This is a genomic window from Kribbella sp. NPDC104740, assembly GCF_055583505.1.
In genome coordinates this window covers 1,974,178-2,028,266 of record NZ_JBVJNV010000001.1, presented here as the reverse complement: position 1 = coordinate 2,028,266, position 54,089 = coordinate 1,974,178, and the positions used below count along the sequence as shown (strand labels likewise).

Annotated in this window: 60 protein-coding genes and 2 tRNA genes (2 of these 62 only partly in view); 18 read left to right on the top strand and 44 right to left on the bottom strand. The window is 70.0% G+C overall.

The genetic code is table 11. From position 1 onward, the window contains the following. Window positions 1-84, top strand: partial view of a hypothetical protein gene (locus tag ACZ6Z4_RS09565; RefSeq protein WP_465560488.1) — the end only. The gene continues 786 nt to the left of window position 1, outside the view; only the last 84 of its 870 coding nucleotides appear in the window; its start codon lies beyond the left edge, outside the window; its stop codon occupies window positions 82-84. Further along, window positions 81-581, top strand: coding sequence for a hypothetical protein (locus tag ACZ6Z4_RS09560; RefSeq protein WP_465560485.1), 501 nt, complete (start codon window positions 81-83; stop codon window positions 579-581). Before ACZ6Z4_RS09565 ends, ACZ6Z4_RS09560 begins: the two co-directional genes overlap by 4 nt. Window positions 582-638: 57 nt before the next feature. Here ACZ6Z4_RS09560 and ACZ6Z4_RS09555 read toward each other — a convergent pair whose 3' ends face one another. From ACZ6Z4_RS09555 to ACZ6Z4_RS09530, 6 genes are all read right to left on the bottom strand, one after another. Further along, window positions 639-2,420 carry an alpha/beta hydrolase gene (locus ACZ6Z4_RS09555; RefSeq protein WP_465560482.1) on the bottom strand — a complete coding sequence of 594 codons (1,782 nt, stop codon included), beginning with the start codon at window positions 2,418-2,420 and terminating at the stop codon, window positions 639-641. Window positions 2,421-2,598: 178 nt separating this feature from the next. Beyond that, window positions 2,599-3,894: an ATP-dependent Clp protease ATP-binding subunit ClpX gene (gene clpX, locus ACZ6Z4_RS09550; RefSeq protein WP_363676145.1), complete on the bottom strand. Its 1,296-nt coding sequence runs from the start codon at window positions 3,892-3,894 to the stop codon at window positions 2,599-2,601. A gap of 228 nt (window positions 3,895-4,122) precedes the next feature. Further along, on the bottom strand, window positions 4,123-4,734 hold the full coding sequence (locus ACZ6Z4_RS09545) for an ATP-dependent Clp protease proteolytic subunit (RefSeq protein ID WP_363676147.1): 612 nt from the start codon (window positions 4,732-4,734) through the stop codon (window positions 4,123-4,125). Between the two features lie 31 nt (window positions 4,735-4,765). After that, a complete protein-coding gene (locus ACZ6Z4_RS09540) occupies window positions 4,766-5,389 on the bottom strand; it encodes a ClpP family protease (protein ID WP_465560477.1) in 624 nt (207 codons plus the stop codon). 186 nt (window positions 5,390-5,575) lie between these two features. Beyond that, on the bottom strand, window positions 5,576-6,976 hold the full coding sequence (tig, locus tag ACZ6Z4_RS09535; protein WP_465560473.1) for a trigger factor: 1,401 nt from the start codon (window positions 6,974-6,976) through the stop codon (window positions 5,576-5,578). Between the two features lie 75 nt (window positions 6,977-7,051). Further along, window positions 7,052-7,124, bottom strand: a tRNA-Pro gene (locus ACZ6Z4_RS09530). A 144-nt stretch (window positions 7,125-7,268) separates the two neighbouring features. Between ACZ6Z4_RS09530 and ACZ6Z4_RS09525 the strand changes: the two genes are divergently transcribed. Next, window positions 7,269-7,339: transfer RNA gene (locus tag ACZ6Z4_RS09525), tRNA-Gly, on the top strand. A gap of 45 nt (window positions 7,340-7,384) precedes the next feature. Here the strand turns inward: ACZ6Z4_RS09525 and ACZ6Z4_RS09520 are convergent. The 4 genes from ACZ6Z4_RS09520 to ACZ6Z4_RS09505 are packed head-to-tail and all read right to left on the bottom strand — an operon-like array spanning window position 7,385 to window position 8,922. Further along, entirely contained in the window at window positions 7,385-7,714 is a 330-nt protein-coding gene (locus ACZ6Z4_RS09520) for a hypothetical protein (RefSeq protein WP_465560470.1), read from the bottom strand. Window positions 7,715-7,745: 31 nt separating this feature from the next. Then, complete coding sequence (locus ACZ6Z4_RS09515; RefSeq protein WP_465560466.1) at window positions 7,746-8,102, bottom strand: DUF2750 domain-containing protein; 357 nt, start codon at window positions 8,100-8,102, stop codon at window positions 7,746-7,748. Window positions 8,103-8,120: 18 nt separating this feature from the next. Beyond that, entirely contained in the window at window positions 8,121-8,624 is a 504-nt protein-coding gene (locus tag ACZ6Z4_RS09510; RefSeq protein ID WP_465560463.1) for an NUDIX hydrolase, read from the bottom strand. Window positions 8,625-8,628: 4 nt separating this feature from the next. Continuing rightward, the gene (locus tag ACZ6Z4_RS09505; protein WP_465560460.1) at window positions 8,629-8,922 is read right to left on the bottom strand and encodes a hypothetical protein; all 294 of its coding nucleotides are present in this window, start codon (window positions 8,920-8,922) and stop codon (window positions 8,629-8,631) included. A gap of 59 nt (window positions 8,923-8,981) precedes the next feature. On the opposite strand from ACZ6Z4_RS09505, the gene ACZ6Z4_RS09500 reads away from it, so the two are divergent. Then, on the top strand, window positions 8,982-9,284 hold the full coding sequence (locus tag ACZ6Z4_RS09500; RefSeq protein WP_465560457.1) for a hypothetical protein: 303 nt from the start codon (window positions 8,982-8,984) through the stop codon (window positions 9,282-9,284). Here the strand turns inward: ACZ6Z4_RS09500 and ACZ6Z4_RS09495 are convergent. Genes ACZ6Z4_RS09495 through ACZ6Z4_RS09475 form a run of 5 tightly spaced genes read right to left on the bottom strand, consistent with a single transcriptional unit; the run spans window position 9,281 to window position 13,528 of the window. After that, the gene (locus ACZ6Z4_RS09495) at window positions 9,281-9,742 is read right to left on the bottom strand and encodes an NUDIX hydrolase (RefSeq protein ID WP_465560451.1); all 462 of its coding nucleotides are present in this window, start codon (window positions 9,740-9,742) and stop codon (window positions 9,281-9,283) included. The two genes, ACZ6Z4_RS09500 and ACZ6Z4_RS09495, sit on opposite strands and share 4 nt — an antisense overlap. Window positions 9,743-9,761: 19 nt before the next feature. Then, entirely contained in the window at window positions 9,762-9,977 is a 216-nt protein-coding gene (locus ACZ6Z4_RS09490) for a hypothetical protein (RefSeq protein ID WP_465560448.1), read from the bottom strand. Continuing rightward, window positions 9,974-10,651 carry a GNAT family N-acetyltransferase gene (locus tag ACZ6Z4_RS09485; protein WP_465560445.1) on the bottom strand — a complete coding sequence of 226 codons (678 nt, stop codon included), beginning with the start codon at window positions 10,649-10,651 and terminating at the stop codon, window positions 9,974-9,976. The genes ACZ6Z4_RS09490 and ACZ6Z4_RS09485 overlap by 4 nt, the downstream gene beginning before the upstream one ends. 36 nt (window positions 10,652-10,687) lie before the next feature. After that, window positions 10,688-12,463 (bottom strand): vWA domain-containing protein, encoded by a 1,776-nt coding sequence (locus tag ACZ6Z4_RS09480; RefSeq protein ID WP_465560440.1) that lies wholly within the window; start codon window positions 12,461-12,463, stop codon window positions 10,688-10,690. A gap of 3 nt (window positions 12,464-12,466) precedes the next feature. After that, entirely contained in the window at window positions 12,467-13,528 is a 1,062-nt protein-coding gene (locus tag ACZ6Z4_RS09475; protein WP_465560436.1) for an AAA family ATPase, read from the bottom strand. A 324-nt stretch (window positions 13,529-13,852) separates the two neighbouring features. Between ACZ6Z4_RS09475 and ACZ6Z4_RS09470 the strand changes: the two genes are divergently transcribed. The 3 genes from ACZ6Z4_RS09470 to ACZ6Z4_RS09460 all read left to right on the top strand — a co-directional run bounded on the left by ACZ6Z4_RS09470 (window position 13,853) and on the right by ACZ6Z4_RS09460 (window position 20,369). Then, on the top strand, window positions 13,853-16,495 hold the full coding sequence (locus tag ACZ6Z4_RS09470; RefSeq protein WP_465560432.1) for a hypothetical protein: 2,643 nt from the start codon (window positions 13,853-13,855) through the stop codon (window positions 16,493-16,495). Window positions 16,496-16,815: 320 nt separating this feature from the next. Then, on the top strand, window positions 16,816-18,480 hold the full coding sequence (locus ACZ6Z4_RS09465; RefSeq protein ID WP_465560429.1) for an ABC transporter ATP-binding protein: 1,665 nt from the start codon (window positions 16,816-16,818) through the stop codon (window positions 18,478-18,480). Continuing rightward, window positions 18,477-20,369 (top strand): ABC transporter ATP-binding protein, encoded by a 1,893-nt coding sequence (locus ACZ6Z4_RS09460; RefSeq protein WP_465560426.1) that lies wholly within the window; start codon window positions 18,477-18,479, stop codon window positions 20,367-20,369. The genes ACZ6Z4_RS09465 and ACZ6Z4_RS09460 overlap by 4 nt, the downstream gene beginning before the upstream one ends. A 460-nt stretch (window positions 20,370-20,829) precedes the next feature. Here the strand turns inward: ACZ6Z4_RS09460 and ACZ6Z4_RS09455 are convergent, their stop codons facing one another. Further along, complete coding sequence (locus ACZ6Z4_RS09455; protein WP_465560421.1) at window positions 20,830-21,774, bottom strand: Gfo/Idh/MocA family protein; 945 nt, start codon at window positions 21,772-21,774, stop codon at window positions 20,830-20,832. Between the two features lie 61 nt (window positions 21,775-21,835). Between ACZ6Z4_RS09455 and ACZ6Z4_RS09450 the strand changes: the two genes are divergently transcribed. Next, entirely contained in the window at window positions 21,836-21,970 is a 135-nt protein-coding gene (locus ACZ6Z4_RS09450; RefSeq protein WP_465560418.1) for a hypothetical protein, read from the top strand. Between the two features lie 369 nt (window positions 21,971-22,339). Continuing rightward, the gene (locus ACZ6Z4_RS09445) at window positions 22,340-23,515 is read left to right on the top strand and encodes an AAA family ATPase (protein WP_465560415.1); all 1,176 of its coding nucleotides are present in this window, start codon (window positions 22,340-22,342) and stop codon (window positions 23,513-23,515) included. Here ACZ6Z4_RS09445 and ACZ6Z4_RS09440 read toward each other — a convergent pair. Together ACZ6Z4_RS09440 and ACZ6Z4_RS09435 are read right to left on the bottom strand one after the other, a co-directional pair. Next, window positions 23,460-24,419 (bottom strand): hypothetical protein, encoded by a 960-nt coding sequence (locus tag ACZ6Z4_RS09440; protein WP_465560409.1) that lies wholly within the window; start codon window positions 24,417-24,419, stop codon window positions 23,460-23,462. The genes ACZ6Z4_RS09445 and ACZ6Z4_RS09440 overlap by 56 nt on opposite strands. Next, entirely contained in the window at window positions 24,420-25,148 is a 729-nt protein-coding gene (locus tag ACZ6Z4_RS09435) for a CDP-alcohol phosphatidyltransferase family protein (RefSeq protein WP_465560406.1), read from the bottom strand. 142 nt (window positions 25,149-25,290) lie between these two features. Here ACZ6Z4_RS09435 and ACZ6Z4_RS09430 point away from each other — a divergent pair, with 142 nt between their 5' ends. Then, window positions 25,291-25,791 (top strand): DUF6609 family protein, encoded by a 501-nt coding sequence (locus tag ACZ6Z4_RS09430; RefSeq protein ID WP_465560403.1) that lies wholly within the window; start codon window positions 25,291-25,293, stop codon window positions 25,789-25,791. Here ACZ6Z4_RS09430 and ACZ6Z4_RS09425 read toward each other — a convergent pair. Together ACZ6Z4_RS09425 and ACZ6Z4_RS09420 are read right to left on the bottom strand one after the other, a co-directional pair. Continuing rightward, complete coding sequence (locus ACZ6Z4_RS09425) at window positions 25,788-26,225, bottom strand: nitroreductase family deazaflavin-dependent oxidoreductase (protein WP_465560400.1); 438 nt, start codon at window positions 26,223-26,225, stop codon at window positions 25,788-25,790. The genes ACZ6Z4_RS09430 and ACZ6Z4_RS09425 overlap by 4 nt on opposite strands. Before the next feature lie 28 nt (window positions 26,226-26,253). Continuing rightward, a complete protein-coding gene (locus ACZ6Z4_RS09420; protein ID WP_363676227.1) occupies window positions 26,254-26,442 on the bottom strand; it encodes a hypothetical protein in 189 nt (62 codons plus the stop codon). Window positions 26,443-26,524: 82 nt separating this feature from the next. Here ACZ6Z4_RS09420 and ACZ6Z4_RS09415 point away from each other — a divergent pair, with 82 nt between their 5' ends. Beyond that, complete coding sequence (locus ACZ6Z4_RS09415; protein ID WP_465560395.1) at window positions 26,525-26,968, top strand: MarR family winged helix-turn-helix transcriptional regulator; 444 nt, start codon at window positions 26,525-26,527, stop codon at window positions 26,966-26,968. Between the two features lie 12 nt (window positions 26,969-26,980). Here ACZ6Z4_RS09415 and ACZ6Z4_RS09410 read toward each other — a convergent pair whose 3' ends face one another. The 8 genes from ACZ6Z4_RS09410 to ACZ6Z4_RS09375 form a co-directional block, all read right to left on the bottom strand. After that, complete coding sequence (locus tag ACZ6Z4_RS09410; protein ID WP_465560392.1) at window positions 26,981-27,421, bottom strand: hypothetical protein; 441 nt, start codon at window positions 27,419-27,421, stop codon at window positions 26,981-26,983. Window positions 27,422-27,432: 11 nt separating this feature from the next. Further along, complete coding sequence (locus ACZ6Z4_RS09405; protein WP_465560389.1) at window positions 27,433-28,137, bottom strand: class F sortase; 705 nt, start codon at window positions 28,135-28,137, stop codon at window positions 27,433-27,435. A 1-nt stretch (window position 28,138) separates the two neighbouring features. Continuing rightward, window positions 28,139-29,104, bottom strand: coding sequence for a hypothetical protein (locus ACZ6Z4_RS09400; RefSeq protein WP_465560386.1), 966 nt, complete (start codon window positions 29,102-29,104; stop codon window positions 28,139-28,141). A 150-nt stretch (window positions 29,105-29,254) separates the two neighbouring features. After that, a complete protein-coding gene (locus ACZ6Z4_RS09395; protein ID WP_465560383.1) occupies window positions 29,255-30,472 on the bottom strand; it encodes a PP2C family protein-serine/threonine phosphatase in 1,218 nt (405 codons plus the stop codon). A 48-nt stretch (window positions 30,473-30,520) separates the two neighbouring features. Next, entirely contained in the window at window positions 30,521-31,360 is an 840-nt protein-coding gene (locus tag ACZ6Z4_RS09390) for an Fpg/Nei family DNA glycosylase (RefSeq protein ID WP_465560380.1), read from the bottom strand. A 149-nt stretch (window positions 31,361-31,509) separates the two neighbouring features. Continuing rightward, a complete protein-coding gene (locus tag ACZ6Z4_RS09385; protein WP_465560377.1) occupies window positions 31,510-31,986 on the bottom strand; it encodes a ribose-5-phosphate isomerase in 477 nt (158 codons plus the stop codon). 19 nt (window positions 31,987-32,005) lie between these two features. Beyond that, window positions 32,006-32,764 (bottom strand): serine hydrolase, encoded by a 759-nt coding sequence (locus tag ACZ6Z4_RS09380; protein ID WP_465560374.1) that lies wholly within the window; start codon window positions 32,762-32,764, stop codon window positions 32,006-32,008. A 92-nt stretch (window positions 32,765-32,856) separates the two neighbouring features. Further along, window positions 32,857-33,459 (bottom strand): mycothiol-dependent nitroreductase Rv2466c family protein, encoded by a 603-nt coding sequence (locus ACZ6Z4_RS09375; protein ID WP_465560371.1) that lies wholly within the window; start codon window positions 33,457-33,459, stop codon window positions 32,857-32,859. A gap of 87 nt (window positions 33,460-33,546) precedes the next feature. On the opposite strand from ACZ6Z4_RS09375, the gene pepN reads away from it, so the two are divergent. Both pepN and ACZ6Z4_RS09365 read left to right on the top strand, forming a co-directional pair. Further along, window positions 33,547-36,120, top strand: a complete 2,574-nt coding sequence (gene pepN / locus ACZ6Z4_RS09370; protein ID WP_465560368.1) for an aminopeptidase N — start codon at window positions 33,547-33,549, stop codon at window positions 36,118-36,120. A 64-nt stretch (window positions 36,121-36,184) separates the two neighbouring features. After that, window positions 36,185-36,715, top strand: coding sequence for a hypothetical protein (locus ACZ6Z4_RS09365; protein ID WP_363676245.1), 531 nt, complete (start codon window positions 36,185-36,187; stop codon window positions 36,713-36,715). Here ACZ6Z4_RS09365 and ACZ6Z4_RS09360 read toward each other — a convergent pair. Then, window positions 36,712-37,851 carry a serine hydrolase domain-containing protein gene (locus ACZ6Z4_RS09360; protein WP_465560364.1) on the bottom strand — a complete coding sequence of 380 codons (1,140 nt, stop codon included), beginning with the start codon at window positions 37,849-37,851 and terminating at the stop codon, window positions 36,712-36,714. The genes ACZ6Z4_RS09365 and ACZ6Z4_RS09360 overlap by 4 nt on opposite strands. A gap of 275 nt (window positions 37,852-38,126) precedes the next feature. On the opposite strand from ACZ6Z4_RS09360, the gene ACZ6Z4_RS09355 reads away from it, so the two are divergent. After that, window positions 38,127-39,197: a hypothetical protein gene (locus ACZ6Z4_RS09355; protein WP_465560361.1), complete on the top strand. Its 1,071-nt coding sequence runs from the start codon at window positions 38,127-38,129 to the stop codon at window positions 39,195-39,197. On the opposite strand, the gene ACZ6Z4_RS09350 is transcribed toward ACZ6Z4_RS09355, so the two are convergent. The 6 genes from ACZ6Z4_RS09350 to malQ form a co-directional block, all read right to left on the bottom strand. After that, a complete protein-coding gene (locus ACZ6Z4_RS09350; protein ID WP_465560358.1) occupies window positions 39,194-39,769 on the bottom strand; it encodes a GNAT family N-acetyltransferase in 576 nt (191 codons plus the stop codon). The genes ACZ6Z4_RS09355 and ACZ6Z4_RS09350 overlap by 4 nt on opposite strands. A gap of 42 nt (window positions 39,770-39,811) precedes the next feature. After that, the gene (locus ACZ6Z4_RS09345; RefSeq protein WP_465560355.1) at window positions 39,812-40,213 is read right to left on the bottom strand and encodes a DUF5130 family protein; all 402 of its coding nucleotides are present in this window, start codon (window positions 40,211-40,213) and stop codon (window positions 39,812-39,814) included. Further along, the gene (ctaJ, locus tag ACZ6Z4_RS09340; protein WP_363676250.1) at window positions 40,200-40,478 is read right to left on the bottom strand and encodes an aa3-type cytochrome oxidase subunit CtaJ; all 279 of its coding nucleotides are present in this window, start codon (window positions 40,476-40,478) and stop codon (window positions 40,200-40,202) included. The genes ACZ6Z4_RS09345 and ctaJ overlap by 14 nt, the downstream gene beginning before the upstream one ends. Before the next feature lie 83 nt (window positions 40,479-40,561). After that, a complete protein-coding gene (locus ACZ6Z4_RS09335; protein WP_363676251.1) occupies window positions 40,562-41,065 on the bottom strand; it encodes a hypothetical protein in 504 nt (167 codons plus the stop codon). 80 nt (window positions 41,066-41,145) lie between these two features. Next, window positions 41,146-41,736, bottom strand: a complete 591-nt coding sequence (locus ACZ6Z4_RS09330; RefSeq protein WP_465560350.1) for a lytic polysaccharide monooxygenase auxiliary activity family 9 protein — start codon at window positions 41,734-41,736, stop codon at window positions 41,146-41,148. A gap of 103 nt (window positions 41,737-41,839) precedes the next feature. Further along, entirely contained in the window at window positions 41,840-43,954 is a 2,115-nt protein-coding gene (malQ, locus tag ACZ6Z4_RS09325) for a 4-alpha-glucanotransferase (protein ID WP_465560347.1), read from the bottom strand. Window positions 43,955-44,111: 157 nt separating this feature from the next. On the opposite strand from malQ, the gene ACZ6Z4_RS09320 reads away from it, so the two are divergent. Beyond that, a complete protein-coding gene (locus tag ACZ6Z4_RS09320; RefSeq protein ID WP_465560344.1) occupies window positions 44,112-45,584 on the top strand; it encodes a glycerophosphodiester phosphodiesterase in 1,473 nt (490 codons plus the stop codon). Here ACZ6Z4_RS09320 and ACZ6Z4_RS09315 read toward each other — a convergent pair. Further along, window positions 45,571-46,512 carry an FAD-dependent oxidoreductase gene (locus ACZ6Z4_RS09315; protein ID WP_465560341.1) on the bottom strand — a complete coding sequence of 314 codons (942 nt, stop codon included), beginning with the start codon at window positions 46,510-46,512 and terminating at the stop codon, window positions 45,571-45,573. The two genes, ACZ6Z4_RS09320 and ACZ6Z4_RS09315, sit on opposite strands and share 14 nt — an antisense overlap. Further along, the gene (locus tag ACZ6Z4_RS09310; RefSeq protein WP_465560338.1) at window positions 46,509-47,486 is read right to left on the bottom strand and encodes a DUF2157 domain-containing protein; all 978 of its coding nucleotides are present in this window, start codon (window positions 47,484-47,486) and stop codon (window positions 46,509-46,511) included. The genes ACZ6Z4_RS09315 and ACZ6Z4_RS09310 overlap by 4 nt, the downstream gene beginning before the upstream one ends. Window positions 47,487-47,555: 69 nt before the next feature. Between ACZ6Z4_RS09310 and ACZ6Z4_RS09305 the strand changes: the two genes are divergently transcribed. Further along, the gene (locus ACZ6Z4_RS09305) at window positions 47,556-48,362 is read left to right on the top strand and encodes a mechanosensitive ion channel family protein (RefSeq protein WP_465560335.1); all 807 of its coding nucleotides are present in this window, start codon (window positions 47,556-47,558) and stop codon (window positions 48,360-48,362) included. A 293-nt stretch (window positions 48,363-48,655) separates the two neighbouring features. On the opposite strand, the gene ACZ6Z4_RS09300 is transcribed toward ACZ6Z4_RS09305, so the two are convergent. From ACZ6Z4_RS09300 to ACZ6Z4_RS09285, 4 genes are read right to left on the bottom strand one after another with little or no spacing between them, the layout of a single operon-like run. Further along, window positions 48,656-49,084, bottom strand: a complete 429-nt coding sequence (locus ACZ6Z4_RS09300) for an OsmC family protein (RefSeq protein WP_363676258.1) — start codon at window positions 49,082-49,084, stop codon at window positions 48,656-48,658. Between the two features lie 14 nt (window positions 49,085-49,098). Beyond that, window positions 49,099-49,524: a globin gene (locus ACZ6Z4_RS09295; protein ID WP_465560331.1), complete on the bottom strand. Its 426-nt coding sequence runs from the start codon at window positions 49,522-49,524 to the stop codon at window positions 49,099-49,101. Between the two features lie 14 nt (window positions 49,525-49,538). After that, a complete protein-coding gene (locus tag ACZ6Z4_RS09290; protein ID WP_465560328.1) occupies window positions 49,539-49,955 on the bottom strand; it encodes an acyl-CoA thioesterase in 417 nt (138 codons plus the stop codon). Then, on the bottom strand, window positions 49,952-50,380 hold the full coding sequence (locus tag ACZ6Z4_RS09285; protein ID WP_465560325.1) for an acyl-CoA thioesterase: 429 nt from the start codon (window positions 50,378-50,380) through the stop codon (window positions 49,952-49,954). The genes ACZ6Z4_RS09290 and ACZ6Z4_RS09285 overlap by 4 nt, the downstream gene beginning before the upstream one ends. 90 nt (window positions 50,381-50,470) lie before the next feature. On the opposite strand from ACZ6Z4_RS09285, the gene ACZ6Z4_RS09280 reads away from it, so the two are divergent. Together ACZ6Z4_RS09280 and ACZ6Z4_RS09275 are read left to right on the top strand one after the other, a co-directional pair. Further along, entirely contained in the window at window positions 50,471-51,229 is a 759-nt protein-coding gene (locus ACZ6Z4_RS09280; RefSeq protein WP_363676262.1) for an SDR family oxidoreductase, read from the top strand. 9 nt (window positions 51,230-51,238) lie between these two features. Beyond that, window positions 51,239-51,694, top strand: a complete 456-nt coding sequence (locus ACZ6Z4_RS09275; RefSeq protein ID WP_465560318.1) for a MaoC family dehydratase — start codon at window positions 51,239-51,241, stop codon at window positions 51,692-51,694. Here the strand turns inward: ACZ6Z4_RS09275 and ACZ6Z4_RS09270 are convergent. From ACZ6Z4_RS09270 to ACZ6Z4_RS09260, 3 genes are all read right to left on the bottom strand, one after another. Beyond that, entirely contained in the window at window positions 51,680-52,390 is a 711-nt protein-coding gene (locus ACZ6Z4_RS09270) for a Type 1 glutamine amidotransferase-like domain-containing protein (protein WP_465560315.1), read from the bottom strand. The genes ACZ6Z4_RS09275 and ACZ6Z4_RS09270 overlap by 15 nt on opposite strands. After that, window positions 52,387-53,277: a GNAT family N-acetyltransferase gene (locus tag ACZ6Z4_RS09265; protein ID WP_465560312.1), complete on the bottom strand. Its 891-nt coding sequence runs from the start codon at window positions 53,275-53,277 to the stop codon at window positions 52,387-52,389. Before ACZ6Z4_RS09265 ends, ACZ6Z4_RS09270 begins: the two co-directional genes overlap by 4 nt. A 110-nt stretch (window positions 53,278-53,387) precedes the next feature. Next, window positions 53,388-54,089, bottom strand: partial view of a GNAT family N-acetyltransferase gene (locus tag ACZ6Z4_RS09260; protein ID WP_465560308.1) — the 3' portion only. 192 nt of this gene lie beyond the right edge of the window; only the last 702 of its 894 coding nucleotides appear in the window; its start codon lies off the right edge, out of view; its stop codon occupies window positions 53,388-53,390.

Here is a 54,089-nt window from a genome sequence, read left to right as displayed (position 1 = left end):
AGCCGTCTGCCAAGAAGACCGGCGGCGGCAAGAAGCCCCCGAGCAACGGGCCCAAGCGCTCATGGCGGCGGAATCCTTGGGTGACCGTCGGTGGCGTGCTCGTGGTGCTGCTGGTGATTGCGCTCTTCGGGTACTTCGGGGGCCTCGGGCCGATGAGTCGGCTCAACACCGCGAGGGGGATCACGCCGCCGACCGCGTTGGCCGGGCTGGATCGGATTACTGATCCAGAGCTCCGCGAGCAGTTGAAGCTGGATCAGACGCGGGAGGCGTTGAGTCGGATCAACGACGGGAAGCAGGCGACGGTCGAGGCGTATGGAGATCTCGACGGGGATCGGATGTACGTCGTGATCGCGTTGCGGGGGAAGGTCGACATCGACAAGACGATCAGTGACTCGGGGGCGAAGGCTGAGCAGGTGAAGCAGGTGGGGGCTTCGACTTGTGTCGCATCGACGGATGCGTTGCCGACGCAGTGTTATCGCGGGTCGAACACGTTGACGGTGATCGTGCAGGCGGCCAACGACGGGGTGAGTGTGGATGATGTCGGGCCGGTGTCGGACGAGGCGTTCACGGCGATGAAGTGACTTGAGGGAGAAGAAGACCGCCGGTCCCCGCGCAAGGGGGGACCGGCGGTCTTTGGGTCAGGACGTGAAGGCCGCCAGGTCCAGGGCGGAGTCCGCGGCGGCTGCGCGGGACTTGGTGAGTGGGGTGAAGGGCTTGTGGTCCTGGGTGCAGGTCGAGTTGTCGGCCGGGGCCTTCAGGCGCACCAGGTAGTTGGTGATCTTCTGGTCGACGCAGGCGCTGAGGCCGATGGTGGCGTGGCCGAAGCCCTCGACGGTGACCATGCGCGCGTCCGGGTACAGGTCGGCGTACGGGCGGGTGGCCTGGTACGGCGTCGCCGGGTCGTGGCGGGTGCCGAAGACGAGGACCGGGGACTTCACCGACAGGTTCCACGGGCCGCGGAAGGCGTCGGTGTCGCGGACCGGCATGAACTCGCACGGCAGGCCGACCCAGGCGCGCAGCGCGCCGAAGTGCGGGGCGCGGCGATTCGCGTCGGCGGCGAACTGCGGGTACGCGAGCGGGCGGCCGGACTGGGCCGCTTCGATGCACGGCTGCAGGGCGGCGCCGAGACCGCTGTACTCCTCCTGGCGACGGTTCCACTCGCCCAGCACCTTCGCCGCGACCGGCGACGCCGCGGTCCGTGCTGCGGGAGCGGGAGTCACGAGCGAGGCGAGCGTCGCGGCGAGGTCGGTCCAGGCGAGCGGCGAGTACAGGTTCTGGAAGATCACGAACAGCGCCGTCTGGTAGTCGACCGTCAGCGTCGTACCGTCCGGCAGCGGGACCTCGACCGGCTTCGCCTTCAGCTGCTGCAGGAGCTTCTCGGACACCGTTGCCGGGTCACCCAATGCCGCGAGCGCGCACTTCGCGGCGCCCGCCTTCTTGCACTCGGCAAGGAACTGCTGGTACGTGTCGTACGAGCCCTCCCCCTGCCGCAGTCGTACGCCGAGCGGCCGGCGGTCGCCGTCGGAGCCCGAGTACCACTCAGGGGACAGTGTGCCGTCGAGCACCAGCGCGCGGACGTTGCCGGGGAACAGCTTGGCGTACGTCGCACCGAGGTAGGTGCCGTACGAGTAGCCGACGTACGAGAGCTTGCTGTCGCCGACCGCGCGGCGAAGCAGATCCATGTCGCGGGCAACGTTCGCCGTCGAGTAGTGCGTGAGCCGGTCCGGGGACGTGGTCATGCAGCCGACGGCGGCGCGCAGCATCACGCGGGTGAAGGTCTTGGTCTGCTCGGCGCCGACCGGGAACGGCGGGACGCCGGCGAACGCGGCGTTCTCCTCGGCCGCGGTCGGGAAGCAGGTCACCGGGTCGGACTCACCGACGCCGCGCGGGTCGAACCCGATGATGTCGAACTTGGCGCGGACCTCGGGCGTGTACGCGATCTCGGCGGCCTGCTGGACGAAGCTGACGCCGGGGCCGCCCGGGCCGCCGGGGTTCGTGAACAGGCTGCCGATGCGCTGACCGGACGCCGGCAGGCGGGTGAGCGCGATCGTGGTGGTCGCGCCGCGCGGCCGGTCGTAGTCGGTCGGCACCTCGACCGAGGTGCACTGGAACTTGGCGAGCGCCGGGTCGGTCCCGCAGCTCTTCCACGCGAGCTTCGGTACGGCGACCCGCGCGGCCTTCGCCGCTTCGCGCCGGACGAGCGCCGCGTCGGCCGCCGAGCCCGACGCGGCGTTCGCCGTACCGGCGGACGAAGCGGAAGCGCCGGCGGTCGCACCGGCAGCGGTGACGCCGGCTGCAGCGACGCCAGCCGAAGCCGAAGCACCCGAAGCGGGCGCAGCGACAGCCGGCGCGAAGGCTGCCGGTACGGCGAGCGTCGCGGCGACGGCCAGGGTCAGAGTGGTCCTCGTGGTTCTTCGCACGGTTCTCCCTCACTCGTGGAACGGGCGCGAGCGGCACCCTGCCCACGACGCTAGGCAACCACCGCGTCCGTCCGCGTCCCCCAGGAGTCTTGAAGCTCGCATCCACTCGGAGGAGGAGGCGCAACGAAAACCGGTGGCCCGCTGCGATCAGCGGACCACCGGTTCGGCGTACGAGAACTCAGGCGGTCTTCTCGCGACGCTCGCGCTTGCGCTCGATCTGGTCGCGCGGGATCAGCGTCGGGTTGACGTTCTCCAGCACGACCTCGCCGGTGACGACGACCTTGGCCACGTCCTCGCGGCTCGGGACCTCGTACATCACGTTGAGCAGGACCTCTTCCATGATCGCCCGCAGCCCACGCGCGCCGGTCCCGCGCAGCAGCGCCTGGTCGGCGATCGCCTCGACCGCGTCCTCGCTGAACTCCAGCTCGACGTTGTCGATCTCGAACAGCCGCCGGTACTGCTTGACCAGCGCGTTCTTCGGCTCGGACAGGATCTTGATCAGCGCCTCGCGGTCCAGCGGCGAGACGGTGGTGATCACCGGGAGCCGGCCGATGAACTCGGGGATCAGGCCGAACTTCAGCAGGTCCTCGGGCATCACGTCGGCGTAGCCACCGGCTTCGCGCGGCGCCTCGGCCTCGTTACTCATGCTGAAGCCGAGGGTCTTCTTGCCGACCCGCTGCTCGACCATGTGCTCCAGGCCGGCGAACGCGCCACCGACGATGAACAGCACGTTGGTGGTGTCGATCTGGATGAACTCCTGGTGCGGGTGCTTGCGCCCGCCCTGCGGAGGCACCGACGCCGTCGTCCCCTCGAGGATCTTCAGCAGCGCCTGCTGAACCCCCTCGCCGGAGACGTCGCGGGTGATCGACGGGTTCTCGCTCTTGCGGGCGATCTTGTCGACCTCGTCGATGTAGATGATCCCGGTCTCGGCCTTCTTGACGTCGTAGTCGGCCGCCTGGATCAGCTTCAGCAGGATGTTCTCGACGTCCTCGCCGACGTACCCGGCCTCGGTCAGCGCCGTGGCGTCCGCGATCGCGAACGGCACGTTCAGCATCCGGGCCAGCGTCTGCGCGAGATAGGTCTTGCCGCAGCCGGTCGGGCCGATCAAGAGGATGTTCGACTTGGCCAGCTCGACGGCCTCGTCCTTCGCGTGCCGGCCGGCGCTCGAGGAGCCCTGACCGTCGCGGACCCGCTTGTAGTGGTTGTACACCGCTACCGCGAGCGCCTTCTTCGCCACGTCCTGTCCGACGACGTACGCGTTGAGGAAGTCATAGATCTCACGGGGCTTGGGCAGCTCCGTCAGACCGACCTCGGAGCCCTCGTTGAGCTCCTCCTCGATGATCTCGTTGCAGAGATCGATGCATTCGTCGCAGATGTAGACGCCGGGACCGGCGATGAGCTTCTTGACCTGCTTCTGGCTCTTCCCGCAGAACGAGCACTTGAGCAGGTCGCCGCCGTCACCTATGCGTGCCACCGGGACAGATCCCTTCTCTCACTAGCTGAGGACGGCCGAGCGCAGGAGCGGTCTCGGACCTTCATCCGACGGTACCCCGCTCCGAGCCCAACCGCTGCTCTGTCCACAGCGTCGCGAGTACGCCTGTGGCGAACGGGGGGCCCTTGACGAGACGTCCGGCGGATCCTAGGGTGCCGCGCCGGACGTCCCGGGCCCCGCGAACGGGACCCGGGAGGCCGTCGTACGGGCTCAGGCGCCGACCGGCACCGGGGCCTTGCGCGACTCCAGGACGGAGTCGATCAGGCCGTACTCGACCGCCTGCTCGGCGGTCAGGAACTTGTCCCGCTCGATGTCGCGGGAAACCTCTTCGATGTCCTTGCCGCTGGCGTCGGCGAGCATCTTCTCCAGCAGCGAGCGCAGGCGCAGGATCTCGTTGGCCTGGATCTCGATGTCGCTGGACTGCCCGTAGGTGCCCTCGGTGGCCGGCTGGTGGATGATGATCCGGCTGTTCGGCAGCGCCATCCGCTTACCCGGCGTACCGGCGGCGAGCAGCACGGCCGCGGCGGAGGCCGCCTGGCCGAGGCAGACCGTCTGGACGTCGGACTTGATGTAGCGGATCGTGTCGTAGATCGCGGTCAGCGCCGTGAACGAGCCGCCCGGGGAGTTGATGTAGATGCTGATGTCGCGGTCGGCGTCCATCGACTCCAGGCACAGCAGCTGCGCCATCACGGCGTTCGCGATCTCGTCGGTGATCGGCGTGCCGAGGAAGATCGTGCGCTCCTCGAACAGCTTGGTGTAGGGGTCGACCCGGCGCATGCCGTACGACGTGCGCTCCTCCCACTGCGGGATGAAGTAGTTCATGCGGTGTCCTTAAGAACGAAGTGGGGGAAGATCAGGAGTTCGGGCTGCCGCTGGTCAGCTGGGCAGCGCTGGCCACGACGTGGTCGATGAAGCCGTACTCCTTGGCCTGGTCCGCGGTGAACCAGCGGTCCCGGTCGGCATCGGTCTCGACCTGCTCCAGCGGCTGGCCGGTGTGCTCGGCGATCAGCTTGAACAGCTGCGCCTTGATGTGCAGCGACTGCTGGGCCTGGATCTTGATGTCGGAGGCCGTACCACCCATGCCGCCGGACGGCTGGTGCATCATGATCCGCGCGTGCGGCAGGGCGAAGCGCTTGTTCTTCGCGCCGGCGCAGAGCAGGAACTGGCCCATCGAGGCGGCCAGGCCCATCCCGACGGTGGCGACGTCGTTGGAGATCCACTGCATGGTGTCGTAGATCGCCATGCCGGAGTCCACCGAACCACCGGGGGAGTTGATGTACAGCCAGATGTCCTTGTTGGGGTCCTCGGCGTTGAGGAGCAGCATCTGGGCGCAGATCGCGTTCGCGTTGTCGTCGCGGACCTCGGACCCCAGGAAGATGATCCGGTTGCTCAGCAGGCGCTGGTAGATGTGGTCGTCGAGTCCGCCGGATCCGTTGCCGCCCGCGGCGGTGGGGCTGGCTGCAAGTGTCTCGTTCACGAAGCCGACATTACTGGGCGAGGGCGACAGAGCTAAGGCCGGTGGGCAGGTGTTCGCTCACGGCGCACCGTGTCTGCTGTGAGCGAATGTGGCGGACGGGTCGGGAGAGTCGGCTGCTCCTGCTGCAACACACGCGAACGCCCCGGACCCGCAGTGGGGTCCGGGGCGTTCAGCGGTACGGCGTACTCAGGCCTTCGCGGGCTCCTCGGCCGGGGTCTCCTCGGCCGTCTCGGCGTCGGCGGTCTCCGCCTCGGCCTCGGCGTACGAGCCGTCCGGGAGCAGGGTCTTCAGCTCGACCTCGTTGCCGGAGGCGTCCGTGACCTTGGCGTTCTCGACCAGGTGCGCGAGCGCCTTGCCTCGGACGACCTCGGAGACCAGGCTCGGGACCAGGTTGTTCTCGACCGCGTGCTGGGCGAACTGGTCCGGGCTGACGCCGGAACGCTGCGCGTGCCGGACGATGTGCTCGGTCAGCTCCTGGTCGTTGACGTTCAGGCCCTGCTGCTCGGCGACCAGGTCCAGCACGAACTGGGCCTTGATGGCGTCCTCGGAGCGCTTCTTCAGGTCCTCGTCGAACTCGTCGGAGGTCTGCTCCTCGCCCTCGAGGAACTGCTCGAAGGTCATCCCGGAGTACCCGAGCTGCTGCTCGAGGTTCTCCCGGCGGGCGGCGACCTCGTCGGTCAGCAGACCGTCCGGCACCGGCACCTCGACCAGGGTCAGGATCTTCTCCAGCACGGCGTCCCGCGCGTCGCCGGCCTGCTCGAGGCGCTTGCCCCGCTCCAGCCGGGTCCGGACGTCGGCCTTGAGCTCCTCGGCGGTGTCGAACTCCGACGCGGTCTGCGCGAAGTCGTCGTCGAACTCCGGCAGCTCCTGCTCCTTCACCGCGGTCACGGTGACGGCCACGTCGACGTCCTCGCCCTTGAGCGCGCCGCCGACCAGCTGGGTGACGAAGGTCTTCGACTCGCCGGCGTTCAGGCCGAGCACCGCGTCGTCGAGGCCGTCCAGCAGCTGACCGCTGCCGACCTGGTACGACAGGCCGGTCGCCTGCGCCTCCTCGATCTTCTCGCCGTCCTTGGTGGCCGACAGGTCGAGGGTGATGTAGTCCTTGTCGGCGACCGCGCGCTCGACCGGGTTCAGCGAACCGAACCGCTGGCGCAGCGACTCGATCTGCTCGTCGATCTCCTCGTCGGAGATCGCGATGTCCTCGACGGAGGCCTCGAGACCGGTCAGGTCCGGCAGCTCGATCTCCGGGCGGACCTCGACCTCGGCGGAGAACTGCAGGCTCTCCTTGTCGTTGAACTCGGTCACGTCGACCTCGGGCCGGCCGATCGCCTTGACCTGGTTGTCCTGGACGGCCTGCGAGTACAGCTTCGGCAGCGCGTCGTTGATCGCCTCCTCGAGCACCGGCCCGCGGCCGACCCGCTGGTCGATGACCTGCGGCGGGATCTTGCCCTTGCGGAAGCCCGGGACGACGATCTGCTGACCGATGCTCTTGTACGCCGCGTCGAGGCTCGGCTTGAGCTCCTCGAACGGCACCTCGACGATGAGCTTGACCTTGGTCGGGCTCAAGGACTCGACGGTGCTCTTCACGGTGGCGGTTCTCCTTGGTCGATGACGATCGCGGCACGCCCGGACAGGCCGCACCGCAGGTGCTGCAGGGGTTTGTCGGGGCGACAGGACTCGAACCTGCGGTCTCCTGCTCCCAAAGCAGGCGCGCTAGCCACTACGCTACGCCCCGCAGTGACCGAACGAGTCTAGTGGACGCGGAGGCATGCTCGCGCCCCTACCCCTGTTCCGAGGCTACCGACCGCGATCAACAACCCATTTTGAGCCGCCCACGAGGATGTGGAATCATGTGCAGCGCACCCGGAAACGGGCGCACGCGGGTGTAGCTCAATGGTAGAGCCCCAGTCTTCCAAACTGACTACGCGAGTTCGATTCTCGTCACCCGCTCAGCCCAGAGGGCCCGGTTCCTGCGAACCGGGCCCTCTGCTGTTCTCAGGCCGGATCGATGATCAGCATGTGGGCCGGAGGCAGCTCGGCCGGGACGGGGTCGCCGGTGCACATCCACTCGATACCGCCGAGCGCTTCGGGCTCACCCACGGTGTAGAGGAACATCCCGTCCACCGAGCCCCGGACACCGGCGTTCACCCGCACGGTCATCCCCTCGCCCTGCCCGAAGTCCACGGAGGGGCAGCCGCAGCCACATCCCCCGACCACGAGCACCTCGGCGGCCTGCCTCCGCAGCCGGTCGACTCCCGGGAAGTCGACGGTCAGCAGCGCGTCCAGCACTTCGCGCTCACGCACACTCAAGGCCCGGGGCTCCATCGTGCTCGTCCTCCTCGGATCTCAGCGACGCTCAGGACGTCTGTACGGCGTCCAGGCGGGCGAGGACCTCGTCAGGCGTGAAGTCGTAGCCCGTCGCGCGGGGGCCGGTCCAGTTGATGCCGACGAGGAACCCGTCTCGCCGCAGCCCGGGTAGCCAACGGGCGCGCCAGCCTGCGAGGTCGAGCTCGTCGGGCGTGAAACCGGCGTACGCCGGGACGTTCGCGATCAGCCGCCGCACCCGCGCCTCGCTCGACCAGAACGGCGCCGACCTCCGCCCGTCGGCGTCCATGGGCGCTGGATATCCGCCGTCGTCACGCACGGTCCACAGCCGGCCGGTCGCGGCGACCTCCCTGAAGAAGGCAGCGGCTTGAGAAGCGCTCTGGGACATGCGTCCATCCTCCGGCATCTACGCGAGCGGCAGCCACCGGCGGTCGCTGCACCGGGCCTGGATCTCCGCGGGGGTCAGCCAGGCGGCCTCCGAGCACTCGGAGTCAGGCTCGGGAGTGGTGGGGCGGCCGAGTTCTGTGAGGTGGGTGGTGAAGTAGGCGAGATAGCCGATTGGGTGCGGGTAGCGGAAGCCCTCGGGCTTCGGGCCGGCGAGGGTGATCCGGTTCCAGCCGAGGACGGTGAGGTCGGTCTCGGCAGCGCGCCATCCGGTCTCCTCCCGCAGCTCGCGTACGGCGGTCTGCTGCAGGGTCTCCCCCGGTTCGACGTGCCCACCCGGCAGATCCCAGCCCCCACGAGCCGGCAACTCGGCGTACCGCAGCAGCAGCCGCCCCAGGCTGTCGAACACGAGCACGAACGCCGAGCTCACCAACTCGTACGCCGGCAGCTCGTCGGAGAGAAACAGCTCGCTGCGATGCAGCAGCCCCAGATCAGGCAGCGTGCCGGACCAGAGGAGTTGAGTCATCCCCTCATCCAGCCGAGGCGACGCCGGCGCCGGCATCGGCGTCCAGGTCCCCGTCGCTGTCCTCCGCCTCATCCTCGTCCTCGTCCTCGTCCGAGAAGACGATCGTGAAGACTCCACGGGTGACGCCATCGGACTCGAGGACAGCCTCGAACCCGATCGTGAGCATGTCCTCCATGCTGATCGGCTCGTGCTCGGCCAACGCCCTCCCGACGTGCTGGAACAGCGCGGTCAGCGACTGATCCTCATCAGCGGTCGGAAGACCGATCGAGAACGACTTGCACGGATATCCCAGGGTCATCCGTGGATGGTTCCACAAACCAGGCGCGCGGCGGCGGCACGAGGTCATACGCTGCCGCCATGTTGGTGGTGGAAGTGTGGCCGCGGTTGACCGGCCAGCTGCGGGATGCGCTGGTTCGCGACGGGGAGCTGGAGCTGGCGGCGCAGGTGGACGGACTCCGGATGGTGCAGGCCTGCGGGTGCGGCGACGACTTCTGCCAGAGCTTCTACACCGCGCCGCCGATGGACGGCGGAATCCCCAGAGAGCGGCATCGGAACTGGTACCCCGACGACTCCCCCGGCTGGGACGGCGAGCTGATCCTCGACGTCGTCGACAGCCAGATCGTCTTCGTGGAGGTGCTCGACCGAGAGCCCCTCGACTAGTACGACCAGCTGTCGTCACTGAGGTCGAAGGACCACTCGGTGCGCGCCGCTTCGGTCAGGTACGCGACCGCAGGCGCGCTGAGCGGCGGGTACGGAACAGCGCTCAACTGCGCAACCGCCTCAGCAATCGAGAACCACCGAACCTCCAGCACCGACCCATCAGGATCGTCCGGCGCAAAGCCCGGGTCACTGACCTCAGCCGTGTAGTTGAAGGACCGGTTGACCAACACCCCGTCGTGGCTAACGACAGTGCTCCACACCTGCGCGAGCGCCGATGCAGCGACCTGCAGCCCCGTCTCCTCCCGCAACTCCCGAACAGCAGCGCTCACCGGGTCCTCACCAGCCTCCACAGCCCCACTAGGCAGATTCCAGTGCTCCCGCTCCCACGTCGGATACTGCTCACGCACCAGCGCCACCCGATCGCCGTACCGCGCCACAACCCCCACGTACTCCCGCATCCCGCGACCCTACGACCCCTCAGGTCCGCAACCGCAGCGAACTCAACGCCGCGTACTGCGCATCAGTAAGCCGTACGACGATCACCCGAGCCTCATCAGCCAGCGACACGATCTCCTCGTACGACGAGTTCCGAACCGTCGCGTCGTACGCGTACGGCGCGAACGCCGGCCACAGCTCCATCCGGCACACAGCGACCTCGTCCACCCCATCGGTGTCGACGACGTACCGCTTCACGCGTCCCCCTTCAGCACGAACCAGTAGTTCACCGTCGGCCCTTGCTCAGCGAGCCCACCCCCGAGCGAGTCGTACAGGGCACGCGCAGGCGCGTTGTCGGCGCCAGTGGTGAGGAACATCCTGGTCGCACCCGCCGCAACCCCGCCGGCCATGAACGCGCGAACGAGGTCGCGGCCAACACCCAATCGCCGGTGGGGCTCAGCAACCGCAAGCTGGTGCACGTAGAGCATCGACGCACCATCAGGACGCGGCAGGTGATACCCCCAGCACCACCCAACGACCTCACCCAAACCAGTCACGGCCACGAACGCCAGCGACGTGGAGCTGCGCTGGTAGGTCTCAACCGACGCCCGCCCCAGGAACAGCTCCGCCGCCATCCTGAGCTGCTCATTGCTAGCAGCAACGATCTCGACCAGCTCGCCAACAGCGACCCGGAACTCGCTCAGACCGTCCGCAGTCGCGACGCCCTGCGGCGACTCAGTACTGACGACCACCTCGTCACCGTCGGCCCGGACCAGCTCGCATGCGACCGAAACACCCACCGGCAACTCCGCACCAGGTGTCAGCGCACCACCGAAGATCGAGACCTTGTCCACCAGCAGCCGCCGCAAACCAGCAGCATCGGTGAACGCAACCTCGACCACCCCAGGGAACGCCTCGTCAACCCACCGCACAGCCTCACACCGCAGCAACACGCGAGTCAGTCTCCTCTACTGGATCCGAAACACCGGCCCCCGCGCAGTGAACGGCAGCGTCGCCCCCGACGGGATCAGATACGCATGCTCACGCCGCACCCGCAGCGTGTCGCAGTCGGCGTCCGTGATGATCAGCACCGGCGCCTCCCGTGGGAAGTCGTCTACATGGTCCAACAGGTTCAGCGCAGGCTGCAGCACCGTGCCACCGCGACCACGCAGCTGCACACGCCCAGCGATCTCGTCCACCGGCACGTACCCAGCGTCGTACGGCGCCGCATCGCAATAGACCACCCGAGCAGCCGGCACGTCCCGCGCATGCGAGTACGACGCGATCGCCCCCAGCGCCTTGCCGAGCAGCCGGTGGTCCATCGACGCCGACGTGTCCAGCACCACCCCGTACGTCGGCAGCAGCTCCGGGCGCTCCGGCCGGACCCAACCAGGGCGCGGGATGTCCGGCGTACTGGCCTGGCGGCGCGAAGCCCGAGCGTAGGACCGAGTCGGCACAACCGACGGCACATGCTCCTCGAACCAGCGGGCAAGCTGCGCGTCCCACTCCAGTGGCGGGTGCTCCAGCGCCCGGATCTCCTCCACCAGACCGGCAGGCAGCAGCCCGCGTGACTCGTCGTGGTAGGCCAGGCCCGTGCTCAGTGCTCGCCGGTAGATGTCATCGAGCCCAGCAGCCCGCTGCCCCTCGCCAGGATGCGGCAGGGGCTGGCCGAGCACATCGCCCAGCCCGACACCCCGGAGCGTCGCCAGCTTGCGGTAGCGGCGCAGGTCGCGCGCGATGCGGTCGTAGACCTCTTCCGCGGACAGGCCCTTGAGCTCCGGGTCGTACAGCGCGCCCTCCGGCATCGTGCCGACGCCCATCTCCAGCAGCCAGCCGTTGATGACCAGGTCGGCGGCGACGTTCCACAGATACGGATCGCGACCGCCGACGCGTTCGCCGTGACGCAGTGCGGCGTGCAGCATCTCGTGCGCCATCACGAACCGCCACTCCCCTGGCGTCAGCCCGGCCAGGGGGTTCACGTAGATCTCCCCCGCGACTGCACTCACCGCAGCCACCCGAATGTCCCAGTTGCGCGCCAGCTCCATTTCAGCGACGACAGTCATCGACGCAGCGAGCGCACCCATCAGCGGGTACGACGAAACGAACCACCCCAGTGCAGCCGTCCAGTCGTCCACCCGGCCCTTGGAGTCGGACAGCGACGACCGTACGCCGCCCGCAACGTCCACTGCCGCAGTCGCTGCAGCCGACAGGCCAACAGCGAAGCGAGCAGGCCAGTCAGGCGGCTTGCCCCACCCGGTCCAGGCCGAGTTGGTGACGTCAGCCTCGCCACCGTTGACTCCACACCGCGTGTGCTCGTCCGGTACGCCGCTGGAGCGCCACAGGCGAGCCAGCGCGTCCTCATCGGTCGAAGGCAGCGCAACCGGCAGGTCGACGACCGGGCGACCGAGCTTGAGCGCCTGCAGGAAGCGGTTCACCGCCACGTCGTACGCCGCGGACGCCGCGCGGTCCGGAGCCTGCCGGTCCGGCGAGGCGTGCCCGAGCCCCAGGTGGATCAGCAGGTGCGCGAAGACCCACGCCCACTCGTCGGCGGTCGCCCGTCGCGTCTGGTGGACGAGGATCTCGCGAGCGCTCCCGATTCGCGCCCAGCCGTCGGTGGCGACCGTGTCGCTCCGACGCGGCGGCTGACCGGCCAGCGCGGCGAACAGCGGGTGCTCCGAGACCCGCTGCCAGCCGGCGTGGATCGCCTCCAGCGCTGGATCCTTGCGGGGTGGACGCCGGGGCATCGGTCAGTTCCGCGCCGCGACCAGGCGCGGCAGGTCGCGGGTGACCTCGACCAGGAACCAGGTCGGCAGCACCGCGCGACCGTCCTCGTCAGACGCGATCACGACCTGCGCGATTTCCAGCGAGATCTCCGCCAGCTCGACCAGCAGCGCCTTGCCGCGGTGCGCGAGCTGACGCGACGCCGCGCTGCCGCCGGTCTTGTCCGCGGGCAGCTCCTTCACGAGCCGGGCCCTGAACGTCTCGGCCAGGAAGTACAGCAGATCGCGATCACCCGGAGCGCTCGGCCAGCCGACCTCGCCCTTGAGCACCGCCTCGAGCCCGAACGCGTTGCGGACCGTCTTCACGAACGCACGGAACCCGGACGCGTGCGCGGCCGTGACGGTGCCGAAGGCCAGGACGCGCAGCATCTCGTCGTCGATGTCGTCGCCGTACGAGTGCAGCGCGTCGGACAGCATGTGCCAGCTGCGCGGCGAGGAGAACGGCTCCTCGGTCTTCGGCGGCGCGGTCCACAAGTGATCGGGGCGGTTGCGCAGGTAGTCGAGGATCCACGGGTGGATCCCGGCGCCGCCGGCCCAGGTCAGCCAGTCGCTCGCCGAGGCACGCAGGTGGACGTGCACCAGGCGGTTCAGCAGCGCGGACGCCATCGGGCGGGCCAGCGCGTTGTCGGTGGCCCGGTTGCCGGCGCCGATCACGACCGATCCCTCGGGCAGCTCGTACTCGCCGATCCGGCGGTCCAGGATCAGCGAGTAGAACGCCTTCTGCACCTCCGGCGAGGACGCGTTCAGCTCGTCCAGGAACAGGCAGTACGGCGTCTCCCGCGCGATGCTCATCGGCGGAGCGAAGCGGCTCCGGCCGTCGACGATCTGCGGTACGCCGATCAGGTCCTCCGGCGCGAGCTGGGTCCCGAGCAACGTGACGCACTCCAGGCCGAGCGAGTCCGCGAACGCGCGCACCAAGCTGGACTTGCCGATCCCGGGCGCTCCCCACAGGAAGACCGGGCGGACGACGGCGACGTGCAGCAACACCTCGGGCAACTGCTTCGGCGTCACGGTGACTGCAGCCTGCATCGGGTCCTTTCTCGCGGTTCGGGATTCGAGGGTCCCGCAGCCTGCACAGCCTTGTCACCGGGTTTTCCACAGCGGACAACGAGCACGCAGCGTCACCGCATTCCGACTGCATACTTCCTTTGCTCGTCGAAAACGACTAGCGTGCCGAACTTCGTGAGGGGGCTTGGAGTGAACAGGAATCGACTGGTCGCGGCCGGGATTGCACTGGTTCTGCTGCCGTTGGGCGCCGGGCGAGCGACGGCGGCGGAGCCGCCACCGCATCTCGGCGAGGGGCAGGCTGTCGGAAACCGGGTGGTGGCCGATCCGCCGTACAGGCTACGAGCGGTGACGAGTCGGTACTACGTGACCTCGTACGCCCAACCGGACGACCTGTCACCCGAGCCCTGGGAGATCCAGCGCACGACCGACGGGACGACAGCGCGCACGGTCGAGAGATCGGCGACGCAACTGGATCAGGCGCCGACGCTGCTCGGGCAGTATGCCGTCCAAGTCGGCGCGGGCGTGGTCAGTTTCCGCGATCTGGGGACGGACGCGACGAGCCAGGTGAGCGTGCCCGACGGAGCTGTGTACGAGGGGGTCTATCCCGGCGGCGTGCTGCTGCGCCGCGGGTCGACGATCTCGTTACGGGCGATCGGGAACACCGAGAAGACCGTCACCAACGCGGCCGGCGATCCGACGATCCTGGACAGCGACGACTCCTCGCTGCTGCTCGGGATGTCCGGGCGGCTTGCGATCGTCGACCTCGCGACCGGTGCGGGGACCGCCGTCACAACGCTGCCCGCGAATCCAACATGGGCGCAGCTCACGCCGAACCGAGTGCTGTGGCAGACCGCCGCGACAGACACGACCCGGTCATTGGCTTGGAAACAACGCACGTCGGCAACGACCGGCACGATCCAGGTCCCGTACGGCGAGCCGATCCTGCCGCTCGGCGACGACGTCGCCGTCCGGATCGGGTCGGAGCTGGTGAAGGTCACCGGCGCGGGGACAGTCACCCGCCCGTTCGTCACCGGTGTGCACGATGCCGCGGACCTCACCACCGGCCGGCTGCTCGTCAGCGCGCAGAGCAAGGTCGCGTCGGTCGGTGCGGACGGGGTGCTCCAGACCGTCAAGGCGACTCCCGCGTTCAACGCCCAGGTGCAGTACGTCGGTCTGTCGGGCTCCCGCGTGGTCGTCTCAGACCAGCAGCCTGCACACACGCTGTACGAGACGAGCAACAACGGCACGGCTTGGATGGCGACCGGTGGCAGCAGTTCCGGCAAGCCGTTCCAGCTCGAAGGGTCGAGCCTGCTCACCTTCGACGGGACACAGGCGCACGTCGGCGAGCTGAGCTTCCCCGCGGCCGACGATGTCGTGCTCGGCAAGGGCGGCAAGCTCGGCGCGCACAACGGCGAGATCTACGACGTCGCGACGAAGGCGAAGGTCCTCGACCTGCAACCGCCGTTCGCGCTCGTGGGCAGCACCGCGTGGAAGGTCACCGAGCCCGGCGTACTGCGAGGTCAGGACGTCACCGCGGGGACCAGCAAGACGATCACGGTCGCCAGCGGGTGCATGGTCGGCCCGAACGCGGCGAACGGCCGCTGGGCCCTGCTCACCGGGTGTGCCGGCGGCAACCAGGTCGTCGACATCTCCGGTCCGGAGGCTCCGCGGAGTCTCACCGTCCCCGCCGACGCCCAGCTCGGCAACGGCTTCGTCGCCCAGCTCGTCGACGGCGAGAACACAGGGGGCGGCGCTCCCGCATCGGCCGTCGGTGCAACGAACGCTGCAGTGGCCGCGGCCGGCGCCAAGGATCTGCTCGTCACCGATCTGAACGACCCCGCGCTCGGGCAGCGGCGGTACGGGCCGGTGCTCGGGCAGTTGCACCCGGCAACGTTCCGGGCCGACGGGTCCGGGCAACCGAAGCTCGTGTACGCCGACCCGACCGCGCGGCCCCGGGTGATCACGCTCGACTGGCTGAAGCCCGATCCGCAGCAGCGCCCCGACCAGACCCCGCCGGTGCTGACCGAGGCCAGTGCCGGGGACCGGATCCGCGACTTCACCACCTCGCGCTTCTACTGGACCTTCCGCGACCCGGCCGACGACCCGCACGAGCCGGCGTCCGGCGTCCTGAGCTACGACCTCCGGATCCAGCAGCGCCCGACCCCGACCTCGCCGTACGGCGCCTGGCGGGAGATCGCCGGGTGGCAGGGCATCAAGATCACCGAGGTCAGCCTGACCGCGAACCCGGGGATCGACACCTGCTGGCAGGTCCGGTCCCGCGACTTCGCGCTCAACCTGAGCGCCTGGAGCGCGTCGTACTGCAGCGAGACCGACGGCACCGCCCCCGTGCACGTGAGCAGCCGGCCGGGTGACCGCGTGATCCTCTCCCCGGCGCAGGCGTACAGCTACCAGTTCACCGACAACCTCGACCCGGTCGCGTACGACGTCGCCTACCGCGGCGCCGCGCCCGGTCAGCCGCTCGGCGCCTGGGTGTACCCGGCGGCCTGGCAGGCGCTGCAGGACACCTCGGTCGCCTGGGGCGCGAACGCCGGCTCCGACCGTTGCTTCCAGGTCCGCGCCAGGGACGTGATCGGGAACGTGTCGGGCTGGTCGCCGCAGACCTGCTCGGTGTACCCGCAGGACGACCGGGCGCTGACCTCGACAGGCTCGGTGACCCGCGGCAGCAGCCCGCTCGCGTTCCTCGGCACCACCTCGACGCTGAACGCGAAGGGCGCCGCGCTGACCAAGACCGGCGAGTCCGGGGTCCGGATCGCGCTCGTCACGCTCAACGGACCCGGTCAGGGCTCGGTCGACGTGTTCCACGCGGGCGTCAAGATCGCCACCGTCTCGCTGGCCGCGACCACCCAGACCCGGAAGGTCACCTACCTGCCGGTCACGGCGTACCGGACCGGCGAAGTACGCGTCGTCTCGACCTCAACCGCCCCGGCAACGGTCGACGGGATCGCATTTCTCCGAGCCAATCCATAACGAACCGTAATGACTGTGAGCCCCGTCACCGCGCAGTACCGGGGCCCGGTCATTGCAGGTAGCAGCAGTTACATCACCGGGGAATGGAATTGCCAGGACAAGCGCTGAGCCCTGGGTGATACTGGAAATCGCGCCGTTTTCCGGTTAGCCAACCCCACTCACTGCCGAGCATGTTGGGAAGTGCGCCCCTCCAGATGCCCTCAGAGCACCCTGCCCAAGCGCCGTCGATCGCACCCCCCTCGAACCGAGCCCCCGCCCGCAGTCACAACCTGTGGCGGCTACGGCCCTACCTCCGCCCCCACCGGCACCGCCTGGCGATCATGTTCTCCACGGCCGTCCTCGGTGTCGGCGTCAGCCTCAGCGTTCCCCTCGTCACCCGGGCCATCATCGACGGTCCGGTCACCCGCCGCGAGCTCAGCCTCCTGGTCCCGCTCGCCCTCCTCGCCCTCGGGCTCAGCATCAGCGAGGTCCTGCTGGTCTGGATGCGCCGCTGGGCCCAGTCCCGGACCGTCAGCGACCTCGAAGCGACCCTGCGCCACGACCTGTACGTCCGGCTGCAGACGCTGCCGATGGAGTTCCACAACCGCTGGCAGAGCGGTCAGTTGCTGTCCCGGGTCACCGTCGACCTGTCGACGATCCGCCGGTTCATGGGCTTCGGCCTGCTGTTCCTGGTCATCAACATCCTGCAACTGGTCGTCGTCACCATCCTGCTGCTGCGGCTGTACTGGCCGCTCGGCGTCGTCGTGCTGGCGGCCGCGGTGCCGATCATCATGGTGTCGCTGAAGTTCGAGAAGAAGTACCTGGCGATCTCACGCCGCGTGCAGGACCAGCAGGGCGACCTGGCCACCTCGATCGAGGAGTCCGCGCTCGGCTTCCGGGTGATCAAGGCCTTCGGCCGGCGCGAGCACGTCAAGGCCCAGTTCGACTCGGGCGCGGTCAAGCTCTACGGCACCTCGGTGGAGAAGGTCCGGCTCGCCTCCCGGTTCTGGACCTTCCTCGAAGTCATCCCGAACCTCACGCTGGTGATCGTGCTGCTGCTCGGCGCGCTCGCCGTCGGCCGGGACGCGATCACCCTGGGCACGCTGGTCGCGTTCATCACGCTGATGCTGTCGCTGATCTGGCCGGTCGAGTCGCTCGGCACCATCCTCGCGATGGCGCAGGAAGCGATGACGTCGGCGGACCGGATCAGCGAGATCCTCGACACGAAGTCGACGATCGAGTCCGGGCCCGAGCACCTCGACAACCCGCAGGGGCACCTGCGGTTCGAGAACGTCAGCTTCCGGTTCTCCCCGGACTCCGCCGACGTGCTGCACGACATCAACCTCGACCTCACCCCCGGGACGACGCTGGCCCTGGTCGGCGCCACCGGGTCGGGCAAGACCACGCTCACCGCACTGATCCCCCGGCTGTACGACGTGACCGGGGGCCGGATCACCATCGACGGGCACGACGTCCGCGACCTCGACCTGCGCTCGCTGCGCAGCGCGGTCGCGTCGGCGTTCGACGACCCGACGCTGTTCTCGATGTCGGTCCGGGAGAACATCACCCTCGGCCGGCCGGACGCCAGCGACGCCGACGTCCAGCAGGCGCTGGAGATCGCCCAGGCGACCTTCGCGAACGACCTGCCCTGGGGGCTGGAGACCCGAGTCGGCGAGCAGGGCATGTCCCTGTCCGGCGGTCAGCGGCAGCGCCTGGCCCTGGCCCGCGCGGTGCTCGCCAAGCCCGCCGTGCTGGTGCTCGACGACACGCTGTCCGCGCTCGACGTGCACACCGAGGCCCTGGTCGAGGAGGCGCTGCGCAACGTGCTCTCCGCGACCACCGGCATCGTCGTCGCGCACCGGGCGTCGACGGTGATGCTCGCCGACCAGGTCGCACTGCTCGAGGACGGCACGATCACCCACGTCGGCACTCACCACGAGCTGCTGGCGACCGTACCGGCGTACCGGCAGCTGCTCGCGGCGGAAGAGGAAGAGGTGCACGCATGAGCACGACGCAACAGGCATCTCAGCCTCAGCCGGATCCCGAGGAGACCCGGAACCCCGAACAGATCATCGACCGCGAGGAATCCTGGCGCGGGTACGCCGAGCAGGGCGACGACGAACTGTCCCGGGCCACCACCGTGCGACTCAAGGAGCAGTCCCGCAAGCTGCTCGGCGAGCTGCTCCGCCCGTACCAGAAGCTGATCTGGCTGCTGGTCGCGATCGTCGTCGTCGAGAACGCGGCCCGGCTCGCCGTGCCGTACCTGGTCCACCTCGGCATCGACAAGGGCATCCCGCCGATCCTGGCCGGTGAGGGCAACACGACCCTGCTGACCGTGGTCGCGGCGGTGCTCGCGTCGGCGCTGATCCAGGCGTTCGCGCGGCAGGTGTTCCTGATGCGGTCCGGCCGGCTCGGCCAGACCATCCTGCTCGGGCTGCGCCGCCGGGTCTTCGACCACTTCCAACGGCTCAGCCCGTCGTTCCACGACCGCTACACCTCGGGCCGGGTGATCTCGCGGCTGACGTCCGACGTGGACGTCATCGACGAGATGCTCGAGACCGGGTTCGACGGTCTCGTGACGGCGCTGCTGACCCTGATCGGTACGGCGGTGCTGCTGCTCACGCTCGATGTGAAGCTCGGCCTGCTCGCGCTGCTGTCGTTCCCCGTGCTGTTCTTCCTGACCACCTGGTTCCGGCGCCGGTCGCAGCTGGTCTACAGGCGCAGCCGCGAAGCCGTCGCGCTGGTCATCGTGCACTTCGTCGAGTCGATGACCGGGATCCGCGCGGTCCAGGCGTTCCGCCGCGAACCGCGCAACGAGGAGATCTTCCACGGGGTCAACGACCGCTACCGGGAAGCGAACCTGGAGTCGTTCCGGATCAACGCGATCTTCATGCCGTCGATCAAGGGCGTCGGCAACATCACCATCGTCGCGATCCTCGCCTACGGCGGCTGGCAGGCCTACCACGGGCACGTCACCGTCGGGGTACTGACGGCGTTCCTGCTCTACCTGCGGCAGTTCTTCGAGCCGCTGCAGGACATCTCGCAGTTCTACAACACGTTCCTGTCCGCGAGCGCCGCGCTGGAGAAGCTGTCCGGCGTGCTCAACGAGTCTCCCGACGTCCCCGAGCCGAAGGACCCGGCCAAGCCGGCCCGCAAGGCGAGCGGACACCTGGAGCTGCGGGACGTGAAGTTCTCGTACGTCGACGGTGTGGCGGTCCTGCCCGGCCTCGACCTCGACGTACCGGCCGGGCAGACCCTCGCCCTGGTCGGTACGACAGGCGCCGGCAAGACGACGATCGCCAAGCTGGTCGCCCGGTTCTACGACCCGACCGGCGGCCAGGTCGTGCTCGACGGCATCGACCTGCGCAAACTCACCGAGGACGACCTGCGCGAGCGGGTGGTGATGGTGACCCAGGAGAACTTCCTGTTCACCGGCACAGTCGCCGACAACATCCGCTTCGGCAAACCGGACGCGACCATGGACGAGATCGTCGAGGCCGCCAAGGTGATCGGTGCGCACGACTTCATCGTGCGGCTGCCGAACGGGTACGAGACAGCGGTCGAGAAGCGTGGCTCGCGGTTGTCGGCCGGTCAGCGACAGCTGGTCGCCTTCGCCCGGGCGTTCCTGGCCGACCCGGCGGTGCTGATCCTGGACGAGGCGACGTCGAGCCTCGACATCCCCAGCGAGCGGCTGATCCAGCGCGCGCTGCGCACGATCCTCGCCGACCGCACGGCGATCGTGATCGCGCACCGGTTGTCCACGGTGGAAACCGCGGACCGGGTGATCGTGCTGGAGCACGGGCGCATCATCGAGGACGGCTCACCGGACTCGCTGATCACGCACGGCGGGCACTACGCGGGTCTGCACCAGGCTTGGGAGGACTCGCTGGCCTGAGGACTCGCTGGCCTGAGCAGGTGAAGGTCGAGGCGCTGGCGCCGGCCTGAGCAGGTGCAGGCCGAGGCGCTGGCGCTGGCCCGAGCAGGTGCAGGCCGAGGCGCTGGCCTGAGCAGGTGCAGGTCGAGGCGCTGGCGCCGGCCCGAACAAGTGAAGGTCGAGACGCTGGCGCCGGCCGGCGAGGTCGTCGTGATGGTCGGACGACGACCTCGCCGCCGGCGGCGCGGTCGAGGCCTGTCTGCGGCTGATCCGGCGCTGCGGGCCGGCGGAGACCGTCGGATGCTCGATGGGCTTGCGGCCAAGGTTGATCGGTGTCGCCGGCGGGCGCCGCCGGGCCCCTGGCCCAGCTGCCGGGGACCTTGCTGAGGCAGGGCGCGAAGGCCGGTTCGCGGCTGAGACTGGTTGTTTCCGGCAGGGCCTCTTCCACCTCGGTGGAAGAGGCCCTGTTCGTTGCGCAGGGCTAGCTGGTGTGCCAGGCCTCGACGGCCTGCTGGACGCGGTACGCCGAGGCGAAGTCGGCGAGGTTCGCCGGATGGTTGCCCCGGACGGCCTCGGCGAACAGCGACAACCGCGAGGCGTCACCGCTTCGCTCCTCCGGCAGGTCGACCCGCTCCCATTCATTGCCATCAGCAACAAACAGGTCGGTCCAGTCGCGCAGCAGGTAGGAGCGCTCGGTCCCGCGCACGATCCACTCGTACGTCGTCGGCCCGGCGACCACACCGCTCACCTGCACGGGGACGTCACCGGCCCGGTACAACCCGAACGCCGCGACCTCGGCGCCGGGACCGCGATGGTCGAGCACCAGGTCGACAGGGGTCAGCGGGCCGATCAGGCGGTCGGTCAGGTAGGCGAAGTGCGAGAACACCTCGCGGATGAATCCACCCTGGGCCCGCTCGCCCAACCAAGCGGCCGAGGCCTGGAACGGCCGGGGCCAGTGCGGAAAGGCCAGCCGGATCTCGACGGCGCGGATCTCACCGGCGGCGCCGAGGACTTCTTCGAGGTGGCGCGTCGCCGGTTGGTCCGACAGCGCGAAGTTGACCGCGGCGGCGGTTCCTGCGCCGGCGGCCGCCTCGACCATCCGATGCCCGTCGGCCAGACTGACCGCGAGCGGCTTCTCGCAGAACACCGCCCGCCCCGCCGCGAAGGCCGCCACGGTGAGGTCCGCGTGGGTGGCGGGCGGGGTGGCGACGTAGAGGGCGTCGATGTCGGCGGCGACGACGACCTCTGAGGGGCTGGCGGTGAAGCGGATCGCCGGGAACTCCCCGGCCCACCGCGCGACCGCCGTCGGGTCAAGGTCGGCGGCGGCGACCACCTCGTAGTCGGGGTGAGACTGAGCGATCTGGAGGACTCGCCCGCCCATCGCTCCGAGACCGACGATTCCCAGGCGTACCGCACGCGTGATCACCTGGTCGAGTCTGCACCCTGAGTGTGTCTCTACGCTTCCCGGATGCGGGACGGCAGATGAGTTGAAGGAACGGTGGATCGCTGAGATCTCGGTGATGGTGCTGCGGACCGGCATGTTCGTGTCGACCGAGAGCGAAGCCGAGGTGCTGTGCGGGCAACTGGTCGAGGACGTGTGCTTCCTGGAGGAGGTTGACTAAGACTTCGTCGACGACGGTCGGCGGGGGTATGGGGTCGAGTGGGGCCCGCTTGCTGAGGCGGCTCGGGCTGGGCTGGGAGATCTGCGGCGGAGTGAGCTCGAGGGCCTGTACGGCGAGCCGAGTCTGGTCGTGGACGGGCGGGTCGGGTGCTACGTGTCGGGTGACGGGTGGTTGTACGTGGACTACCACGGGCCTGAGCTGCTCGGGCCGCAGGAGTTGGTGCGGGACATGCGGGTGCCGGCGGGGAGCGGATTCCAGCTCGACGGGCGGCCGGGCGGTGGGCGATCAGCCCTTGGCAGCTTTGACGACGGGGTCTGCTGGACGTCGTACGGGCGGCAGCTTGTCGGTGGGGGTTTGTAGCTTGGCGGCATGCTCACGACGTTGGCGGTGGAGAGTTATCGGTCGTTGCGGCGGGTGGTGGTGCCGTTGGGGCGGGTGAATGTGGTGACGGGGGCCAACGGGAGTGGGAAGTCTTCGTTGTACCGGGCGCTGCGGTTGCTGGCGGATGCTTCCCGGAACGGGGCGGTGGCGGCGTTGGCTCGGGAGGGTGGGTTGCAGAGCACCTTGTGGGCCGGGCCTGAGGTGGTGGGGAAGGCCGTGCGGCGTGGGGAGTTCGCGGTGCAGGGGACGGTGCGGTCGGGGCCGGTGAGTTTGCGGATGGGGTTCGCGTCCGAGGACTACGGGTACGCCGTGGACTTCGGGCTGCCGCCGATGGGTGGGCCGTTCGGGCAGGATCCGGAGATCAAGCGGGAGGCGCTCTGGGCGGGTCCGTTCTTCCGGCCGGCGTCGTTGCTGGTGGATCGCAAGCACGCGGCGGTGCGGATCCGGGGTGCGGGCGGCGAGTGGGAAGACGGCGGGCATCAGCTGCAGACGTTCGACAGCATGCTGAGCGAGTTCGCGGATCCGCACCGGGCGCCGGAGTTGATGGCGGTGCGGGAGCGGATCCGGGGGTGGCGGTTCTACGACCATCTGCGGACCGACGCCGACGCGCCCGCGCGGCAGGCGCGGGTGGGGACGCGGACACCAGTGCTCGATGCCGAGGGCGCTGATCTGGCGGCGGCGCTGGAGACGATCAACCAGATCGGGGATCGGCGAGCGCTGGATGACGCGGTCGAGCAGGCGTTTCCGGGGAGCTCGGTGGAGGTCGAGAGTCGGGCCGGGCTGTTCGAGCTGGTGTTTCATCAGCACGGGCTGCTGCGGCCGTTGGCTGCGGCGGAGTTGTCGGACGGGACGCTGCGGTATCTGCTGTGGGTCGCCGCGCTGCTGACGCCGCGGCCGCCGGAGTTGCTGGTGCTGAACGAGCCGGAGACGAGCCTGCATCCCGACCTGTTGCCGGCGCTCGCCAACCTCGTGATCACCGCGGCGAAGGAGACGCAGGTGATCCTGGTGACGCACTCGCGGCCGTTCCTCGCCGCGCTGGAGGCGGGCGCGAACGAGACCGGGCAGGACCTGCGGACGATCGAGCTGGTGAAGGAGTTCGGCCAGACCGCTATCGCGGGTCAGGGCCCGCTGGACGAGCCTCCGTGGAAGTGGCCGGCCCGCTAGCCGAAGCCGATCCACCCGCCGAACCGTCGGCCGAGGCCGGACCGCCGCCCGGCGTCGTCTCCTCAGCCGAGTCCTTCACCGATTCGAAGCGGACCAGGATCAGCGCCCCGATCGCCGTCAGCACGAACCCACCGACGGCGGCCACGCCCCAGCCGGGCCGGACCGCATCATGCAGCACGAAAACACCCACCGCAGCCGGCGTGATCGTCTGCAGCGCGATCATCGGTGTCGTCGCCAGCGTGACCGAACCTCTTTGGAGCGCCAGCGAGTACAGGATGAACGCGAGCGCCCCGCTCAACGGCAGCGTGTACGTCGTGAAGCCCTGGAGCAGTTCGCTGATCGAGCCGTCTTCCAGCAGGCGCGCCGAGATCGCCACGCCGGCGTAGCCGAGGCCGGCCAGCAACCCCAAAAGCGCCGTCGCGCCGGCGTGTTCCGAGCGGCTGGCGACCGCGCCGAGGACGATGATCGCGATCAGGCCGAGCAGGATCCCGATCGTGAGGCCGTGGTGCCGGGCGCTCTCCCCCGCATGCCCGGCCGACACGGCCAGTACGCCGAGCCCGACGCACACCGCGATCACCGCGCCCCACTCGACCGCTGACAGGCGATCACCCATCCAGCGCGTCGCGAGCAGCGCGGTGACGACGAGGCTTGCGGCGATGCCCGCCTGGGCGAGGTACAGCGGCAGCAGCCGGAGCGCCACGAAGTGCAGGCCGAAACCGGCCAGGTTCAGCACCAGGGCGGCCAGGAACGGACCCTGGCGCAGCAGCGCCGCGACGAAGGCCGCGAACCGGCGCGGGTCCAGCTCGGAGCCGGTCGGGACCTTGCGGGAGCCGACCGCCTGCAGGATCGCGGCGACTCCGAACAGCACGGCCGCCCCGAGCGCGGCTCCCAGACCGAGCAGCACTCAGACTGCCTTGCGCCGCGGCACCCAGAAGGTCAGGTACAGACTCAGGACGCCGTAGTAGACCAGGTAGGCCAGCGACAGTGCGACGACGGCGGGGTTCGGGTCGGGCATCTGCGCCAGCAGTACGGCGTACGAGCCGAGCCAGATCGCCGTGGTCAACAGGTTCATCGACCGGAAGGCCTTGGTTCGCGAGGGGTACACGTACTTGACCGGGACGAAGACCAGGATCGAGCAGGTCACCAGGATGACGCCGGTCGCGGCCGGGCCGAGGCCGAGCACGACGACGTAGAAGGCGACCACGTTCCAGTAGCTCGGGAAGCCGAGGAAGAAGTGGTCGTCGGTCTTCGCGTCGACCCGGCAGAACTGGTAGCTGGACGCAAGCAACGGCAGCGCCGCCAGCACCGCGCCCCAGGAGCCGGACGGCAGGTACCCGCCGGTCCAGAGCAGCACGATCGGGGCGAACGCGTAGGTCAGGTAGTCGACGATGTTGTCCAGCATCGCGCCGTCGAACCACGGGATGGTCTCCTTGACCCGCAGCCGGCGGGCCAGCATGCCGTCGGTGCCGTCGATCACCAGGGCGGCCAGCATCAGCCAGAGCGCCCGGACGGCGTCACCGTCGATCGCGGCGATCACGATCAGCAGCGCCAGCACGGTGCCGCTCGCGGTGTACGCGTGCAGCGCCAGCCCGGCCAGCCGCAGCCGCGTCGATCCGACGAAAGGTTCGCGCACCGCGTCGTGTGTGGTCAGCAGAACTCCCAGAACTCGGTCGACGCCACGCGTCGGACAGTCTCCTTCAGCGTCTCACAGCGCAGGTGCTGCACCCGGCACCGCATACCCTGCGGCGGTGGATCTGATCACGGACTTTACGGGGATGGCCCGGACGTTCCCGTTGATGCGCGGCGGCGGAGCCCTGCTCGTGCTGGTCGGGCTGGGGATCGTGGTCGGCGGTGCGGGCGGCCGGCGGTGGTTCCTGCCGGGGCTGATCACCGGCGCCGCGCTCGCGGTCGTGGTGATGATGGTCGGCGGGATCACCAAGACGATCTTCGACGGGCTCGGCTACCCGGCGATCCACCAGTACGTCGCCTTCGGCATCGGCGTGGTCGCCGAGGTCGGGCTGGTCAACCTGGTGGTCGCCAAGGTGCCGGACCGGACGTCGCGTGAGTTCTGGCTGTGGATCCTGCTCGTGGTCGGCGTGCACTTCCTGATCCTGGCGTTCTCGCACGGACCGATCTGCGGGCTGCTCGGCCTGCTCTGCATCCTGAACGCCGGCCTCGGCCTGCTCGTCCCGGAGATCCCCTACCGCGCCCTCTGGATCACCGACGGCGTCCTGAAGATCGCCGCCGGGTCCAGCATGGTGTGGCTGAGCTACTAGCTCTTCGGCTCGAGCAGGAAGAGCGGGATCTTGCGCGTGGTCTTCTTCTGGTACTCCGCGTAGTCCGGGTACGCCGCGACCGAGCGCGGCCACCACTCGTCGTACTCGGCACCCTCGATCTCGCGGGCGACGTACTCGCCGGTCTCGGTGCCGTCCTGGAGCTTCACGTTCGGGTCGGCCTTGAGGTTGTAGTACCAGACCGGGTTCTTCGGGGCGCCGCCGAGCGAGGCGACCGCGACGTACACGCCGTCGTGCTCGACCCGCATCACCGGGACCTTGCGGATCTTGCCCGACTTGTTGCCGATCATGGTCATGAGCACGACGCCCATGCCGTTGAAGCCCGCGGCCTCGGTGGACCCGGTGGCGTCGATCTTCTCGACCGCGTTCCGGACCCAGTCGGTCGGGCTGGGGGCGTATTCATTCTGAGATGACATGTCATCCAAGGTACCCCCGAGCCGGTGTCTACACGCTCTCCCGGCGTTCCCGGGCCTGCCGCGCGGCGGCCACCTTGGCAGCCCGCTGGCGCTCCATCCGGCGGCGCGGGTCCTGGGAGTCCGGCAGCGTGGCCGGGCCGGCCACGTGCAGCAGCAGCCAGGTCAGCCGCCACCGGACCCGGTAGAACAGGCTGAGCCCCTCGTTCTTCGCGCTCATCACAGACTCCCTGATGATTGGTGTGGCAATGATTGGTGTACCAAGTGTTAGTGTAGACGAGACCGCACGAAGGAGAAAACCCGTGTCGCAGACCGAAGAGACCGACCTGCTGCAGCTGGACCGCCAGGTCTGCTTCGCGCTCGCCGTCGCGTCCCGCAGCGTGATCGCGCTGTACCGGCCACTGCTGGACCCGATGGGTCTCACCCACCCGCAGTACCTGGTGATGCTCGCGCTGTGGGAGGAGTCGCCGCTGTCGGTGAAGCAGCTCAGCAACCTGCTCGAGCTCGACCCGGGCACGCTGTCGCCGCTGTTGAAGCGGCTGGAGTCCGCGGGTTACCTGACGCGCGGCCGCGACCCGCGGGACGAGCGGTCACTGGCTGTCGAGCTGACGGCGTCCGGGCGGGCGTTGCGTGAGCAGGCGCTGAAGATCCCGCCGGCGATCATCGAGCGGCTGGGGATGACGCTGAAGGAGCTCGAGTCGCTCCACGGCAACCTGACGCGCGTGATCAAGGCCGCGACGAGCTGACCGCCGTACGACTCAGGGCCCGACGCACTCCTGGAGCTGCGCGGCGGTGAGGATCTTGCCCTCGATCCAGCGGCGGCGCAGGAAGTGGGCCTTCACCAACCGGTGCATGCCGTCCAGCACCACCAGCCGGCCGCGGTACGCGACCAGGTGGATCGGGAAGTCCAGGTCGGCGTCCATCACGCGCTCGTAGTGGTCGCGGTAGTTCATCGGTGTCTCGGCGACCTGGCGAGGGGTGACCTTGAAGCGTTCGCCGTTCAGCTCCCACAGCGGCAGGTCGAAGATCCAAACCAGATCGGCGACCTCGACGGGCTCGGTACGCAGCTCCAGCGCCCAGAGCTTGCCGAGCTTCCAGCGCGCGTCCGGGATCACCTCACGGACCGACGCGGGCATCGTCGCGACGAGCTCCTCGAACGACACCTCAGGTACGTCCGCATCCACCTCATCGACCGCCACGAGGGTGCAGATTACGCGATCCGCCGGGCCACCACGACCACGTTGCTGAGGTAGACCTCGCCGTTCCAGTCCTCGCAGGTGACCAGGACCAGACGGCCGGGGACCCGCTGGTCGAAGAGCTTGGTCGACGCGGCTGCGAGTGAGCGTTTTCGGTACGTCGTGGTGGTGTCGACCCGGTAGCGGAGCGGCCCGCGGGTGGTGGCGATGGTGACGGTCGCGCCGGGCTTCAGCTGGTCGAGGTTGTCGAAGGCGCCGCCGCCGTTGTGCACGGTGTGGCCGGTGATGACGGCCGAACCGGCCGCGGCGCCGGGGCGGGCGCCGTCGGCCCACCAACCGACGGTGGAGGGGTCGGAGGGCGGGGTCAGTTCGCCGGTGGTCGTTCGAATCGGTACGACGGGGGCGGTGACGGCCAGTTGCGGGAGGGAGATGCGGGTTGGTTTCGCGGGGCGCGGGAGGAGGCTGGGCGCAGCAGAAGGAACTGCGGATGGGCGCGCGACGGTGGGCAGCGGGTCGGCGCCGAGGGCCGGCGTCGGGGCATCGCCGGCGGGCTGCGGGACGGCACCGACGGCGGGCTGGGCTGGGTCGGTGTTGGCGGTGGCGTCACCGGGGTCTCGCTGGAGGTAGGCGCCGGTGCTGATCACCAGCAGGCCGGCGAGCGCGAGCAGGCCGCCCCTGCGAAGAGGGGCGGGCCTGCCGCGTCGTTTACCGGAGGTCACGTCAGAGGCTGTGCTTTCCGCGGCGGCGGAGCGCGGCCGCGCTTCCGCCGGCCAGCATCAGAGCGCCCGCGGCGATGAGGATGCCGCTGACGAGGTTGAAGCCGGTCGGACCGCTGCCGGTGGAGGTCAGACCTGCGTCGACGGCCGTCGGTACGGCGGGAGCCGGTGAGGTCGTGGTGCCCGAGGTGGGTGCACCTGGCGTGCTCGGCTGGTCCGAAGGAGGTGGCTCAGTGGACTGGCTGCCGGGTGGCACCGTCGGCGGCGTGGCCGGAGGAGGACCAGGCGGGGTACCAGGCGGTGTCGCGGGAGGAGTCCCCGGCGGGGTGGCGGGCGGCGTCGCAGGCGGTGTGGCCGGCGGCGTCGCAGGCGGAGTAGCCGGAGGCGTCGCAGGCGGAGTAGCCGGAGGCGTGGCGGGCGGAGTAGCGGGCGGCGTCACCGGCGGCGTGCAGCCCTCGACCCAGAAGACCTTGTGCTTCGTGTCGTTCCCGATCGAGCCGTCCGCGTGCACCGTGATCTTCACGTGGTACCCCTGCTGCGGATGCGGTGGCCCGGTGAACTTCAGCGTGTAGGTCTCCTTCGCATCCAGGTCGTTCCCACCACCGGCGGCATCCCCGCCGATGAACAGGTCCTGGCTGCCGGACACCACCTGCAGGCCGCCGTCAGCAGTCGGCGCCTGGTCGGCGAAACTCACCTCGGCGCGCAGGTCGTCGCCCTGGTCGTAGTTGTAGAACTCGACGACGAACGTGCAGCCCTGGTGCGGGTTGTTGTCCGGTGGGCCGCTCTGGACGTCGACGCCCTCGATCTTGATCGTGCCGTTGTTGCCCGGCGGCGCGGCCTGCACCGCGGCAGGCAGGCTCGCCGACGCCACCGGAACCGCGGCCAGTACGGCCGCGCCCAGCAGCAGTGTGATCGCTCCGGCCGCGGCGACAGCGCTCGCGGCCCGTGCAGAAACCCCGGTTGTGCTCATCTGACCGGTCCCGTCCCCAGGCTGAATCCCCGTGATGGTTGCCAAGCTCAACCACTTGGCCACCACATTCCTTTGCAGTATGAGCTTTTCGGGCAGTCAGTCAATGACCTACGGTGACGAAACGATGCGCAAGGCAACTGCCGCGGCGGTTCAGGCGGGGCGTGAGCGGCCGGCCAGGGCCTGGCGGAAGACGGCGTGGCGGTTGCGGCGGGAGCTGCCGGACTGGGCCGTGCGGCCGGTTCCGGGGCAGGCGTCGGCGGCGGCTTCCGACGGGTGGGTCTGGCGGTGGATGACGACGATCGCGGAGTCGTCGCCGGGGCCGCCGATCTCGACGACGAGCTCCTCGGCGGCGCCGTCGAAGCCCTTGGCGACCAGGCGCTCGGCGTGGCCGGCGAGGCGGTCGGTGCCGAGGCCGATGTCGCGGCGCGGGGTCTCGACCATGCCGTCGCTGTAGAGGAAGAGCGCGTCGCCGAGTTTGAGCTGACCCTTGTTCACCGCGAACTCCGGCGTCTCGACCAGCCCGAGCAGCGGGCCGTCGGCGTCGCGCGTCGACCAGCGGCCCGACCACGCGTCGAACTGGATCGCGGGCGGGTGGCCCGCCGTACGGACCTCGAACTCGCCGGTGCGCAGATCAACGGCGACGTGCACGACGGTGGCGAAGTCGTCGTCCCAGTCCTGGCGGCGGGCGTAGTGGTTCGCGGCCGGGAGGAACTCCTCCACCGGTACGACGCCGAGCAGTCCGCCGAACGCTCCGGACAGCAGCAGCGCCCGCGTCCCGGCGTCGATACCCTTGCCGGAGACATCGACCAGCGCGACCTCGAGCTGGTCCTCGCCGCGGGTCGCGGAGACCACGAAGTCACCCGAGAACGACTGGCCGCCGGCCGACCGGATCGCACTCTCGGCCTTCCACCCGGCCGGCAGCCGCGGGAACTCGCCCTGGGCGGTCAGCAGGTCGCGCAGCTCGATCAGCATCGACTCGCCGCGGCTGCCCTGGACGCCGAGCCGGCTGCGCACCTTGGCGCCGGTCAGCACGATCCAGCCGACCACGCCGAGCGTCACCACGAAGCCGATCTTCGGCAGCCCGGCCGCGCGCTCCGACATCACGAACGACCCGAGCACCAGCGCGACGAACGTCAGCACCACCAGGGGTTTGAAGCGCAACAGCAACCCGCCGAGCAGCAGCGGAATAGTCAGCGCCGCAGTGGGTATCAATGACGGCAGCAGCAGCGACGCCGTGCTGATCGCGACCGTGACGAAGAGCAGCATGATCAGCGTCAGCGGGTGCGACTTGCGGGCACGACGGACCAGCGTCCGGGCAGCCCTCAGGCCGGCCCGTCGCAGACGCGCGTAACCGCCGCGGGCGCTCATGGTGAGACGAAGATAACGGCACCGACCGGTCCGCGCATCAGATCGTCACTACTTCTTGACCGACGGCTTCCGGGTCAGGCCCGTGCGCTGGCACTTCGGGCACCAGAACAGGTTGCGTCCGGCCAGGATCTCGGTCCGCACGACCGAGTCGCAGACCAGGCAGTGCTGGCCCTGACGGCGGTACACGTAGACCTCACCGCCGTGGTCGTCCTGGCGCGGGTCGCGGCCCATCGCCTCCGGGGTGTGGTCGTCGGCGACGGTGTCGATGCGGCCCGTCTCCACGCCGTACTTCATCAGCTCGAGCAGGTCGCTCCACATGCCCTGCCACTCGCGCTTCTTGACCAGGTTGCCCGGGGTCATCGGGTGCAGCTTGGCGCGGAACAGCACCTCGGCGCGGTAGACGTTGCCGACGCCGCTGAGCACCTGCTGGTCCATCAGCAGCTGGCCGATCGGGAGCTTGCTGCGCTGGATCCGCTTCCAGGCCAGGTCGGGGTCGGCGTCGTCGCGCAGCGGGTCCGGGCCCAGCCGGGAGATCAGCGTCTCGCGCTCGCCGTCGGAGATCACCTCGCAGACCGTCGCGCCGCGCAGGTCGGCGTACGCCGCGTCGTTCTGCAGCCGGAGCCGGACCTGGCCGACCGGCTCCGGGATCGGCGCGGCGCCGAAGTCGACCTTGCCGATCAGGCCGAGGTGGATGTGCAGCCAGCGGCCGCCGTCGAACTCGGCCAGGAAGTGTTTGCCGTGGGCCTCGGTGTGCCGCAGCACCCGGCCGTCGAGCAGCGCGGCTCCGTCGACGAACCGGCCCTGCGGGCTGGACGCGCGGACGACCCGGCCGCCGAACGCGTCCCAGACGTCGTTCGCCAGCCGGTGCAGGGTGTGGCCTTCGGGCATGATTCCCCTATGGGTACGACGTCAGCAGGTGGTGCGGGCCGGAGCAGGGGTGCGCCGACGCCCGCGGTGATCGGGACCGGTCGGTCGATGCGCGCCCGGGACGTGTCCCGGCCGCGCCCTCCCGCCCGTGATCAACAACAGCCGAGAAGTCAGGACGATTCCGGCAGCGGCGGCAGCTCGCCGGTCTCCTCGTAGCCGGACAGCATCTCGATCCGGCGGGTGTGCCGCTCCTCGCCGGAGTAGTCCGTGGCCAGGAAGATGTCGACGAAACCGGTCGACTCCTCGGTGCTGTGCATCCGGGCGCCGACGCTGATCACGTTCGCGTTGTTGTGCTCGCGGCCGAGCTTCGCGGTCTCGGTGCTCCAGGCCAGCGCGGCCCGGACGCCCTTCACCTTGTTCGCGGCGATCTGCTCGCCGTTGCCGGAACCGCCGATCACGATGCCCAGGCTGCCGCCGTCCTGGACCACCGCCTCGGCCGTCCGCAGGCAGTACGGCGGGTAGTCGTCCACCGCGTCGTACACGGCCGGGCCGTGGTCGACGACGTCGTGCCCGGCAGCCGTGAGGTGCTGCACCAGGTGGTTCTTCAGTTCGAAGCCGGCGTGGTCAGAGCCGATGTGCACTCGCATGGGCATGAGTTTCGCAGCTCTACTCGGCGCCCGGGACGCCGGGGACGTCCAGGGCGCGGACCAGCTCGGTGACGTCGGCGTAGGCCTTGTCGTACGGCGTACCCGACGGGTGCAGCGTGTAGACCGCGACGATCGTCCGGTCCCCCGGGCCGACCGTGCCCGTGGTGTGCAGCGCGTCGCTGGTCAGGTCGAGCTCCTGCACCGGCGAGGCCGAGCGCCCGTTGCCGCGGAAACCCGACCAGCCCTGCTTGATGCTGAAGTCGCCGCCGAACACCGACGGGATCCCGAAGAACTGGTCGAAGCCGTCGGTCCCGTACCGGGTCGGCCGGTGCAGGTTCCCCATCACGAACTCGCGGACCGGCGCCGGCGCCTCGTCGAGCAGGTACCGGTAGATCCGGACGGTGTCCGCCGCGGTGATCGCGACGTACCCCCAGAACCCTGGGTGCGTCGCCGGCGGCCGGGTGGTGTGGGTCAGCCCGAGCCGCCGCACCATCCGGTCGACGATGGCGCCGCCACCCAGCTCGTCCCAGTAGTAGCTGGCGGCGTCGTCGTCGCTGCTGCGCAGCATCACCTCGAGCCGCTCCCGGTCCTCGACCGGCAACTCGTACGCCGGGCCGCGGTCCCACAGGAAGTCGAGCACCACCAGCAGCTTCACCACGGACGCGGACCGGAAGCACAGGTCCGGGTTGAGCTGCTCGGTGATCCGCCCGGTGTCGCGGTCGAAGACGGTCACTCCGGCCGTCGGCAACGCGGACGGACCCACCGGCAGAGCGTTCACAGGCAACCACCAACCGTCGACGGAAAGACTTGGTCGACAACTTTCATGCCTGACGGTCGTGGGTTCAACCCCTGTACGACAGACCGAAGGTCTCAGTCGAAGACGGGGCTGCGGTCGCGGGTGCGCTTGAGCTCGAAGAAGCCGTCGGTGCCGGCGACCAGGCGGACGCCGTCCCAGAGCTTGCCGGCCGCCTCGCCCTTCGGGGCCGGGGTGACGACCGGGCCGAAGAAGGCGACGCCCTCGACCGCGATCACCGGCGTACCGACCTCCATGCCGACCAGTTCCATCCCGGCGTTGTGCGACTTGCGCAGCGCGTCGTCGTACTTGTCGGAGTCGGCGGCCTCGAGCAGCGCGGCCGGCAGGCCGACCTCGGCGAGCGCCTCGGCCAGCACGTCGCCGTCGGACCCGCGGGTGCCGCGGCCCTGGTTGTGGATCCGCTCACCGAGCGCGGTGTACAGCGGCAGGAGCACCTCGTTGCCGTGCGCCTGCTCGGCGGCGATCAGGACCCGGACGATGCCGAGCTTGCGCTGCCAGTTCTCGTCGTGGTCGTCACGTTCCTCGTTCAGGACGGCCAGGCTCATCACGTGCCAGGTCGTCTTCACGTCGCGGACCTGCTCGACCTCGAGCATCCAGCGAGACGTCATCCAGGCCCAGGGGCAGGCCGGGTCGAACCAGAATTCAGCGGGGGCAGTCATAGCCAAATAATACAAAGATAAATAAAAAGAGTGAGGTCTGGGGGAAACCCTCACCGTAGTGGCTGGTCAGCTGCATAGGATGCCGATATGCCTGGAACCAACCTGACCCGCGACGAAGCGCGGACCCGCGCCGGCCTGCTCCGTGACGTGAGCTACGCGATCGAGCTCGACCTGAGCACGGCCGCCGCCGGCGCACCGACGTTCGCGTCGACGACGACGCTCACCTTCGGCGCCGAGGACGGCGCGAGCACGTTCGCCGACCTGATCGCCGCCACCGTCCGGGAGATCACCCTGAACGGCCGCGCGCTCGACCCGGACAGCGTCTACGACGGTGCCCGGATCCAGCTGGACGGGCTCGCCGAGCGCAACGAGCTGCGCGTGGTCGCGGACTGCATCTACTCGCGCACCGGTGAAGGGCTGCACCGCTCGGTCGACCCGGCCGACAAGGAGACCTACCTCTACACCCAGTTCGAGGTGCCGGACGCGCGCCGGGTCTTCACGACCTTCGAGCAGCCCGACCTGAAGGCACCGTTCACGTTCACCGTCTCCGCCCCGGCCCGCTGGGTCGTCATCTCCAACGCTGCCACGCCCGAACCGACGCCGTACACCGGCGAGAACGGTGAGGAGCTGGCCCGCTGGGAGTTCGCTCCGACGGTGCCGATGTCGACGTACATCACGGCGGTCGTCGCGGGTCCGTACCACGTCGTCACCGACGTCTACGAGGGCCCGAACGGGAGCTACCCGCTGGCGCTGCTGTGCCGGCCGTCGCTGGCCGACCACCTGGACACCGAGGACCTGTTCGAGGTCACCAAGCAGGGCTTCGAGCTGTTCGAGCGCGCCTTCGGTACGCCGTACCCGTTCGGCAAGTACGACCAGGCGTTCGTGCCGGAGTACAACATGGGCGCGATGGAGAACGCGGGCTGCGTGACCATCCGCGACGAGTACATCTACCGCAGCCGGACCACGCACGCCGAGCTGGAGAGCCGCGCGAACACCGTGCTGCACGAGCTGGCGCACATGTGGTTCGGCGACCTGGTCACGATGACCTGGTGGGACGACCTGTGGCTGAACGAGTCGTTCGCCGAGTGGGCCAGCCACTGGGCCCAGGCGACCGCGACCACCAAGTACGCCGACGCCTGGACGACGTTCTGCAACGCCCGCAAGACCTGGGCCTACCGCCAGGACCAGCTGCCCTCGACGCACCCGATCGCCGCGGACATGGTCGACTTCCACGCGGTCGAGGTGAACTTCGACGGCATCACCTACGCCAAGGGCGCCTCGACGCTGCGGCAGCTGGTCGCGTTCGTCGGTGAGGACACCTTCATCTCGGCGCTCAAGGAGTACTTCGCCGACCACGCGTTCGGCAACACCGAGCTGGCCGACCTGCTGAAGCCGCTGGAGAAGGCGTCCGGGCGCGACCTGGACGACTGGACCGAGCGCTGGCTGCGGACCGCGGGCGTCAACACGCTGCGCGCCGACTTCACCGTCGACGCCGAGGGCGCGTTCACCTCGTTCGCGATCGAGCAGACCGCGGCGGCCGACTTCCCGGTCCTGCGGCCGCACCGGCTCGCCGTCGGGCTCTACCGCCGGACCGAGGCCGGTCTGGTCCGCACCGAGCGGTTCGAGGTCGACATCGACGGCGCGCGCACCGAGCTCGCCGAGCTGGTCGGCGCCACCCAGCCGGATCTGGTGCTGCTGAACGACGACGACCTGACCTACGCCAAGATCCGGCTCGACGAGCGTTCCCGGGCGACCCTGGTCGAGTCGATCGACCAGCTGGCCGAGTCGCTGCCGCGGGCGCTGGCCTGGGGTGCGACGTGGGACATGACCCGCGACGCCGAGATGCCGGCTTCGCAGTACGTCGGCATCGTGCTCAAGGGGATCCGCGCCGAGACCGACCTGACCGGTGTCCGGTCGCTGCTCGGCCAGGCGACCACGGCGATCAACAACTACGCCGTACTGGAGAACCGGGCCGCGCTGCGGGCGCAGTACGAGGAGGCGCTGGCCGGGCTGCTGGCCGACGCCGCTGCCGGTAGCGACCACCAGCTCGCGTTCGCCCGGGCCTACATCGGCGGTGTCTTCTCCGACGCCGGCGCTGATCGCCTGGCCGGCTGGCTCGACGGCAACGACCTGCCGGACGGTCTGGTCGTCGACACCGACCTGCGCTGGACGCTGATCGTCGCGCTGGCCCGCCTCGGCCGGGTCGACGGCGACGCGATCGAGGACGAGCTGACCCGCGACACCACCATCACCGGGCAGGAGCGGGCCGCGCAGGCTCGGGCCGCCCGGCCGACCGCGGAGGCCAAGGAAGCGGCCTGGCGGATCGCGGTGGAGTCCGAGGACACCCCGAACGAGACGCAGTTCCGGACCATCCTGGGCTTCCAGCAGCCGGGCCAGGAGGAGCTGCTGCGCCCGTACGTCGGCAAGTACCTGTCGGCGGCCAAGGACGTCTACACCCGGCTCGGCTCCTCGATGGGTGAGAACGTCCTGGTCTACCTGTCCCCGCGCAACCTGGCGGAGGAGTCCACGCTGGAGGCGCTGACCGGCTGGCTGGACAGCGAGGCCGAAGCGGTCGACGCTCCGACCCTGCGGTACGTCGGAGAGGCCCGGGCCGACCTGGTCCGCGCTCTGTCCGCGCAGCGTCGCGACGCCGAGGGCTGACCGGCGTAGAGAGCTGACACGGCTGCCCCACCCACGGAGTCCGTGGGTGGGGCAGACTGTCGCGGTGGCTTCCCCTGATCCCGCCCTTGCCGGTGCAGCTGCCGTAGCTCTGACTGGTCTCGCCGAGGCGTACCGGCCTCGACCGGTCACGCCGCTGATGCCCTGGCGCTTCCCGCACCGCCTGGTGAAGCCGTACGTCGTGACCGCGCGCGGCCGGGCCTGGGACGACGAGATGGTCGCCGCCGCCCGCACCACCGCGACCCGTCAGCTCGACTTCGACGACGTGATGGGCGGGCTGGGTCTCGGGGTCGTCGTCCTGCACCTGTCCGAGGAGGGCATCTCGCTGGTGGTGCAGACGTGGGCCAAGGACTTCCAGTCCCGGCTCAGCCTGTTCAGCGGCCTCGACGTCGACGACCTGCGCCCGGCCCCGATCGGGGTCGCGCCGACGGTCTGGGAGCTGGAGGTGCTCACGCACGAGCGGTCGTCGTACGTGCACCACATCCTGAACGCCGACGTGGACGTCGAGGCCTGGCTCGACGACGCGCTCGACACCCGGCCGGCGCCGAAGCTCGACGGCATCCCGTCGGGCACCTAGCTCGCGCAGATCGCCCGGTCGATCAGCCGGGTCGCCGCCTTGTCCTGCGCGAAGACGATCTCCGCCGAGTCGTACAGCTGCGTCGACATCGACACCACCGCGCTGCGCTTGCCGTCAGCAGTGACTCCCAGCCGGGTCCGGTACCCGAGCTGGTCCCCGCCGGGGATCCAGAGCGTGCCGCCGCACGCCAGGTCCCGCGAGAAGATCCCCAGCCCGTAGCGAGCGCCAGGCCAGAGCTCCGCCGCCTGCCCACCGACAGGGATCGTCCGGGTCATCTCCCGCAGCTGGGCCTTCCGCAGCAGCTCGCCACCGAACAACGCGCGCTGGAAACGATCCAGGTCGGCCAGCGTGGAGATGTAGCCGCCGGAGGCGTCCACGTCGATCAGCTCGGTGGTGTCCGTGTACGACTCCCCCGCCGCGAACCTGGTGTAGCCGCGCGCGTGCGGCCAGGCGATGCGCGGGTTGGTCCCCGGCCAGTACGTGTGCCGCAGCCCGAGCGGCCGGACGATCCGCCGCTGCACCTCGTCGTACCAGGGCCGACCGGTGACCGCCTTGATCACCAGCCCGACCAGGTCGTACCCGGTGTTGGAGTACTGCCACCCGGTCCCCGGTGCGAAGTCCGGCGCGTGGCTCAGCCCGGCGCGGACGATCTCCTCCTCAGTCCGTACGACGTACCGCTGCTGGTGGTACTGCTCGGCGTTGTCCATCACCGGGAAGTTGCCGTCGTAGATCCCGGCGGTGTGCTGCAGCAACTGCCGCACGGTGATCAGCCGGCCGTCGTTCCCGTGGCCGCGGACGAACCCGGGCAGCCACTTCTCGACGGTTTCGTCCAGCCCCATCCGGCCCTCGCCGACCAGCTGCAGCACGACCGTCGCGACCAGTGTCTTGTTGGTGCTCCCGATCCGGAAGTACCCGTCGGCCCGCGGCCGCCCGGGAGCGTCGACGGACGCGACCCCACCGACCGCCGTTCGCGAGCGCCCGGACGGCGCTGTGGTCCGGGCCAGTACGCCGGTGACGCCGACCGCCGTGATCCGGTTCACGTCCCGTTGCAGCGGGTCGGTCCGGGTCGCCACGGCCGGTGCCACCGGGATCACGGACAGTACGAGGACGGTGAGCAGCATTCTCCTGAGACCCATGGATTTCCTTCGAATTCGGTGACTGTGTTTCCGCCAGCCTGGTGATCGAAGGAATTCGGTGCCATCGCCTGAAAACCCGGACAGTGGTAGCGCGTGCGCTACCGGTGACTGTCAAACGATTGTTTCTCGGCGCACTGTCGTGACGTGATTCCGGACCGCGATCGCCTGCGGGTAAAGGAGATTTCCGGCACCTGAGGAGTACTCACTTACCGGCGGGTTCAGGCTTAAGCTGATCCGGAAAATCCGACGGAAAGGACTTGGGGAGGACCTTTGCCGTGACATCCCTGGACCACCGGAATCCGCCCACCGACCTCTGGTCGGGTCCGGCTGCCGATCTGGCTGCTGCCGCGGGTGCGTCGTTCGCGCCCGCACCGGCCGCCGAACCCGCCCACCCCGAACCGGCCCACCACGCCCGGGCCGAGCCCGCGCGGCCGCAGCCGCCGACCGACCGGATCGCTCCGGCGCCGTTCGACGAGCTGATCGACACCGAGCCGTCGCGGCACGTCGCCGCGGCGCACGCGACGTCGTACGGCGGGGTGGAGAACCTGCCGGACGACTACGCCTACTACCCGCCCGTCGACGGCGCGCACAGCGCACCCGGCCGGCGGACCAACCGCGACACCCGGACCACGTCCTCGGCCGAGCGCCGGGCCGCGGCCCACGACCACGCGCCCGCCACCGCGACCGGCTCGTCCGGTGACCGCGGCGACAGCGGCACCAACCGCCGCGGTACCGGCGGCAAGGGCCGGCCGAGGCGGTCGCGCGCAGCCATCGGCGCCGCCGTCGTCGCCGGTACGGCGATGGCCGGCACCTTCGCGTTCATCCTCACCAACGGCAGTTCACCGGATCCCCAGGCGGGCGGCAGCGCCGACACCGGCCGGGACTCCGTCGTCACCTCCGCGGCGCCGTCGAACCCACCGGTTCCGGCCGCCCCCAGCACGGCGAAGGCGGACCGCAAACCGGCCGCGCCGAAGCCGTCCACCCAGAAGACGACCGTGACGAAGACGCCGAACACCGGATCGGCCTCGCCGAAGTTCCGCAGCGGCCAGTGGATCGCCGTGATCGACACCTACCCGACCGACGCCGGGATGGCCGCCGACCAGCTCGCGAAGGAGCTGGCGGGCAAGCTGATCAACGCCGGTGTCGCGGCGCGGGCGATGCTCGCCGACGGCCAGTACCCGGGCATCGTCGACGGCGGCGAGCCGACCACGGCGACCTGGATCGTGTACGTCGGCCCGGCGACCTCGTCGGTGAACGCGATGAACGCCTGCATCTCGCCGAAGGTCCAGAAGATCCACGAGAACAACGCCTGCCCGACGTACGAGCCGGCCACGTCGCTCGACTAGGACATCTGCAAGCCCGGGTCGGTCGCGAGCCGGGCATGCAGGTGCGAGTCGTGGCGGCGGCCGGTCGGCTCGACGTAGTAGTCCCGCATGACGCCTTCCAGCTGGAAGCCGGCGGCCGTGGCCACGCGACAGGAGCCCTCGTTGACCAGCGCGTGGTCCAGCGAGATCCGGTGCAGGCCAGGCTTCTCGTAGCCCCAGCGGCTGGCCGCGTCGAGCGCCCGGGCGCCCACCCGGCGTCCCCGCGCGGCCGGGGTCACCCAGTACGCCGCGAGCGCCTGGTCCGGGATCCGGTGCACGTCCCGCAGCGTCACTGAGCCGAGCAGCTCACCGCTGCTGAGGTCGGCGACGGCGAAGACCGCGTTGCCGAGCGCCCAGCTGCGCACCCGCGGCTCCAGCCACGCAAGGGCGCGCTGGGCCGCCGGGAGCTGGATCACGGCGTTGCCCGCCGTCCAGCGCAGGATGCCCGGGTCGGCCAGCGCAACGGCGACCGCCTGCTCGTCGGACAGCGTGAACGGACGTAGCAGGAGGTCGCCGGCCTGGATCTCGGTCGGCTCGAGGCGTGTGGTGCTCATCAGGTCTTTCTACCCGAGCAACCGGCCCCGCAGCAGCTGGGTTTACTGCTTGTGCGGCTCGTCGGCGTGGTGCAGCAGCGGCGCCTGGTGCGCGTGGTCGCCGAGCTGCTGGACGCCGGTGACCAGACCGCCGGTCAGGTCGCCGGTGGCGAACGACGTCTGCATGGTCAGCGCGGCGAGACCGGCCGAGTGGTCCGACAGCTGCCGCTTGGCGGTGGCGCCGGTGACGATCTCCAGCCGGCGGCCGGCCGGGTCGACGTAGACCAGCACGGTGCGGTCCGGGTCGGGCAGCTCGTTCAGCAGCTCGAGGGCGAACGGCCGGGTCTCGGAGTCGGCGCCGCCGACGTACACCGAGAAGTGCAGGCCGGACGCGGCCTCCGCGTGCCGGACCGCGCGCTCGAGGTCGAGCAGCTGGTCGTGGGTGAAAGCGTCACCAGCTGGCACTTGCGCCTCCGGTCGTTCGGGCGACGCCGCCGGCGGTCGCGGTCGGGGTGCTGCCGGCGGGGAGCTCGGGCAGGTTGGCCGGGTCCGGCTTGGTCGCCACCGGGCCGTTGATCCAGACCGGCGGGGCCCACCAGGACAGGCCCGGGCGGTAGCGCGGGCCCTGCGCGATCGTGGACGCGAAGACCAGCAGGGCGACCACCGCGATCACCAGCGCCGGGATGCCGACGAACACCAGCAAGGTGTGGCCGGAGAGCAAAGGAGTCACGGCTCGAAGCCTAGGCCATCGTGGTCCCGCGGGTGCGACCGGCTCCGGCTGCACGCAATACAGCCGGAGCCGGGCTCAGGGGGTCAGCAGCCGCCGCAGTTGTAGTAGGTGATGTCCCAGTGGTTGCCCTCGTTGGCGTAGACGTTGCCGGCGCCGGACTGCCACTGCGGAGCACCGTCGCCGCGGTTGGCGATCCGGGTGAAGGTGCCCTTCACGTAGCCGTCGACGCAGCCGCTGACCGCGACGTCGACCTTGTAGCCGTTCCAGTGGCTGTAGGTGCCGCCGGCGTGGCCGGTCTCGGTGCCGCCGGTGACCCGGACGGCGCACCCGCTGGCCTGCTTGAGGGTGATCGTGCCCTGCACGGTCGCCAGGTTGATCTGGTCGAACGACGTACAGGTCGGGTTGGTGCGGCTGGAGCAGCCGCCGCTGGACGACCAGGTGACGCCGGCGGCGCTGAAGCGGCTGGTGGCCTGGCTGTGGGTGAGCTTGGTGACGGCGGAGGCCTGCTGGACGGCGACGACCCCGGGCGTCAGCCCGGCGACGAGAGCGACCGCGGTCACCAGCGCACGGCGTACGGAGGTTTTCATGGGGACACTCCTTGAAACAGTGGGGCGGACAGTTTCAAGGAGTGCCTTGCCCAGGAAAGTTAGTTACCAAACGCCGGTGGTCAGAACCTGACGTCCGAGCACTGGTAGAACGCGTTGCCGGTGTCGGCGATGGTCCAGACCGCGAGGATCATGTGCCGGCCGCTCTTGTTCGGCAGCTGACCGGAGTGGGTGACCGTCATCCCCGGGCGGGCGCCGTTGAACGGCACGGTCAGGAACGGCTGCAGCTGCAGAGCGGACCGGGTCAGCGGAGCGTTCTGGTTCCAGCCGTCCTTGGTGATGTAGTACTTGAAGTCCGTGGTCGCGTGGGCGGCGGTCAGCGTCCACCTGAACGTGTAGAGCGACCCGGAGCTGAGCTGGGTGGTCGGCCAGGCGCCACCGCGCTGGTCGTTGAGCTGGTCGAAGGCACCGATGCCGGCCGAGCAGAGCTTGCCGTCGGCGGGACCGCCGCCGGGGAAGCCCTTCGGGCCCTCGGTGCTCTGCGGCTCCCACTGGATGTTGCCGCAGTTCTGGACGGTGCCGTTGGCGCAGTGCTTGGCCCGGCTGGTCGGGGACGTGGTGTAGCCGTGGCCGTAGGCGGTCGGGACGGCCAGACCGGTCAGTGCGAGAGCACCGAGCGCGATCCCGGCCAGGGTCTTCCTGTGTGCTCGCATGCGAACACATCCTTTCCGTCAAGGGGGGCGGTACGGAAAGGACAATAGATAGCAACCGTTCGATTTTATTGTCAACAGCTCGTGAGCGTCCCCTGACGGATAGTTATCTGAGGACGCCGACCAGCCGCCGCAGCCGGGTGTTGTTGGGCAGATCCTCGATCAGCACCGGCATGCCGTCCGGCCCGCCCAGCGGGACCCGCCAGTTCGGGTACTCGTCGGTCGTACCCGGCTGGTTCTGCGTACGCCGCTCGCCCACCGCGTCGGCCAGCGCGACGCCGATCAGCTTGGCCGGCGTGTGCGCGACGTACCGGTGCAGCGCCTCGACGATCCGCTCGACCTCACCCTCGTGGCCGGACAGCAGGTGGCGCTCGCGGAGCGCTGCGAGCCAGGCGTCCCGGTCCGCCTCGTCTACCGCGAGCTCCTCGGCCACCGGTCGCGTCAGCAGGCCCAGCCGGTCCCGCAGCTCGACGTGGTCACCGGCCAGGTAGCCGGCCGTCGGAGGCAGGTCGTGGGTCGTCACCGTGGCCAGGCAGAGCTCCCGCCACCGCTCCGGCGCCAGCGGCTTGCCGTCGGCGTCCCGCTCGAACCAGAGCACCGACGTACCGAGTACGCCGCGCTCGGTGAGGTAGTCGCGGACCCACGGCTCGACAGTCCCGAGGTCCTCCCCCACCACGACGACACCGGCCCGCGCGGCCTCCAGCACCAGGATGCCGATCAGCGCCTCGTGGTCGTAGCGCACGTAGGTGCCCTGCGTCGGGCTCTCCTCCGAGGTCACCCACCAGAGCCGGAACATACCGAGGATGTGGTCGATCCGCAGGCCGCCGCCGTGCCGCAGCTGCGCCTTCACCAGCTCCCGCCAGGCGGCGTACCCGGTCTCGGCCAGCGCGTCCGGCCGCCACGGCGGCTGCGACCAGTCCTGGCCCTGCTGGTTGAACGCGTCCGGCGGCGCGCCGACGTGGATCCCGGCCGCGAGCACCTTCTGCAGCGCCCACGCGTCGGCACCATCAGGGTGTACGCCGACCGCCAGGTCGTGCACGACGCCGAGCTGCATGCCCGCGTTCTTCGCGCGGGCCTGGGTCCGGGCCAGCTGCTCGTCGAGCTGCCACTGCAGCCAGCAGTGGAACTCCACCGCGTCCGGGTTTTCGTTGCGGAAGGCAACAACAGCCGGGGCGGCCGGGTCGCGCAGCTCCTCCGGCCACTTGCTCCACTCCGGGCCGTGCACGTCGGCGATCGCCGCCCAGGTGGCGAAGTCGATCAGTCCCTGGCCCTCGCGGTCGCAGTACGCGCCGTACTCGGCGATCCGGCCGATCGACGGGCGGACACCGAACAGCAGCTGCAGCGCCTCCCGCTTGGCCGCCCAGACGGTGTCGCGGTCGAGCCAGTCGACGTCCTCGTTCAGCGCCCGGCTCTGCAGGCCCAGCGTGCGGACCCGGTCCCGCTCGGCCGGCGCCAGGTCGCCGTACTCGTCGATGTCCTCGATCCGCAGGTAGATCGGGTTGGCGAACCGGCGCGAGGCCGGCAGGTACGGCGACGGCTCCATCCGGCCCGCGGTCTCCGCCGCGTGCAGCGGGTTGATCAGCACGAACCCGGCGCCCAGGTCCCCGGCCGACCAGGCAGCCAGGTCGGCGAGGTCGTGCAGGTCACCGATCCCCCAGGAGCGTCGGGAGCGGACCGAGTAGAGCTGCAGCACCCAGCCCCAGGTGCGGTCCAGCCGCTGCGGCTCGAGGCGCTGCGGCGTGACGATCACCGTGCCGGTGAACACCTCCGGGCTGCTGCCGATCCGTGCGCACAGCCGGTGGTAGCCGAGTGGCAGGTCCCCCGGCAGCTGGAACGTCGCCTCACCGACCTGGACACCGTCCACCCAGACCGGCTCGACCCACTTCTCCTGCTGCGGTACGTCGCGACGCTGCCCGCCGTCCTCCAGGTCGACCCACACCTCGGCGGTCGACCCGTGCGGCACGTGCAGCGGGAACCAGGGCGTCCAGCCCTCGCGCATCACCAGCGTGGCGGGCAGCACCCGGCGCCAGCGGTCCAACTGGTGCTGGTCGAGTGCCTCGGCGGCCTTGGCCGGCGTCGACGCGTCCACGCCCAGTGCGGCGAGCACGGCCGACACCACCTCGCTGGACACGAGCACATGTCTGCCCTGCCAGTCCCAGTACTCCGTCGCCACGCCATGGGCTACCGCTAGCTCGACAAGGGCCGGAGTGGGTGCAGTCACGCGTGCGAGTCTGCCGCATGACCGGCCCCTGAGCAGAACGCAGCGCGCCGCAGAAGTTGGTCAAGCTCGGGGAACAGCCTGTGCCGGCAGGCTCCGCAGCATCTACTCTGCCGGTGGCAGAGCGGCAGCGGGGGCCTGTGCCGCCGGGAGGACACGCATGGAGATCACACGTCGTACGACGCTGGGCTGGTTGGGCGCACTGGCTGTAGGTGCGGTCGCTACTGGCTGTCGCGGCGCGGACGCGGCGGACCTGGGCTCGTCGGAGCCCGGCGGACTCACGCTGGACGACTGGGCCGCCGACCGCGGCGACAAGTACCTGGTCGCGCACCGCGGCATCGGCGACGTGTTCCCCGAGCACAGCATGGAGTCGTACCAGGCGGCGTACGACGCTGGTGCCCGCGCGATGGAGATCAGCGTCGGGCTCACCTCCGACAACGTGCTGGTCTGCCTGCACGACCAGAGCCTCGACCGGACCACCAACCTGGCCGGCAAGCTCAGCGGCATCAGCTACGCCGACCTGCAGAAGGGCTGGATCGACGTCGCCCGGCTGGGCCCGTACTGGCAGAGCACGAAGGCCCGGGTGCCGCTGTTCGAGGACGTGCTCAAACGCTTCGGCGGCCGGGCGATCCTCTGCGTCGAGGCCAAGGACGACCGGGCGCACGCGCCGATGATGGCGATGATCGCCAAGCACCGGCTGGAGATGTCGGTGATGCTCAAGGCCTACTACCGCAGCAAGCGGATCACCGAGGCCAAGAGCCAGGGACTGGGCGTGTTCGCGTACTACACGACACCGGCGGAGATGACCGCCGAGTCGGTGCAGACCGTGGCCAGCCTGCTGTCGCCACGCACCGACGCGATCGTCGTACCGAACTCCGGGCCCGGCGGCTACCTGGCGCCGTCGCTGGTCGAGGAGGCCGTCGCCACCGGGATGACCATCTGGCCGTACCCGCTGCACCGCCGCTCCGACCTGACCCACTACAACGCGGTCGGCATGACCGGTGCGGTCACCTCGAACATCGCCTACCTGCTCGGCAAGACAGAGGTCGGTGTGGCCGACCAGTGGTCACGCGGCCTCGCGGTAGCGGGTGAACTGACCAGAGACCCGTACGACGACCGCTTCGCGCTGCAGTGGGGACCGGGCGGCTCTGTGCGGCTCGCCGCCAGCAAGGCGCAGCACTTCCTGACGCTGGGGAACCTCGGGCCGATCACCGCACCGGCGTACACGATCGAGTTCGAGGCGTCGTACGACGTGCTGCCGGAGGACCCGGCGGCGAACCTCACGCTGGCGTTCGCGCACACCGACGACCGCTACTACGAGCACCGGCTCGGCGTCTCCGACGGCTACCACGCGATCCTGCAGCGCGACGGCGAGCTCGGCCTGTACGAGCACCGGGTCGGCAAGGGGTCGGGGACGCTGCTCGGCTCGGAGGTGACAGCCGAGCCGGTCCGCGGGCGGTGGATGAAGTTCCGGCTGGAGGTGACCCCGACCAAGCTGGTCTGGAGCCGCCTGGACAAGCCGGCGCGGATCACCGTGAACGACACGGCGTTCCGGGGCGGATACCTGCACCTGGGCCGCGGCTCGCTCGACGGGACGCTGTCGCTGCGCGGCCTGAAGGTCACACGAGGCTGACCGCGTCCTGAGCGCAGCCCCAGCCCAGGGTGATGCCGCTGCCGCCGTGGCCGTAGTTGTGGACCACGGGGACGCCAGGGACGAACTGCTCGTCCCGCTCCAGCCGCACCTCGGACCGGCCGGGGCGGAGACCGACCAGCGCCTCGATCACCTCGGCATCGGCCAGTGCGGGGACCAGATCCGTGCAGCGCTGGACGATCGAGGCGGTGGTCGCGTCGTCGACGGTGGTGTCCCAGCTGCCCTGGTCGAGCGTGCCGCCGAGGATGCAGTCGTCGGTGCGCGGGTGGATGTACGCGCGGCCCGCCGGGTGGTGCTCGTCGCGGACCGACAGCGTCAGGCCGGGATTGCGGACACGGACGATCTGGCCGCGGATCGGGTACGTCGTACGGTCGCCGACGAGCTGGCCTGCGGCCAGGCCCGCGCAGTTGACGATGACGTCGGGCTGGAGGTCGAGGAGGTCGGTGAGCGCGGCTGCTCGGCGTACGAGGTGGTGGCCGCCGGTGTCGAGATAGCGCTGGTGCAGGCGGGGCAGGTAGGTGGGCATCTCGACCAGAGGGACGGCGAAGCGCAGGCCATGGGAGTACCCGGCGGGGAGCTCGTCTGGCGTTGCTGGTCTCACGTCGCCCACTGCAGCAGCCCAGGGCTGCGGGCCGGGCTCCTCGCGGTAGACGACGAGTGACTCGCGCATCACCACGCCGGGCACCTGGTCGGCGGCTTCGCGCGCCAGTACGTCGTACGTCGTACTGCCCCAGGAGGCGACCTTCTCGGCCGGGCCAGCTGAGGTGGGGAACCACACCGCCGCAGCCAGGTGGGAGGTGGTCGCCTCGGTGGCGTCGGCGCTCACCACGACGACCTCGTCGCCGCGCTCGCGCAGGAGGAGGGCAGTGGAGAGCCCACTGATCCCTGCGCCGAGGACGACGACCTTCACGCGGCCCGCCGCTGGCGACGCGACAGCACGAGTACGGCGACCAGGAGCCCGGCGCTGGCGACCACCAGGCCGATGGCCACGCCCGCCACGTTGTCGGTCAGCTGGTAGAGCGCGGTCGGCCAGATCACCAGCAGGATCGAGCAGCCGACCACGGCGTACGCCGACGCGTGCACCCGGCCGTACGCGACCAGCAGCGCCGCCGGGCCCGCCGTACCGACGGCGAGCGCCATGATCTCGCCGCGCTCCTGGATCAGCCAGCAGATCGACGAGCTGAACATCGCCGCGCCCGCCAGCGACCAGGAGGTCACCTGGTCGCGGACCAGGCCGACCATGGCCAGCACGAAGGCGACCAGGATGAAGCCGGTCCCGGCGATGCCCGCGCTGTTGGTGTGCACGCTGTCCGCGGGGGTCAGCACGTCGGAGGTGATCACCAGCACGCCGACGGCGAGGATGCCGAACATCGCCACCAGCAGCGACGAGCCCTGCAACCACCAGACACCGGCCACGGCCAGCGCGAGAGCGACCGCGACGCCGACGATCCGGCCGGTCTCCCCCTCGATCGCGACGTACGTGGCGAAGCCGGCGACGCAGCAGCCGAGCGAAGCGAGCGCTGAGCTCAGCTGCTCACGGCGACGGAACAGGCCGAGCACGACGGCTGCCGCGAGGAGGAGGACGGCTGCGCTCGTACCGGTGGTGATGCGGGCCGCGCGGCCCATCTCACCCCAGTTGGCGACCGTGAGAAGGGCCACGGCGCCGAGGAGGAGCGCACCGCCGATGTAGCCGAGCACCTCCATCAGCGCGGAGCTGTGCGGAGGAGCCGGGCGGGGCTGCTTCGGAGCGGGCGTCTCAGGCTGCTCGGCCGTCGGCTCCGCACTGTCCGCGTCGGCCGCGTCGCGCAGCGCGTCCGCCTGGTACTGGCGGAGCACCCCCGCACTCACCAGACGCAAGAGCTCGTCATCCAGCCTGCTCGGCATAGACCGTCTTTTCTCCTCGAGTGTGTGGTTCGTGAGTTCAGGCGGTGGTCACTACAGTAGGGCGGCGAGATGCCTATTCTGCTCAGCTACCCCGTGTCCCTGCTCAGTCACCCCCTGCTTTCGCTGCCTGAACAGTTCCCGGCCTTCTTCCGTCGCGGCAACGACGGGAAGCTCGAAGTGACCGACCAGATCGTCATGGTCCCGGCCCGGATCGCCGGGCTGATCGTGGCGTTCTTCGTGCTGCGCTGGCTGCTGCACAAGGCGATCCGGCGGTTCGCCCGGCGGACCGGGAACGGCGCCGTCGCCGGTGTCCTGGCCCGGTCGAAACGGGGCCAGGAGTTCGTCGAGAACACGCTCGCCAACGAACGGCGGGCCCAGCGCGCCGAGACGATCGCGTCGCTGCTGTGCAGCACGGTGACGATCGTGCTGACCGCCGTCACGGTGGTGATGGTGCTGGCCGAGCTCGGCTTCAACATCCTGCCGGTGGTCGCGTCGGCCTCGATCATCGGCGTCGCGCTCGGCTTCGGCGCCCAGACGCTGGTCAAGGACTTCCTGGCCGGCATCTTCATGATCTTCGAAGACCAGTACGGCGTCGGCGACCTGATCGACATGGAGAAGGCCACCGGCGTCGTCGAGGCCGTCGGCCTGCGCGTCACCCGCCTGCGCGGCGAGGACGGCACCATCTGGTACGTCCGCAACGGCGAGGTCCTCCGCATCGGCAACCTCACCAACCGCGACCCCGAAGGCGGCCCGTCCGGCGTCGGCTCGGCGACGGAACGCGAGGAAGAGCAACAGGTGGTCGAGGCTCCGGAGGAGCCACCGCCACCAGCCGAAGCCAACGCCCGCCCCTCGGGCGGCCACACCCCGCCGGACTGACCGCACCTGCCCAAACTCCCGCCCGCTCGGGCTGGGCACGCGAGCAAGCTCGCAGAAAGATCCAAGCCGAGCAGCGGTCTGGCCTGCGGCAGCTCAGCGGGCTCCGGCCGAGCGGGCGCTGGGCCAGCGGGCACCAGCTCGGCGGGCACCAGCTCGGCGGGCACCAGCTCGGCGGGCGCGGAGCGCCCTGCCCCGCCGGACGGGCCCGGCTCGCGGATACTCCGCTTTCCTTCCCTCAAACCGCCGACGGCGCCGACCCCCGCAGGGGTCGCCGCCGTCGGTTCGTGTGGAGGTCAGGCCGTGAAGGTGACGTCCAGGGTGATGTTCACCGCGGCCAGCGCCTGGGAGACCGGGCAGTTCTTCTTGGCCTGCTCGGCGAACTCGGCGAACTGGTCGGCGGTCAGGCCGGGGACCTTGCCGTTGACCGAGAGCTTGATGCCGGTGATGCCCTCGCCGGGCTGGAACGTGACGTCGGCGGTGGTGTCGATCGACTCCGGCGCGTTGCCGGCGCCGGCCAGCGCGTGCGACAGCGCCATCGAGAAGCAGGTCGAGTGCGCGGCGGCGATCAGCTCCTCGGGGCTGGTCTTGCCGTTCGCGTCGTTGGCCCGCGAGGCCCAGGACACGTCGTACGTGCCGATCCCGGACGACTCGAGGGCGACCTGGCCGGCGCCCTCCATCAGCGAGCCTTCCCAGTGGGCCTTGGCAGTGCGAACTGTTGCCATGCTCGTGTGTCTCCCTAGTTCTGGTTCTCGGACACGTCGATCGCGCCCGGGTACGTCGGTTCGTCGGTGTTCACCATGCTGTGCGCGGCCATCACCATGTACTTCCAGATCTCCTCGTCCCGCTCCGGGGACAGGGCGATCTCGTCCAGGGCGGCCCGCATGTGACCCAGCCAGCGGTCCCGTGCGCTCGGGGTGACGGCGAACGGGTGGTGCCGCATCCGCAGCCGGGGGTGCCCGCGCTGCTCGGAGTAGGTCCGCGGCCCGCCCCAGTACTGCTCCAGGAACATCCGGAACCGCACCTCGGCCGGGCCGAGGTCCTCCTCCGGGTACATCGGGCGCAGTTCCGGGTCGGCCGCGACGCCGCGGTAGAACGCGGCGATCAGCCGGTGGAACGTGTCCGCCCCGCCTACGGCGTCGTAGAAGCTCTGTGGCTCACTCATCGCCACTCAGTGTCTCAAGCCACCGAAACGTGCGCGCCGAGGGCTGCCCGCTCGGCCTCGGCGAGCGGCCGTTTGGCGTGCGTGTCCGCGGTCACCGTGACCAGCACCGAGGTGGCCTTGCAGTACGTCAGCCCCTCCTCGTGGTCCACGATCCGCGACTGCAGCGTGTACGACGAGGTGCCGATCGCCGACACCCACACCTCCACGTCGTACGGCGGGTGCCGGAGCAGGATCGGCCGCAGGTAGTCGACGGTCTGGCTGACCAGCACCACCGGCGAGGTGCCGAAGAACTCGTGCACGCCGACCCCGAACACCTCGGCCAGGAACGCGATCCGGGCCTCCTGCAGGTAGTCGAAGTACCGCACGTTGTTGACGTGGTCGTAGGAGTCGATGTCCGACCACCGCACGAGCACGGGATGCGTGAAGGTCATCCGCCCACCAGCTTCGAGAGCGCCTCGCGCTCGACCGGGGTGATCCGCCGCAGCCGGTTGGCTGTGAAGTCGAACGGCACCAGCCGCGTCTTGGCCTCGACGTACGTCGTACGGCCCTCCGGCCCGTCGTCGCAGATCTCGTAGCCGACCGTGAACGACGCCGCGCGGATCTCCGAGATCCACAACTCGATCCGCACCGGCTCGGGCCGGAACCGCAGCGCCGCCCGGTACTGCACCTCGTGCCGGGCGACCAGCAGCCCGGTCTCCAGGTCGTCGGCGCCGAGCTCCTTGGCGGTCCGGAACAGGAAGTCGACGCGGGCGTCCTGCAGGTAGTCGACGTACCGGCCGTTGTTCACGTGGCCGAGCGCGTCCATGTCCCCCCAGCGCAGCGGGCAGTGGTAGACGTGCCGGTTGTGATGATCCACACGGGGATCATCGCATCCAAGGCCCCCCGGACCGGCGCGACGTGGGTAATGTCATCCCGGATACCAAACCGAACTCAGGAGTAGGTGGCGATGAGCGAGCAGCAGCGGGTGGCGGTCGTGACCGGGGCGGCCCGGGGAATCGGCGCCGCGGTGGCGCAGCGGCTCGCCGCGGACGGCAACGCCGTCGCCGTCCTGGATCTGGACGAGGCGGCCTGCGCGGGCACGGTCGAGGCGATCACCGCCGCCGGCGGCAAGGCCGTCGCGATCGGCTGCGACGTCAGCCAGTCCGACCAGGTCGCCGCCGCGGTCGAGCGGGTGGTGGCCGAGCTGGGCGCGCCGACGATCCTGGTCAACAACGCCGGCGTCCTGCGCGACAACCTGCTGTTCAAGATGTCCGAGGACGACTGGGACACCGTGATGTCGGTGCACCTCAAGGGCAGCTTCCTGATGTCGAAGGCCTGCCAGGCGCACATGGTCGAGGCGGGCTACGGCCGGATGGTCTTCCTGTCCTCGACGTCGGCGCTGGGCAACCGCGGCCAGGCGAACTACGCCTCGGCCAAGGCCGGTCTGCAGGGCCTGGCCAAGACGCTGGCCTTCGAGCTGGGCAAGTTCGGCGTCACCGCGAACGCGATCGCGCCGGGCTTCATCGAGACCGACATGACCGCGGCGACCGCGGCCCGGGTCGGGATCGACTTCGAGGAGTTCAAGAAGGCGACCGCCGCGGCGATCCCGGTCCAGCGCACCGGGACGCCGGCCGACATCGCGGCCGCCGCGTCGTTCTTCTGCAGCGAGGAGTCGGGCTTCGTGTCCGGCCAGGTCCTGTACGTCGCCGGCGGCCCCCGCAACTAGGAGATCACGATGCCCCGCACCTTCACCGGAGTCGACGCGGTCGTCGGCGCCGTCGGTACGCAGCTCGGCGAGACCGAGTGGCTGGAGATCACCCAGGAGCAGGTGAACCAGTTCGCCGAGGCGACCGGTGACCACCAGTGGATCCACGTCGACGTCGAGCGCGCCGCCGCCGGCCCGTACGGCGGCACGATCGCCCACGGGTACCTGACGCTCAGCCTGATCGCCCGCTTCGGCGCGGAACTGTTCGACGTCGACGGCGTCTCGGCGAAGCTCAACTACGGCGTCAACAAGGTCCGCTTCCCGACGCCGGTCCCGGTCGGCGCGCGGGTCCGGGCGGGTGCGTCGATCGCGGGCGCGCAGGAGACGCCGGCCGGCGTACAGGTCTCCCTGCAGTGGGTCGTCGAGCTGGAGAACTCGACCAAGCCGGCCTGCGTCGCCGAGACCGTCGTCCTACTGGTCCCCTAGGTAGCGCACGGCCAGCGGCTCCTCGACCACGCCGGCGTCACCAGCCCGTACGGCGTACGCGGCCTTGCCCGGCGTCGAGCTCACAGCCGCGACCAGTTCGCCGTCGCGGAAGTGCAGCCCGACGCCGTCCTCGGCGGCGTACCCGCCGGGGAAGCCGTTGCCGACCAGGTCGAGGTACGTGCCGCGGCGCAGCTCCTCGCCGTCGTAGTGCGGGCAGGCGCTGCCGGTCAGCAGTCCGAGCCCGTCCTCCAGTGGCGCCAGGCTGTTCACGTCGAACGAGTCGGTGACCGAGGCCTCGAACCAGCAGTTCATCCCGGCGCTGATCCCGGCCAGCACGACGCCGTCGTCGTACGCCGCTTTGAGCGCGCGGTCGAGCCCGTGCACGCGCCAGACGGCGAGCAGGTTCGCCGTACTGCCGCCGCCGACGTAGATCACGTCCTGGCCGCGGACGAACTCCTCGAGGTCGACGACCTCGCGCTGGAACAGGTTCAGCACCGAGGCCTCGGCGCGGTCCGGGCCGAGGGCGTCCCGGAAGCGCTGGCTGTAGCCCTCGGCGTCGCCGCTGGCGGTCGGCACGAAGCAGACCCGCGGCCGGTCGGTGTTCCTTGCCAAGGACAACAAGTAGTCGTCGAGCAGCGGGTTGTCCGGCTCCATCGAGAAACCGCCGCCACCGAGGGCGAGGATCTGCCCGGTCACAGCGGCGCGATCAGGACGGCGTGGGTGGCGGTGCGGGTGTAGCCCAGCCACTCGTTGACAGCGATCATCGGTCCGTTTCCGTCGTAGTTGGCGGTGTACATGCCGGTGACCCCGGCCTCCGCCGCGCGGTGCAGCGCCGCGCACTTCACCAGCCTGCCCAGTCCCTGGCCGCGGTACTCCGGCAGGGTCGCGGTCATCTGCGACCAGATCTTCTCGTGGTCGCCGTTGCCCAGCGTGAACGCGATCACCCGGCCGTCCGCGTCGAGCAGCGCCGTGCTCAGATCGAGCACCATGGCCGGCGACCTCCAGATCGCCTCCAGCCAACTCTCGTACGAGCGGCCGGCGATCTTCGCGTCACCGGGCTTGGTCCGCTGGGCGATCACGTCGGCCTCCCAGACCCGGTGCGGATCGACCTCGTTCAGCGGCGACAACCGCATCCCCTCGGGGACCGGCGGCAGCGCGGGCGCGTCGGCCGGGGCCATGCTCGCGTAGTGCACCCGGCGGGTCTCGCGGTAGCCCCACTGCGACGCCCAGCCCGACGACTCCGGGTCGGCGAAGACGCGCGACGTCACGGCGCCGCCGGCCTTCAGGTTCTCGTGGGCCAGCTCCAGCAACGCCGTACCGGCGCCACGACCGCGGTGCTCCGGGTGGACGATCAGCCGCAGCTGCCCGTCGAGCGGGTCGGACCCGTCGATCAGGCCGGTGCTCGTCCAGCCGATCACCAGGTCGCCGTCGAGCGCGGCGAACACCGCGGAGCCCGGCGCGTTCCCCGGTGTGCTGAGCCGCCGGCGCAGAGCCGAGGCGGTGGTCGCCAGGAACGGCGCGACCAGGAGGTGCAGCGCCAGCGCAGACTCGGCGTCACCCAGCTGAGGCGGCCTGATCTCCATCGGAACTCCTTCCACCGAAGTACTGGGGAAGATATCTCCTGGGCCGGGTCGATCCGGCCTGGACCGCCGTAAACATCCGGGCAAACTTCGCAGCGTGAGCGGGCGCCCGGTCAGAGCAAGCGCAGCAGGCCGGTCTGGGTCTCCACCCGGCGGTAGCCGAGCCAGTTGTTCACGGCAAGCATCGGACCGTTCTCGTCGTCGTTGGAGGTGAACGCGCCGACGATCCCGGCCGCCGCCGCCCGCCGCAGCGCGACCGACTTCACCAGCTTCGCCAACCCCTTGCCCCGGTACGCCGGAAGGGTGCCGGTCATCCCGGCCCAGGCGCGGTCACCGGCCGTCTCGACGGCGTGGTACGCGACGATCTCGTCACCGGCCAGCGCCGCCACCGACAACGCCTTGTCCAGCCCGGGACTCTCCCAGATCTCCTGCACCCACTGGTCGAACTCGACCGCGTCGCTCGGTGAGTCGCCCGGCTCGTCCAGGCCTGCGATCGAGTCCACCAGGTACGCCTGCCGCGCGGTCACCTGGTCCAGACCGACCAGCTCGATCCCGCCCGGCGTCGGCGGCTGCTCGGGCAGCGGCTGCCGCAGGTCGATCCCGGAGTAGTGCATCTGCCGGGTGCCGTCGTACCCGCGCCGCTTGGCGAACTCGACACCGGACGACGACGCGAACGCGCGCGCCCGGACGGCGCCGATGTCCTGCAAATGCTCGTGCAGGCGGTTCGACAGCGCTCCCCCGATCCCGCGCAGGCGATGCTCGGGATGCACGTGGACGTTGATCCCGGCCTGGCCCGGATCGCTCGTCCAGGTGTT

What these genes read in the sequence shown, in the direction of transcription:
- ACZ6Z4_RS09465 (WP_465560429.1), top strand. Translation starts at nt 16,816, where the DNA reads ATGTTCTCCACGGCCGTCCTCGGTGTCGGCGTCAGCCTCAGCGTTCCC.
- ACZ6Z4_RS09505 (WP_465560460.1), bottom strand. Translation starts at nt 8,922, where the DNA reads ATGACCCTGGGATATCCGTGCAAGTCGTTCTCGATCGGTCTTCCGACC.
- ACZ6Z4_RS09310 (WP_465560338.1), bottom strand. Translation starts at nt 47,486, where the DNA reads ATGCCGAGCAGGCTGGATGACGAGCTCTTGCGTCTGGTGAGTGCGGGG.
- ACZ6Z4_RS09460 (WP_465560426.1), top strand. Translation starts at nt 18,477, where the DNA reads ATGAGCACGACGCAACAGGCATCTCAGCCTCAGCCGGATCCCGAGGAG.
- ACZ6Z4_RS09520 (WP_465560470.1), bottom strand. Translation starts at nt 7,714, where the DNA reads ATGGAGCCCCGGGCCTTGAGTGTGCGTGAGCGCGAAGTGCTGGACGCG.
- ACZ6Z4_RS09545 (WP_363676147.1), bottom strand. Translation starts at nt 4,734, where the DNA reads ATGAACTACTTCATCCCGCAGTGGGAGGAGCGCACGTCGTACGGCATG.
- ACZ6Z4_RS09420 (WP_363676227.1), bottom strand. Translation starts at nt 26,442, where the DNA reads ATGAGCGCGAAGAACGAGGGGCTCAGCCTGTTCTACCGGGTCCGGTGG.
- ACZ6Z4_RS09480 (WP_465560440.1), bottom strand. Translation starts at nt 12,463, where the DNA reads ATGCCCCGGCGTCCACCCCGCAAGGATCCAGCGCTGGAGGCGATCCAC.
- pepN (WP_465560368.1), top strand. Translation starts at nt 33,547, where the DNA reads ATGCCTGGAACCAACCTGACCCGCGACGAAGCGCGGACCCGCGCCGGC.
- ACZ6Z4_RS09375 (WP_465560371.1), bottom strand. Translation starts at nt 33,459, where the DNA reads ATGACTGCCCCCGCTGAATTCTGGTTCGACCCGGCCTGCCCCTGGGCC.
- ACZ6Z4_RS09510 (WP_465560463.1), bottom strand. Translation starts at nt 8,624, where the DNA reads ATGACTCAACTCCTCTGGTCCGGCACGCTGCCTGATCTGGGGCTGCTG.
- ACZ6Z4_RS09385 (WP_465560377.1), bottom strand. Translation starts at nt 31,986, where the DNA reads ATGCGAGTGCACATCGGCTCTGACCACGCCGGCTTCGAACTGAAGAAC.
- ACZ6Z4_RS09335 (WP_363676251.1), bottom strand. Translation starts at nt 41,065, where the DNA reads ATGAAAACCTCCGTACGCCGTGCGCTGGTGACCGCGGTCGCTCTCGTC.
- ACZ6Z4_RS09300 (WP_363676258.1), bottom strand. Translation starts at nt 49,084, where the DNA reads ATGGCAACAGTTCGCACTGCCAAGGCCCACTGGGAAGGCTCGCTGATG.
- ACZ6Z4_RS09390 (WP_465560380.1), bottom strand. Translation starts at nt 31,360, where the DNA reads ATGCCCGAAGGCCACACCCTGCACCGGCTGGCGAACGACGTCTGGGAC.
- ACZ6Z4_RS09330 (WP_465560350.1), bottom strand. Translation starts at nt 41,736, where the DNA reads ATGCGAGCACACAGGAAGACCCTGGCCGGGATCGCGCTCGGTGCTCTC.
- ACZ6Z4_RS09350 (WP_465560358.1), bottom strand. Translation starts at nt 39,769, where the DNA reads ATGAGCACCACACGCCTCGAGCCGACCGAGATCCAGGCCGGCGACCTC.
- ACZ6Z4_RS09280 (WP_363676262.1), top strand. Translation starts at nt 50,471, where the DNA reads ATGAGCGAGCAGCAGCGGGTGGCGGTCGTGACCGGGGCGGCCCGGGGA.
- ACZ6Z4_RS09265 (WP_465560312.1), bottom strand. Translation starts at nt 53,277, where the DNA reads ATGGAGATCAGGCCGCCTCAGCTGGGTGACGCCGAGTCTGCGCTGGCG.
- ACZ6Z4_RS09445 (WP_465560415.1), top strand. Translation starts at nt 22,340, where the DNA reads ATGCTCACGACGTTGGCGGTGGAGAGTTATCGGTCGTTGCGGCGGGTG.
- ACZ6Z4_RS09320 (WP_465560344.1), top strand. Translation starts at nt 44,112, where the DNA reads ATGGAGATCACACGTCGTACGACGCTGGGCTGGTTGGGCGCACTGGCT.
- ACZ6Z4_RS09400 (WP_465560386.1), bottom strand. Translation starts at nt 29,104, where the DNA reads ATGAGCACAACCGGGGTTTCTGCACGGGCCGCGAGCGCTGTCGCCGCG.
- ACZ6Z4_RS09290 (WP_465560328.1), bottom strand. Translation starts at nt 49,955, where the DNA reads ATGACCTTCACGCATCCCGTGCTCGTGCGGTGGTCGGACATCGACTCC.
- ACZ6Z4_RS09305 (WP_465560335.1), top strand. Translation starts at nt 47,556, where the DNA reads ATGCCTATTCTGCTCAGCTACCCCGTGTCCCTGCTCAGTCACCCCCTG.
- ACZ6Z4_RS09430 (WP_465560403.1), top strand. Translation starts at nt 25,291, where the DNA reads ATGGCCCGGACGTTCCCGTTGATGCGCGGCGGCGGAGCCCTGCTCGTG.
- ACZ6Z4_RS09395 (WP_465560383.1), bottom strand. Translation starts at nt 30,472, where the DNA reads ATGAGCGCCCGCGGCGGTTACGCGCGTCTGCGACGGGCCGGCCTGAGG.
- ACZ6Z4_RS09515 (WP_465560466.1), bottom strand. Translation starts at nt 8,102, where the DNA reads ATGTCCCAGAGCGCTTCTCAAGCCGCTGCCTTCTTCAGGGAGGTCGCC.
- ACZ6Z4_RS09500 (WP_465560457.1), top strand. Translation starts at nt 8,982, where the DNA reads ATGTTGGTGGTGGAAGTGTGGCCGCGGTTGACCGGCCAGCTGCGGGAT.
- ACZ6Z4_RS09275 (WP_465560318.1), top strand. Translation starts at nt 51,239, where the DNA reads ATGCCCCGCACCTTCACCGGAGTCGACGCGGTCGTCGGCGCCGTCGGT.
- ACZ6Z4_RS09425 (WP_465560400.1), bottom strand. Translation starts at nt 26,225, where the DNA reads ATGTCATCTCAGAATGAATACGCCCCCAGCCCGACCGACTGGGTCCGG.
- ACZ6Z4_RS09360 (WP_465560364.1), bottom strand. Translation starts at nt 37,851, where the DNA reads ATGGGTCTCAGGAGAATGCTGCTCACCGTCCTCGTACTGTCCGTGATC.
- ACZ6Z4_RS09495 (WP_465560451.1), bottom strand. Translation starts at nt 9,742, where the DNA reads ATGCGGGAGTACGTGGGGGTTGTGGCGCGGTACGGCGATCGGGTGGCG.
- ACZ6Z4_RS09475 (WP_465560436.1), bottom strand. Translation starts at nt 13,528, where the DNA reads ATGCAGGCTGCAGTCACCGTGACGCCGAAGCAGTTGCCCGAGGTGTTG.
- ACZ6Z4_RS09295 (WP_465560331.1), bottom strand. Translation starts at nt 49,524, where the DNA reads ATGAGTGAGCCACAGAGCTTCTACGACGCCGTAGGCGGGGCGGACACG.